Origin of the sequence: Myroides sp. C6-3 (genome assembly GCF_050522425.1) — a bacterium.
Lineage (GTDB): Bacteria > Bacteroidota > Bacteroidia > Flavobacteriales > Flavobacteriaceae > Flavobacterium.
The window spans coordinates 115344-171791 of record NZ_JBMVQP010000003.1 but is presented as its reverse complement, the minus strand read 5'-3'; the positions used below and the strand labels follow the sequence as shown (position 1 = coordinate 171791).

The following is a 56448-nucleotide window of genomic DNA, read 5'->3' as shown; positions in this document are numbered from 1 at the left end:
AGCCCTAGAGCGTTTTTGGGAAGCAGCAAAAGCAGCAGGTAAAGGAATTGAAAACGTAGAAGACTAAGCCATTATAGCGCGTTATATTCTCAATTGTATCTACCAGCAAGCAGATCCGAATTACTCATTTATTTGAAGCAGCATAATTATCTTGGTTATCGTGATTATCCGGAGATGATCGAGGAAATACGTATGGAGCATGGGATGTGGTAGAAGGAGCGGTCGCATGATAAAATGAAACCGCCCTTTTGAGATTATTGAAAAAGTTGTTCTATGATTTCCTGCCCGTACACTTGGGAGATTTGCTGTACAAACGACTCAAAACTGAAACTAGCTTCTTGATTGGCCTTGTCAGAAATAGTGCGAATTACACTGCATGGAATGTTGTATTCATAACAAATTTGGGCTACTGCAGCTCCTTCCATTTCTACACAAAGTACTTGAGGTAAGGCTTGTTGTAATTGCTCTTTTTGTTGGTCAGTAGAGAAAAATTGATCCCCACTGGCAATCGTACCATAGTAGACTTTGGGTTGTTCAATGGCGAATTTCTTTAATTCTGTTGTTGCTATTTTAGTAGTAAGTATCGCAGGTTCGATAAAGTTTTCAATGTGTTTCATCACTTGAGTGGATCGCGTTGCATCCGTTTCAAAATAGGTCTTTTGAAGTAACGGTATTTCGTATTTTGGTCGCAGTGGTGAAACATCCATATCATATTGAATCAAATCTTTGGCAACCACGACATCACCGACCTCAATGTGCGGTGCGATTCCACCTGCAACACCAATAAAGATAATTTCACTCACGTTGAAACGCAACAATAAAGCAGAAGCAGTTGCCGCCGCCGCTACTTTTCCAATACGAGAAAAAACAACAACAACTTTTTGTTGGCCTAATTGGCCTTCATAATACGTGCGATTGCCAATTGTAGTGGCTACTTTATTTTGCAAAATAGCGATGATTCCATCTACTTCTTGGGGAATTGCCCCCATGATACCAATAATTTGTTCCTCCATTTTGAATCCTATGTTAGTAGACCAAAAGTAGAAATAATTGTTTAATATACAGATCGTATCTCTAGGGTTGTCACTGAATGATTGGGATTGTTCTCTTGCATGCATTAGTAATACTTGGTTTTTTTGGCGAATAAAATACAGATAAGAGTTGTATTTTATTTTTTTAGCGCAAAAGCGCGAATTATTACAACTAAAAAAATCTTGAAGTGGCCTATAAAAAAATAGTATCTTTACAACGAAAAGTGAGAATATTATTCCTCCTAATTTTGGAGGGTCAATCATATAAATACATAAATATATAAATGGCTTGTACAAATTGTTCAACGAAGACAGATAGTAATGGCGTACCTAGAGGGTGTCAGAGTAACGGAACATGCGGAACAGACAGCTGTAATAAATTAGCAGTTTTTGATTGGTTGTCGAATATGGTTTATCCAAATTCAGACAGCATTTTTGATATAGTTGAGGTTCGATTTAAGAACGGAAGAAAAGATTTTTATCGCTATCCTAGTGGGATGACTGTTGCAATGGGAGATATTGTTGCAACGGAAACCTCTCCAGGACACGATGTAGGAATTGTTTCTTTAGTGGGGGAGCTTGTTAAAGTTCAAATGAAGAAAAAGAAAGTAGATCCTGAAGGAGAAATCTTAAAGATCTATCGAAAAGCCACACAAAAGGATATTGACATCTGGCAAGAAGTTCGCGAAAAAGAAGAACCTGTACGCATGCGTGCTAGGGAAATTGCCATCAACTTAAATCTTGAAATGAAAATATCTGATGTTGAATTTCAAGGTGACGGATCAAAAGCAACGTTTTATTATACAGCAAGTGAGCGTGTAGATTTTAGACAGTTAATTAAAGAATTTGCGAGAGAATTTAGTATTCGCATTGAGATGAAACAAGTGGGATTTCGTCAAGAGGCTGCGCGTTTAGGCGGTGTGGGATCTTGTGGAAGAGAGCTTTGTTGTTCGACGTGGTTAACTGATTTTAGAAGTGTAAATACAGCGGCAGCGCGATACCAGCAATTGTCGTTAAACCCCCAAAAATTGGCAGGACAATGTGGGAAGCTTAAATGTTGTTTAAACTTCGAATTGGATACGTATTTAGAGGCTTTAAAAGATATGCCTGATGCAGATACGAAATTAATGACAGTAAAAGGAATCGCCTTTTGTCAGAAAATTGATATTTTCAAAGGACAAATGTGGTTTGCTTATGCAAATAATTCTGCCAATTGGTATGTGCTGACAGCAGAACAGGTGAAAGAAATCTTGGACTTAAATGCACAAAACGAAAAAGGGAATGAATTAGAAAGCTATAGCGAAGATATTCCATCAGATAAAGATCACTTCCAAAGTGCAGTTGAACAAGATAGCGTAACGCGTTTTGATCAACCAAAACGAAGAAGAAAAAATACCAAATCAAAAAGTAAACCCGCAGATCGTGAGGGTGCTGCCGCTGGAAGAGGAAATGAAGGGAAGGATACGGCTCAGTCAACTGAAGAGAGAAAACGCAAGCCAAGAAACAGAACCAAAAACGCGGAAGGAAGAGAAAAAGCAACAGGGAAAGAAGGTGACCGCAGAGTAGAAGGAAGACCAGAGCGAAAAACAACAGGTAGACCGGATCGCAAAGCGGAAGGAAAACCAGATCGCAAAGCGGAAGGAAGAGCGGAAGGAAGAGCGGAACGCAAACCAGAAGATAGACCAGATAAAAAACGCGTGAATCGCGAGCCTAAAGGAACGGAAGGGTCTGGAGGAGAGGATAAAGGAAGAAACCAAAAACCGCGTTCCAATAAACCAAAACCGAGAAAACCGCGTCCAACGAATTCAAATAACCCAACAAATAAACAAGAAGGTGAAAATAAATAAGCTTTATTTAACTTTGAGTCTTTTGTTTGTCCTGATGATTAGTTGTCAACAGGACAACAAAGTCGTTTTTGATGAGTTTCAACCAACCAAAGGCGTATGGGAAAGAAATGACATAAAAACTTTTGTTTGCGATGTTCAAGATACCTTGACCGCAACGAATATATTTATGAATGTACGCGTAAATAATGAATACCCTTATAGCAATATGTTTGTCATTTTCAAGCTGTACAAACCCAATGCTGAAATTGTCATCGATACGATTCAGTTTCAGATGGCTGCTCCCAATGGCGATTTATTAGGCAATGGATTTTCAGATGTCAAAGAAAGTAAATTATGGCTGAAAGAAAACTACGTTTTTGATCAAGTTGGAAAATACAAAATGACACTTGAACAGGCCGTTCGCGCGTTAGGGGATGTGGAAGGTGTACCCGCTTTAAACGGTATTAGCGAGGTTGGACTTAGAATCGAAAAAGCAGAATAAGTTTTTTAAAATTGTATGAAAAGTAAAAAACAAAAGAATCAATCAACAACGGGTTTCAAAAGATATTTAATGGTCTTTTGGTTCGGATTTTTAGGCTTAGGTGTAGCCTTAGTATTGTTCTTCCTATGTGCTTCTTGGGGTGTTTTTGGTGCAATGCCTACTTTTGATGAATTGGAAAATCCATCGAGTAATGTTGCGACGGAAATTATTTCAGAAGATGGAAAAACAATAGGAAAATTTTATTTAGAAAATCGCGTACCTGCAAAGTATGAAGATTTACCTCCGCACTTAGTTCAAGCGTTAATTGCTACTGAGGATGAGCGTTTTTACGGACACTCGGGAATTGATGCAAGAGGAACTTTGCGCGCCGTTACTTCTGTAGGGAGTAGTGGGGGAGCTAGTACAATTACGCAGCAGTTAGCTAAATTGCTATTCCACGGTGAAGGATCACGTAATTTAGCAAAGCGTATTACACAGAAAGCAAAAGAATGGGTTATTGCGGTTAAATTAGAACGTCAATATACCAAGGAAGAGATCTTAACCATGTATCTAAATAAAGCGGATTTTGTTAATAATGCAGTGGGAATCCGTTCAGCAGCGAAAGTCTACTTGGGGAAAGAACCCAAAGATTTAACTATTGATGAAGCTGCTATGTTAGTGGGGATGCTTCAGAACCCAGCGTACTTTAACCCAGTGCGTAGACCTGAATTGGTGCAAAAAAGACGCAATGTAGTTTTACATCAAATGGCTAAGAACAAGTTTATTACGCAAGAGGAGAGCGTGCAATTACAACAAGCACCGCTATCGTTGCATTTTACACCAGAAAGCCATAGAGAGGGAATTGCTACCTATTTTAGAGAGTACTTACGCGATTATATGCGCCGTTGGGTAAAAGAAAACCCGAAAAAGGACGGTACTACATATGATATCTATCGCGATGGATTGAAAATTTACGTTTCTATTGATTCGCGTATGCAAAAATATGCAGAACAAGCTGTTCAAGAACACATTAGCAACTTACAAGAAGAATTTTTTATTCGACAAAAAAACAATAAAAACGCCCCTTTTTATAAGATTTCAGAAGCTGATACAGAAGCAATTATCATGCGTGCGATGAAGGCATCTGAACGTTGGCGTCAAATGAAAGATGGAGGAAAGTCTGAAGAGGAAATCTTAAAGTCGTTCAAAGTAAAAACAGAAATGCGAATCTTCTCCTGGAAAGGGGAGATTGATACGGTGATGACGCCTCGAGATTCAATTTTGTACTACAAGCATTTCTTACAAACAGGAATGATGGCGATGGAACCTCAAACAGGACATATTAAAGCTTGGGTGGGGGGTATTAACTACAAACATTTCCAATACGATCACGTGGGACAAGGAGCAAGACAAGTGGGGTCGGTGTTTAAACCTTTTGTGTATGCAACGGCTATTGAACAATTGCACTATTCTCCATGTGACTCTATCATTGATTCTCCCTTTACGATGCCAAAAGGACGATATGGAATTGGTCAAGATTGGTCTCCTCAAAACTCCAATAGAAGTTACAAGGGAATCATGACCTTGAAACAAGCATTGGCGGGATCTGTGAATACAGTAACTGCTAAGCTAATGGATAAAGTGGGACCAAAAGCTGTCGTAAATATGACACGTGATTTGGGAATAACAACAGATATTCCACAAAGTCCTGCTATTGCTTTAGGTGCAGTAGATATCACTGTAAGTGATATGGTGGCGGCTTATAGTACATTTGCCAACCAAGGAATTTACGTGAAACCAATTTTCGTTACGAGAATTGAAGATAAAAATGGAGTGGTTCTATTTAATGCTATTCCAGAAACGAAAGATGTATTGAGTAAAGACGTCGCTTATACCGTAGTGAAGTTATTAGAAGGAGTTACAGAAAGTGGTTCTGGGGTTCGCTTGCGTACCACTTGGCAAGGACCAGGATATAAGCGAGTAACGGGACACCCGTATAAGTTTACCAATCCTATTGCTGGTAAAACTGGTACCACACAAAATCAAAGTGACGGATGGTTTATTGGAATGGTTCCTAATTTAGCTACAGGTGTATGGGTAGGAAATGACGATCGTGCTGCTCACTTCGATACGATGTTGTATGGACAAGGTGCTACAATGGCTTTACCTATTTGGGGCTTGTTTATGAGTAAATGTTATGCTGATAAGTCTCTACAGGTTTCTAAAGGGGCATTTGAAGTCCCTGAAGGATTATCTATTCGAGTAGACTGTAGTAAAATAGTCCAAGAAGCAGAGGATTCTGATGAAGAACTCGATACAAATGAATTTGATTTTTAATAGTGAAAAACGCCTTTTTTTAAAGGCGTTTTTTTTATATTTTAGAGCAGTTAATTAAACCAGAGATTATGATAAACAAAAAAGTAGCTAATGTTCAAGAAGCATTGGCTGATGTTCAAGATAATATGACGATAATGCTTGGTGGTTTTGGATTGTGTGGAATACCAGAAAACTCAATCGCAGAGCTTGTTCGCAAGAATATTAAAGGCTTAACGTGTATTTCGAACAATGCAGGAGTTGATGATTTTGGTCTAGGTTTGTTGTTGCAAAAACACCAAATTGACAAAATGATTTCCTCTTATGTAGGAGAAAATGCCGAATTTGAACGTCAGATGTTGTCTGGAGAACTTAATGTTGAGTTGACTCCACAGGGTACTTTAGCAGAAAAATGTAGAGCTGCAAAGATGGGAATTCCTGCGTTTTTTACACCAGCAGGGTATGGTACGGAAGTAGCAGAAGGAAAAGAAGTGCGTGTTTTCAATGGTAAACCTCATATTTTAGAAGAAGCTTTTGATGCTGATTTCGCCATTGTAAAAGCGTGGAAAGGAGACGAAGCAGGAAATTTAATCTTCAAAGGAACGGCAAGAAACTTTAATGAATGTATGGCAGGTGCTGGTAAAATTACGGTAGCTGAGGTAGAGGAACTTGTGCCAATTGGAACGTTAGATCCTAATGAAATCCACGTACCGGGTATTTTTGTTAAGCGTATCTTTCAAGGAGAAAAATACGAGAAGAGAATTGAGCAACGTACTGTTCGTCAAAGATAACAACCAACCAATCGTTTAAAAAAATATTATGTTAGATAAAGTAGGTATTGCAAAACGCATTGCAAAAGAGTTACAAGATGGTTTTTTTGTAAACTTGGGTATTGGTATTCCAACACTTGTTGCTAATTATGTACCAGAAGGAATGAATGTTGATTTTCAAAGTGAAAATGGCGTTTTAGGAATGGGCCCTTTTCCTTATGAAGGAGAAGAAGATCCGGACTTAATTAATGCAGGAAAACAAACGATTACAACCTTAGCAGGGGCATCGTTCTTTGATTCGTCAACCAGTTTTGGAATGATTAGAGGAAAACACGTAGACTTGACAATTTTAGGTGCAATGGAAGTTTCTGAAAACGGAGATATTGCCAATTGGAAAATTCCTGGAAAAATGGTTAAAGGTATGGGAGGAGCAATGGATTTAGTGGCTTCTGCAGAAAATATCATTGTTGCCATGATGCACGTAAATAAAGCTGGAGAGTCTAAGATTTTAAAAAAATGTAGCCTGCCTTTAACTGGGGTAGGTTGCGTGAAGAAAATCGTTACAGAACTCGCTGTAATGGAAGTTACTGCTAATGGAATTAAGTTACTAGAAAGAGCACCTGGTGTATCTGTCGAAGATATTATCAAAGCAACTGAAGTTGAATTGATTATTGAAGGGAATATCCCAGAAATGATTTTAGATTAAATAGAAAAGGAGGTTTTAACCTCCTTTTTTTATAGTGTTTGGTACGGAATTCCCGTTTGTTGGACTACTTTACCGCCCTCAATTTTTCGATGTGTTTTAGGGTCATTTGCTCCCAAAGGAGGCAAGGTTAAACCAAGTTCTTCCGCCTCTCTAGTATAATAATCTAAGCGATCTTTGTAATGAGGGGAAACCAAATTATAAATCTCATTTGTCTCAAAGGTTCCTTCTAAAAGTGCGGTTGTAAATTGGATAATATCATGAAGGTGTATCATGTTAATTGGCATTGCGGGGTTGTCAAGGATGTTGCGATTGACAATGTAGCGTACAGGTTTTCGATCCGGCCCAAACAAGCCTCCTAAACGCAAAATATAAGTCGTCAATTCACTCGTAGACCACAACACCTCTTCTGCTTCAATAATTTGTCTACTCGTTGGGTCATTGCTGTAGGAAGTACTAGACTCCGTGATAGACGTTTCACTGGGCTCATACACAGAAACAGAACTCATCATCATTACCTTCTTTACTTTATTCTTTGTAAGATAAGGAATCAGTCGCTTAAAACTGGTTTGATACAATGTGCTTTCTTCCCCTCTAATCGGTGGAATGGTGATTATTAAAACCTCAATATTCGATAGAAAAGCATGAATCTGATCCTCATTTGGGTTTTGCAAATCAACAAGGTAGGGATCAATGCCTAACGCTTTTAATTCGTCTAATTTACTTGGGCTTGTAGTAGATCCCTTTACGATATAGTTAGCTTGGAGGAGGTGTTGACTGAAGTGTAAGCCAAGCCAACCACAACCAAGTATTCCAATTGTTTTCATTTATTGTATTTTTTTACTATCAAAAGCTAAAATTAAACATTTCTTTTGGGTGTGTAGATTAATCTGTTGATATTTGAGTTTATAAATTTCAGTAGCCATGAAAAAAATCGTATTGTCTATGATGACTTTACTTCTTATAGGAGGGAGTTTTAGTACTCAAGCACAAGAAGTAGAAAAGCAGATTGTTATAAAAAACAGAGAAAACAGTCCAGAGCAACAGAAGAAACCTTATGTTATTCTTGTTTCTTTAGATGGTTTTCGCCATGATTATATTGAGAAGTATAAAGCGGAAACTCTAGATAGGATTGGCCTTATGGGGACACGTGCAAAATCGTTAATCCCTTCTTATCCTTCTGTTACTTTTCCAAACCATTATTCTATTGTTACAGGATTATACCCTGGGCATCACGGTTTGGTAGGAAATAACATGTATGAGCGCACAACGGGAGATCGCTATTCCTTGAGAAATGAAAAAGCAGTTACCGATGCAAAATGGTATGGTGGCACTCCACTATGGGTATTGGCAGAACAACAAGGAATGTTAAGTGCTTGTTACTATTGGCCAGGATCTGAAGCCGCTATTCAAGAAACGTTGCCAACGTATTATTACAAATATTCTGAGAAAAGCAGCATTGAAAGCCGTTTAACCCAAGTGGAAGAGTGGCTGAACTTGCCAGAAAAGGTACGTCCTCACTTCATTACTTTTTATATGCCCGATGTGGATCACGCTGGACACCAATATGGTCCAGATGCTCCAGAAACGGAAAAAGCAGTTTTACAAGTAGATCAAGCAATGAAAAAATTATTGGAGATCACAGAAAAATCATCTTTGCCCATTAACTTAATCATTGTTTCGGATCACGGAATGTTAGAACTCGATCAAGAGACACTATTACAGTTGCCAATCAAAGTGGAAGAAAAAGAAGTTGCAGTTGCATCAAATGGAACGTATGTAAGTCTTTTCGTTCACCAACAAAAGGATATTAAGACGTACTATGAGAAGATTAAAAAGGAAATGAATCCGAAGTTGATGCAAGTCTACTTAAAAGATGACTTGCCGAAAGAATTCCATTTCTCTAGCAAAGAAGATCGATATAATAGAGTTGGTGATATTGTTTTAACTGCTATGCCTCCTTATTATTTTACGAATAAACCGCTGGCTGGTAGCCATGGTTTTGATCCAAATGCAGTGAAAGAAATGCATGCTATTTTTGTGGCGAAAGGTCCTAATATTCTTAGTAACCATAAGGTAGATTCGTTCGAAAATGTTTTGGTTTATCCTATTATTGCAAAAATTCTAGATTTGAAGATCAACTATGATGAAATTGATGGGGATATGGATGTAATAAAACAAATCGTGAAGTAAAATACAACCTAGCTATAAAAAAACTCGATCTTTATTAGATCGAGTTTTTTTTGTATGTATTAAAATTGATACCCAAAACCTAAGTTTAAATAGATGTTGTGCATGCTAAATGAAATAGCGTCAAAATCTTTATCTAGGAGACTATTGAATCCGTAAGTAACATCGCCAAAGAGAAAGAAATGTTGATTTACTTTCCACTCTGCCCCAATTTGAGTTCCCCATTGGAATTTGTTGACGTTATTGGAAAAGTCATAATCGGCTTTCTTGCCATCTTCAAAGACTAATTTTTGTCCTGTAGGATTCGTTTGTCTCAAGTATCCATCGTACACATATCCATCAAAGGATTGGTCAATTGCCGTTGAGAAGTACAGTCCTCCATAGACATTCCATTGCTGGTTAATGTTGTAGGTTGCAAGCACGGGAAAAGTTAAATACGTATTGCGGATTTCGGTTTTAACATCCCCAGTAAAATGCCCTTTTACATATGCACCATTATAGTTAATCTCTGTGATGTAATCTTTTACCCTAGCGTCGGTTTTCATCCCTTTTCCTTCCACGCGAACGCCGAGGCGAACCCCCCATTTCTGTTCTTTAGAAAACCATTTGGTTATATTAGCTTCCATACCTAATTGCATGGTGGGATTATAACTTTTTATTTTTCGGATTTCGCGCGGTAATCCCAAAGGCGCTGCTCCTCCAATACTGAATTGAGAACGCACTTGGTAGGTGACATTCTCGTTAAAGAAATGGGCTGGTTTTGCCTCTTCTTCTTGGGCATAGGTCGATAATGCTAAAGGAAATAACAAGATCGTATATAGATAGTTAAAATTCATTGCCGTATAATTAAATTAGTTTTTTAAAATCTCTACTTCATCAAGGTAAAGTGTACTTCCAATTGCTCCATTAAAGAGACTTCCTTCTTCACTAGAAGAGAAAACAATGGCTAATTTGTATTTTTTTTGTGGTTCATAGTGTTTCCCTTCAACATAGGTAAACGGAATTTCAAACAACGTCCATGTATTTGTTTCTTTCTTTAACTCATCGGGAACACGGGCAATAGAAACAATTTTTTCATCCACAAAGTCATGGTCGCCGTATAAGAATTCGTCGGTGTTAGCTTCAAAAAGAATGGCATACGCATCCCAACGGTCTTCAGTTAGTTTGTTCTTGTCTGGGTTGTTCACTTGGAAATCTTTTCCTCTCGTATACTTGAAGAATCCTCTAAAAATCGCAGGCTCATAGTTGAAATCAAGTCCAAATTTAGTTCCCTTTAACGGTTTTGAAACAGCAGTTGATAAATCAAATTCACCCAAAAATAGGTTCCCCGCCGCTAATGGACTTCCCATCATCGGGCCTAAAGGCTCTGTTGATAAAGTCGTTAGTTTAATACCGTGACCAATAAAGCCATTCTCCGTTACTGAAGTAGGAAAATCACTTGGTTTTTTGGGATTGTCAGGATTACCATCCGTCAAAACATAACCTGAATTTCCACTTGCCCAATCAAATAGTTTTATTGAGTCTCCGTTTTTGTCAAGTCCCATTTCGTAAATAATATGGTAGTAGTCAGCCCCATAGAAGCCACCAACTACTTCTCTAAACGTTTCAAAGTTGTAGATTGTCGAAATTTCAGCATTCGTAAAATCGACAGTATAAATCTTACTCCATGTGTTGCTTTCTGAAGTAACGCGATAAATTAAGGGACCATGACTGAAATCTCGCACAGTTCCGCTTGCAGGGATAATTTTTGCTCCGGGGGTAAGAGTAAATTCAGGTGCAACCTGAGTTAAGTCAAGTGACTTTGAAACGCGAAAAGTAATCTTATCATTACTAATGATTGGAGCAGTTAGTAAAAATTCTTGATTGATAGTAGCCGTTTCAATATCTGCTTCTGCATTTAAAGCTTCATCTTTGATACAAGATGAAAAAAGTAGCCCTATCGAAAGCGATAGGGATAAGAAAAAATAGTTGTTTCTCATCATTGAAAGTAGTTTTTTTAATGTTTAGGTAACGATTTATTGATCTTAACGAAACCCTTTATTGCAAATTTACCTTATAATGTTGAGAATTATCGTTTTTTGCTTTTTAGTTGTTTATATTGTGATTTTTAATGCTTAAAATGAATGAAATTGTTCTGTTAATTTCACACTATTGAGATAAAGCTGTTTTTTTTATAACAAAATGAATTAAAAGCGACTAAAAATAAACACTTACTCAGTAGTTTTGGTTCTTCTTTGTTCGCTATGCGTCGATGCTATGTTTAGAATTGATATCCAAAACCGAGGTTTACATAAATACTATACATATTGAACGTAATAGCTTCAAAATCTTTTTTAAACAGGTTGTTGAGTCCCCAATTCAAATCTGAAAAAAGTCGAAAGTGCTCATTCATTTTGTATTCAAATCCTAGTTCTGTTCCCCATTGGAAGCGATTCAGGTCGGCTGAAAAATCGTATTCTCCTTTACCGCCATTGTTAAATTCCACTGGGGTACCTATAGGATTACCTTCTCTTAAAACACCATCGTATACATAACCGGTAAAATCTTTATCAATTAATCCAGAAAAATAGAAACCACCATAGACATTCCATTTTTCAGTTGCCTGATAGACTGCAAGAACAGGAAATGTAATATAGGAGTTTTTCATTTTGGTTTTTACATTCCCTGTAAAGTAACCTTTGGTTTGTTTCCCTGCTTCTCCATCAATTTGAGTATAGTAATTTTTTACTCGTGCATCGGTTCGCATACCACGACCTTCAAAGCGCAATCCCGTGCGTATGCCCCAAACATGGTTGTCAGCAAGCCATTTAGTAGCGTTAACTTCTAGTCCCAATTGTAAGGTAGGATTGTAGCTATTTATTTCTCGTATTTGTGCGGGTATACCCAACGGTGTACTCCCTCCAATACTGAATTGTGCTCGGGCTTGATACGTTGTGTTTTTCTTGAAAAATGCAACAAAACTAGACGTGTTTTCTTCTGCTTGTGAAGCAAGAGGGTCTATTTGTGCCCAAAGGTTGTTAGGTAGTGCTACAAGACAAACCAACAACAAATAAAAGAAGCGGATGCGATTATTCTTTTTCATAAACTAATTCTATTTCATCAACAAACAAGGTACTTCCAATTGCCCCCTTAAAGGATGCACCATCAATACTCGAGGTCATAACAAGGGCAATCATGTAGTTTTTGTTTGGGTCATAGGTTTTGCCTTCAACCAGTTCAAACGGAAAACTAAAGGTACGCCAGGTGTTAGTTTCTAAGCGATCTTGTTGGGGAATTCTCGCTATAGCGACGTTTCTCGGATCTTCAAAATTGTGATCGCCAGTTAAATAATTATCCTTTTTCTGTAATTCAAAAATGATGGCGTACAGGTCAAAAGAATCCTTGGCGCCTACTACTTCTTTAAAGTGCTCATCCGTAACAACCTCACCCGCGGTGTATTTGTAAACACCTCTGACTTTAGTAGGTAAAGCACCCGTATAAGGGAGCCCAAATCGCGTAGATTTTAGGGTGTTGAATGGATTGAGCTTAAATTGCCCTAAGAATAAATTTCCCGCAGCGATAGGGTTTCCCGTTCCTGCAGCGAAACTTGAGGTATATACGGTTTGCATTTTAACGGCCAATCCACCTTGTCGCCCTGGAACAGCAACTGTGGGATAGTTTTCAGGTGGAGTAGACCCTGCAATTGTCGCATAACCCTGATTCCCACTGTCCCAATCGTAAATCTTTTCACCGTTAGAACCAATCTCATAAAAGCGATAGTAGCGATCTCTATCTGTCAGTTCTGCATTGTTGAAGTTGTAAAACGTACTTAATTCGTCGCTAGTAAAACTGACAAGGTATGTTTTTTTCCAACGCTTGTCTTGAGCGGTAACCACTACTTCTTGTGCCGTGGTGAAATCTCGTGTTACCCCATTGGGCGGTTCCATAGTCGCATTGGGCGAAATGATGAAAAAAGGAGTCTGTTTTTCTAAAGTAACAGTTGACTTTACGCGAAACTCAACAGAAGTATTCGTGATAATGGGATCCATTTTCAAATATTCTGTTGGAATATAAGCTTCGAGTATATCGGCATTTGTGTCTAGTTCTTCGTCTTTAATGCAACTACTACTTACTAGACCGATTCCGATTAAAAAAAGGAAAACGCTGTTCTTCATATGGGGGTTTTTACTTCAAGTGCGATTTAATTTCACAACTACCTTGCCAAGGTAGATACTTTGCTTGTTTAAGTAGGAAAGATACTACTATTTTATTTTTAATAAAGGATTTTATTCTGTCATTTAGTGGTAGATGTGGTGTTTTTATGCTAAAAAGAAAGAAGAATGTAAGTTGTTTTTGTTTTTTGCCTATCGCATGATAAAAAATAGAAACCTCGATAGGGTAAGGAAGTGGTGAAACGCAAACGCTAAACCAAAAGTGCAGCATTTTTACTTTATTTTGGACGATAATAGTATATTTGTTTGATAGTAAATAAGCGGTATGAAAATCAGAAGTTTAATAGGATTGTTGTTTTTTGTGGTTACGAGTCTTTGTGCACAAGAAAATCACAAGTGGAATAGCTATTTTTCTTATAAAGAGTTAGTTGCACTGGCAAAAGGAAAGGATGTTGTTTTTGGTGCAACTCCATCTGCCTTGTTGCGCTATAACGTCAGTAGTAATAGCGTTGAGGTTTACAATTCTATTAGCGGATTAAAGACAAATACCATCACAGCGCTTTACTTTAGTGAAGTCCATCAAAAAGTCCTCATTGGCAATGAGGATGGGAGTTTACTCGTTTTTGAATTGAAAAACGATCGGATACGAACGATTTTAGACATCAAGAATAAACCTAGTTTACAACAATTTGAGCGTAGAATTAATGCCTTTTTGGAGGTGAAAGGTGAGCTTTACATCGCAACTAATTACGGAATTAGCGTGTTTAATCTCAATAACAACACTTTTGGTGATAGCTTTTATATTGGCCAAAATGGCAAGAATACGGTTGTAAAAGAAATCATGGCCACTGAGACGGATGTGTTGGCTATTACGGCTGAAGGAGTAAAACAAATCGCCCTGCAGAATGCTAATAAAATAGACTATCGACAGTGGAATACGTGGGAAAATACTAAAACTTGGGAACATGGTTATGTCTTGGAGAACAAGATTTATTTAAGTGCGAAAGCAGACGCTACCGTTTACCGCTTGAATCAGTCGCAACAATTTACTGCTGTAGCACAAGCAGATCAACCGATTGTGAAGTTCAACGTTAATGAAGAAGGAAGATTAGTTGTGATTACCTCAGCTAAGTTGTTTGAATTATATGCGGATAATCAACTGTTAGCGTTAGTAGATCAATCCGATCTTGTTGATGCCGTAGCAGTAAAAGGCCGCTATTACTTAGGAAGTAATTACCACGGATTGATCCAATGGAGCAAAAGCGGATCTCGCGAATGGCTTTCACCAGATGGTCCCGAATCCAATCGCGTTTTCTCATTGCTAGCCACACGTGCAGGAACATGGTTTATCAGTGGGGGGTATGATAAAAATACCTATAACCCCTACGTCCCTACGTTAACAGCACGAGGGTTGAGCTATTTCAACAAGAAAAAAGGATGGGAGTTTATTTCTTTTGCCCACCTAAAAGAAGCGTATGCCTTGACCTATGCCACGCTGAATCCCAAAAATGAAAATGAATTATATGTGGGGTCCTACCATTCAGGGTTGTTACAGATTAAATTGAAAAGTCAAGCTCTTCACGACAGTGAAGTAACCTTGTGGAACCACGAAAATACGGGAGCAACAGGTTTAGAAAATTTAGAAATTGATCCTAATGACCCCAATTTCCCCATGGATTATGCGAGTGTGCGCGTCAATGGAGTAGTTTTTGATAAGCAAGGAAAGCTGTGGGTAACCAATAATTTTGTGCGCCGTGCCCTAAAGAGTAAAGACGCCAATAACAAATGGGAATCCTATACTACGTCTACCGGTATGCTTGACTATAAAAGAGGAAATTACGGACGATTAGTTGTCGATAGAAACAATACCAAATGGATTCCATCGCTTGAGGATGGGTTATTTGTCTTTAACGAAACGAAGAATAACCGCTTGACTGTTTTAGGAACTGATTCGGGTACATTGCCTTCCGATAATGTGAGTGCACTTGCGTTAGATAAAAACAACCAACTGTGGATTGGAACGAATAAAGGGTTGCGCGTTATTCAAAACGTCAATCAGTTTTTGCAGACCTCGAATCTCAAGCCAACGAATATTGTAATCGAAGAAGATGGAATTGCGGAAGAACTGTTTTACCAACAGTACATTACAAAGATTGAAATTGACGGAGCCAATCGCAAATGGGTAGCAATTGCAGATGCGGGAGTTTTCTTAGTATCTGCAGCAGGAAAAGAAATAATCCATCACTTTACGAAAGACAATTCACCGTTGCCAAGTAATACCATCAACGATATTGCTGCTGATCCGCTATCAGGAGAAATTTTCTTCGCTACAGATCTCGGAGTTGTTTCATTTGTTGGAGACACTTCTGAAGGACAAGAAACCAATAGCTCGTTTTATGCCTATCCGAATCCCGTTCGACCAGAATATTTAGGTGAAGTCCGCATCGTTGGATTAATGGATCGCGCGGTAGTTAAAATTACCGATATTGAAGGTAATTTAGTTTTTGAAGCGACTTCTACTGGCGGTACGGTTATTTGGGATACGCATGCGTTCAATGGAAAGAGAGTTGGGTCTGGGGTGTATTTGATTATGGTATCTTCAGCGGACCATAGTGATACAAAAGTGAAAAAATTAATGATCATTCGCTAATGATTATACAAACCAAAGCGATCGTATTGCAAGCGATCAAATATCAAGATAAAAGTTTAATTGTCAAATGCTTGACGGAAGAAGTAGGGATTCAAACTTTTTTTGTTCGCAACGCTTTTTCTAAAGGGAAAAATGCGCCAAAAATAGCCTATTTCCAACCTTTAATGTTGCTAGATGTCACTTTTTCTTTTAAGAATAAAGGAGGAATGGAATATTTTAAGGAAATAAAAGTAGATCAAGTCTATCAAACGATTTACTACGATTTTTCCAAAAATAGTATCGCACTTTTTGTCAGTGAAATCTTGAGTATGATTGTGAGTGAGCAAGAACGAGACAAGCAATTTTACGCTTTTGTAGAGGCTGCATTATTGTGGTTGGATACGCATGAAGAAACCGCTAATTTTCATCTCTTACTGTTGGTCGAGCTGACGAAATATCTCGGATTTTATCCCGATGTGTCAGAAGTAACCTGCCACTATTTTGATTGGTATGAAGGAGTTTTTACGGATATTCACGTGGCAAATTGCTTTGATGCGGAGGACACATTCCTGTTCAAACGCTTGTTGCAATTGGGTTTCGAATCAGATCAGAAAGTATTCTCTTCTCGTGATAGAAAAACGCTATTGACGCTGCTGATGAAATATTATGAAGTTCATTTCACTGCTTTTAAAAAGCCAAAATCTCTGGAGATACTGAAAGAGGTATTTGCGTAATTTTGTTCGTTAAATATCCTTAAGTACGGTTGATCGCTTTTTTAAACCTGAGCTACAGGAGTAAAAGATAGTATACTTGACATTGCTTGATCTATTTTAAAAATGCAATACAATAAACCAAAGTGTTGTGTAATTAATGCAGTATTCAAGCTATTTCGTTCGGGATGAGTCCATAGTGAGTCCATGGTGTGTCCATAGTGAGTCCATTAAAACGATAATTTTAATAGAGGCACTATGGATGCACAATAAAGGTAAGTTATACTCATCCCGAAGAAAACCCAACTATAGTCAGTTCAAGCTTGAACTAATCCGTAATCGGTCATTAGTTGTTGTACAATGAATTTATGTAATACCAACACTCTACATCTACCAAACAAAAAACGCCAAACAGTTAATTTTTGCCCTTTTTAGTAGCAATTATTTGGTATGTAATTAAATGAAAATGCGTAAATTCGCCCAATTGATTAAAAAATAGTAGAATAATAACGATGAGCACTAAATTTACAGAATATAAGAATCTTGACATGTCAGGTGTAGCATCAGAGATGCTAGAGTTTTGGAAAGAACAATCCATATTCGAAAAAAGTATTAGTACAAGAGAGGACAATAAGCCTTTTGTATTTTTTGAAGGACCCCCTTCAGCGAATGGTAAACCTGGTATTCACCACGTAATGGCTCGTACGATTAAAGATATTTTTTGTCGATATAAAACACAAAAGGGGTTCCAAGTAAAGCGTAAAGCAGGTTGGGATACGCATGGATTACCAGTTGAATTAGGGACAGAGAAAGAATTAGGGATTACGAAAGAAGATATCGGGGTAAAAATTACCATTGAAGAATATAACCAAGCATGTAAACGCACGGTGATGCGTTATACAGACTTGTGGAATGAACTGACGCAACAAATGGGATACTGGGTGGATACGAATGATCCGTATGTAACCTATAAACCGAAATACATGGAAACGGTATGGTGGTTGTTGAAACAGATTTACGATAAAAATTTATTGTACAAAGGTTATACAATCCAACCGTATTCGCCGAAAGCAGGTACAGGTTTATCTTCTCATGAGATCAACCAACCAGGTGCGTATAAAGATGTAACAGATACGACGATCGTAGCGCAGTTTAAAGCAATTGAGGCAACGCTTCCTGCTTTTTTACAAGGTTATGGAGCGATTCATTTCTTGGCTTGGACGACAACACCTTGGACTTTGCCTTCGAATACCGCGTTGACGGTTGGTCCGAAAATTGACTATGCATTAGTACAATCATTCAATCAATATACGGGAGAGCCCATCCTAGTGATTTTGGCTAAACCGTTAATTGGCAAGCAATTTGCTGGTAAATTTGTTGCGGTTGAGACCGAGGCAGAGGTAAATGCCTACCAAGAAGGAGATAAGAAAATCCCTTATTTCGTTGTAAAAGACTTTAAAGGAGCGGATTTAGTGGGAATTAAATACGAGCAATTATTGCCGTATACCTTGCCGTACCAGCATCCTGAAAATGCTTTTAGAGTAATTGCAGGTGATTTTGTGACGACAGAAGATGGAACGGGAATCGTGCATACCGCACCTACTTTTGGAGCTGATGATGCTAAGGTTGCGAAAGAAGCAACACCAGAAGTTCCCGCTATGTTGATCTTAGATGCAGAAGGAAATCCTGTGCCTCTAGTTGATTTACAAGGGCGTTTCGTTAAGGAAATGGGAGAAGAATTAGGTGGTAAATATGTGAAGAATGAGTATTATGATGAGGGTACCGCACCGGAGCGTTCAGTAGACGTTGAGATTGCAATTAAATTAAAAGAAGAAAATAAAGCATTCAAAGTAGAAAAATACGTACACAGTTACCCACATTGTTGGAGAACAAATAAACCGGTATTGTATTATCCTTTAGACTCTTGGTTTATTAAAATTACAGAGGTAAAAGATCGCATGTTCGAACTGAATGAAACAATAAACTGGAAGCCAAAAGCAACAGGAGAAGGTCGCTTTGGAAATTGGTTGAAAAATGCCAATGACTGGAACCTTTCGCGTTCGCGCTACTGGGGTATTCCCTTGCCAATCTGGAGAACAGAAGATAAAACGGAAGAGATGATCATCGGTTCTGTTGAAGAGATGATGACCGAAATTGCCAAATCTCAACAAGCAGGTTTCCAACAGGTCAATCCGTATGAAGGATTTGTAGTTGGGGATATGTCAGAAGAGAACTACGACAAAATTGATTTACACAAAAATGTAGTAGATTCGATTGTTCTAGTTTCTCCTAGTGGAAAACCAATGTACCGCGAGGCAGATTTGATCGACGTGTGGTTTGACTCTGGTGCAATGCCGTATGCACAATGGCATTATCCATTTGAGAATAAAGAATTAGTAGATCAAAATGGCGCTTATCCTGCAGATTTTATTGCTGAAGGTGTGGATCAAACACGTGGATGGTTCTATACGCTGCATGCGATTGCCACTTTGGTTTTCGATACAAAAGCATATAAAAATGTAGTTTCTAATGGTTTAGTATTAGATAAGAATGGATTGAAAATGTCCAAGAGTTTAGGTAATACGATTGATCCTTTCGAAACGCTTGCGGAACACGGACCAGATGCCACTCGTTGGTATATGATCTCGAATGCAAACCCTTGGGATAACTTGAAATTTGATTTAGAAGGAATTACCGAAGTAAGAAGAAAATTCTTCGGAACACTTTATAATACGTATAATTTCTTCGCGCTATATGCGAATATTGATGGATTTAATTACAGCGAAGCGGAGGTACCTTTAAAAGATAGACCAGAAATCGACCGTTGGATTTTATCTGAGCTGAATACACTCGTACAAAAAGTAGACGAGTTTTATGCAGCGTATGAACCAACACGTGCGGCAAGAGCCATTACAGAATTTGTAACGGAAAACTTGAGTAACTGGTACGTGCGTTTATGCCGTAGAAGATTCTGGAAAGGGGAGTACGCACAAGATAAAATCGCAGCTTACCAAACGTTATACACTTGTTTAATTACAGTGGCTAAACTAGGTGCTCCTATTGCTCCTTTCTTTATGGAAAGACTTTACAGAGACTTAACATTAGCAACGAAACAAGAAAACGTTGAATCTGTACATTTGGCTGACTTTCCAAAATACGATGCTTCATTTGTGGATGCTGGTTTAGAAAGCAGAATGCACAAGGCTCAAATTATTTCGTCTTTAGTGTTGTCACTACGCAAAAAAGAAATGATTAAAGTACGTCAACCGCTACAGCGTATTATGATTCCTATTTTGGATGAAAATCAACGCTTAGAGATCCAAGCAGTAGAAGATCTGATCAAAGCTGAGGTAAACGTGAAAGAAATTGAACTGTTAGATGATGCTTCTGGTATCTTAGTAAAGCAAATTAAACCTAATTTCAAGACATTAGGTCCGCGTTTTGGAAAAGATATGGGCTTGATTGCTAAGGAAATACAAGGCTTTACCCAAGACAATATCAATGAAATTGAGAAAAACGGGGAGATTGTTTTAAATTTAACAGAAAAAAGTATTATATTAACACTTTCTGACGTTGAGATTACTTCTCAAGATATCGAAGGATGGTTAGTTGCTAATGAAGGGGGAATTACAGTAGCCCTTGATATTACTATTACGGAGCAATTGCGCAAAGAAGGGATCGCCCGTGAATTAATTAATCGCATCCAAAATATTCGTAAAGATTGTGGATTCGAAGTAACAGATAAAGTAAAAGTTACATTGCAAGATGTAGTAGAAATAAGAGAAGCTGTTTTAGCAAATGAAGATTATATTAAATCTGAAACATTAACTCATACATTGGAATTTGTAGATGCGTTAGCAAACGGTGTAGATGTAGAGTTTGATGAGCTTAAAACGCGAGTATTAATTTTAAAATAAAATTAAAATTATGAAAGAGACTGGCGAATTAGTACGTTATTCTGACGCAGAGTTGGCAGAATTCAAAGAGTTGATTCAAGCTAAAATTGAAAAAGCACAAGCTGATTTAGAACTGATCAAGAGTGCATATATGAATGATTTAAACAACGGAACAGATGATACGTCACCAACGTTTAAAGCATTTGAAGAAGGTAGTGAAACGATGTCAAAAGAAGCGAATTCTCAATTGGCAATTCGTCAGGAGAAATTCATTCGCGATCTAAAAAATGCATTAATCCGCATTGAAAATAAAACATACGGATTGTGTAAGGTGACGGGAAAGCTAATCGACAAAGAACGATTGAAATTAGTTCCTCACGCTACAATGAGTATTGAAGCAAAAAATATGCAACGTTAATTCTATAAACAACGCTCTTTTAACTAAAAGAGCGTTTTTTTTATCACGTAAAATCGTTTACATTTGCTTCTAAAATAGAAGAGAATGTCATTAAAGAGAGCCTATTTACTAGTTGCTATAATTTTAATTATTGACCAATGGTCAAAAATTTACATCAAAACTAATTTCTTACTAGATGAAGAAATTTTTGTCTTTGATTGGTTTAGGATCCACTTTATTGAAAATGAAGGTATGGCTTGGGGAGTTGCTCTTCCTGGTGATTATGGTAAATTGGCATTGACCTTGTTTCGCATTATTGCCGTATTTGGTATTGGATGGTGGTTGCAAGATTCTATAAAGAAAAAATTGTCCAATTATTTAATTGTCGCTATTTCTTTGATTTTAGCAGGAGCAGTAGGTAACATTATTGATTCTATTTTTTACGGTGTTATTTTTGACGATAGCACCCACCAATTAGCTACGCTTTTTACGGATAAACCCTATGGCACCTTTTTTCACGGAAAAGTCGTGGATATGCTTTATTTTCCTATCTGGAGAGGGTACTTGCCTGAGTGGCTACCCATTTGGGGAGGAAAGTATTTTACTTTTTTTAATGCCATTTTTAATTTTGCCGATACGGCTATTTCAGTTGGAGTAGGTATCTTGATTGTTTGGAATAAACGCATTTTCAAAAATTAGTTTAGCATTTAGAGGCAACAGATATGCTAAATAAGACTATGGATGGGCTTGGAATGAAATGATGCACACGGTTGAAATAAAAACAATGTTTACAGCAAATAAAGAATTTTAGTATCTTCACTTCTTGTAAAAAAGGAACGTTATGAAGATATTAGAGGAAGTCGTTTTGCCCGGTGAGAGTAAGACGCTCAATTTAGAAATTGCAAGATTACATACAGCAACCAAATTAAAGATTCCTGTAATTATTTCTCGTGCCCTTGAAGAGGGACCGACGGTATTGCTTTCAGCTGGCTTGCATGGCGATGAACTCAATGGAGTAGATATCGTTCGTCAAATCGTTCACAGTGGAATGAATCGTCCAAAACGCGGAACGATAATTTGTATTCCCGTGATTAATATCTTTGGATTTATCAATAAAACCCGTGAATTTCCCGATGGTCGCGATTTAAATCGCGTTTTTCCAGGAAGTAAAACGGGGTCTTTAGCTGGGCGATTTGCCTATCATATCTTAACACATATTATTCCGCATGTTGATTTTGCGATCGACTTTCACGCCGGTGGACAAAGTCGCTTTAATGCCCCTCAATTGCGCATTGCTACGGAAGATCGAACCGTACTAGAGCCTTTAGCTGCTATTTTTCATCCTCCTTTTCTCTTGTATTCCAATCAAATTACCGGATCTTTCCGAAATGCCTGTGCAAAACGAGGCGTTAATATGCTACTGTTCGAAGGTGGAAAGTCACTTGACATTAATCCAGAAGTATCCAAAATGGGGGTAGAGGGAACTAAACGAGTGCTGCGTCACTTTGGTATGCTCGACGACCAATTCGAAACGGAAAATAGAACGGATAAAATGGTTGTGATTGAGCAATCTATTTGGGTTCGCGCGAAACAGTCGGGTTTGATGCACGATCAAGTTGCGGTAGGCACTTACGTTCGCAAAGGCGAAGCCTTGGCCTATATTTCTGATCCGTACGGCAAAGAAAATGTCATGATCAAAGCCCCGAATAGCGGTTATGTCATCAATGTCAATGACTCGCCAATTGTCTATCAAGGAGATGCTATTTTTCACCTGTCTAAAAACACAACAAATGAATAAAACTATTTTACGTCAAAACTATAGCCAAGCAAGAGCTGCACTTTCACTAGAAGAGATGGAAGAAAAGAGTTTAGCCATTGCCAACGGCGCTTTGCGTTTACCTATTTGGGATAAAACAAATTATCACTTGTTCTTGTCTATCGAATCTAAAAAAGAAATCGATACAGAGTTTTTGTTGCAAGTGTTAGCAGGGAAAGATAAAAACATCATCTTATCCAAATCTGATTTCAAAACGGGGGAAATGCAGCATTATCTTTTAACGGATAATACCGTGCTCAAAGTGAATAGCTATGGGATTCCCGAACCACAAGAGGGTATTCAAATTGCCGAATCTCAATTGGATGTAGTCTTTGTGCCGTTATTAGCCTTCGATGAACAAGGAAATCGCGTGGGTTATGGAAAGGGGTTTTACGATCGATTTTTGCAAAAATGCAGACCGGATGTTATCAAAGTGGGGCTGAGTTTCTTTGAAGCCGAAACAAGTATAGCCAATATATCTGAGCTGGATATGGCCTTAGATTATTGCATTACACCTACTAAATTGTATACGTTTAAAAAATAAAGCGATGAATTTCATCGCTTTATTTTTTAGGCTTCTGGTTGTTTTTGATCTATATCTTTAAAATCTTCATCTTGTTTGCGCATTTTGATGAAATCTGTCACGGATAGCTTGGTGATTTCTTTAAAGGCTGTGGATAAACCTTTGGCACTACCAAAACCAAATTTATGCGCTAATCCCGTCAAATTGAGTTCATAAAGTTTAGGATCATGCGTTAGTTCATACATTGCGTGTTGAATGCGAAGCTGCTTGAGATAGTTTGGAAAACTGATCTGTTTTTCTTCGTTGAAGAATTTAGATAACGTATTGCGATTCGTACCCAATTGACGAGCGAGTTCGTCTAGGGTTATTTTTTGTAGGTACCTTTTTGACTCTTCAAAATAGGCTAATTTTTTATGAAGTACAGATGACAACGTAATCAATTGCTCCGTCTTTATCGATTCAGTTAACGAAATATTGAATTCTGATGCTTGTTGACTCTTGTTCCAATCCTCTTTATAGGGATGATACAATTCCCGTATGACCTGTTTATAGCGCTTCTGCATATTTTGTCGTCTCTTTTTGAGATAAAGTACGCCCCCAATAACAATCAAAAAAAGAAGATAGGCTAGACTGTTTAATTCCTTGATCCAAAATGGACTAGAAAAAAGTTCCTGTTCGAGTTTTCGTTTAGATGGTTTTTGTCTATTGATATCTAAATAGGTGTGAATGTAGGAACGGAGTTGGTCGTTGGTTTGGTGTAATTTGGATAATATATCCATCAAAAGCTTGGGATAATGTAGCGCTTTCTCGACATCTTTTTTGTCTTTTGCGTTTGGTACGTATTGTAGAAGGCTATCCGCGGACTTGCTTTTCGTTTCATAGAAGCTAGGCAAAAGCGTTTTTTTGCGGTATGCATTGATAATGGCTTTTACTAGGTTCTCTTCTTTCGCCTTTTGCAGGTAGTTTTCAATGCAAATAGATTGATCAACTGAATTAAGGAGATCATTTGTGACGCAAAAAAGTAATTCTTGCTTCGACCAATGTTTAAAAATAGATTCGTTACACAAAGAGGAAGCCGCAATCCCGAGAAAACTTGAAAAAAGGAAAAAGGATAAAAATAAACGTTTTTTTAATAACATTGTGCGAGTTTTTTGATTTTTTAAAGAAATTCCCCCTCCTAAATTCTCATTTTGACAATTCTTCTTTTATGGAACAATTTGTATGCCAGCGTGACAATTATTCCTTACTTCCTTTAATCCTATTTCTAATAAATTGATACTAAGTATTTTGTTAAATGGTTCGATGTTGATTGACAAATGGTTCGATGTGCATCGAACAAAACCTTGTTCTTTTTTGTGCATCGAGTTAAGTTTGTTTGAAAGGTTTTGAAAAAATCTTTTGTTTAGTAATAGTAGTCCGGAATACTATTGAGAAACAAATAAAGTAATGTAGTAATCAATAGATTTATCGTAAGGGATGGAATCTATAAAAATGTTTAAAAAATGAAAAAAACAAAATTTTTTTTTACTGCCGTTTATTTTTGCTTTTGTAGTTGTATCATGTGACAAAGAGAATGACTCGGTAATTAATACCGTAACACAAGAGATGAATAGTACTGAAGTTGTTGATGTCAATGCCTATGCGCAACTAACAACTCAATACCTTGTATCTGTTGAAAATGATACAACTCCACCAGATCTTTCAGCTCCTCTTAAGTTTTGGGGGAAACTGTGGAGAGGTGTGAAGCAGTTTCTAAATGCAGATGGTGATGCGATGTTGAAACAATATCAGGAATCTCCAAGTCTCCCCATAACTTTGATAATAGGTGTTGCTTCTTCTATTGATGAGGTTACGAAACAGGAAAAGATAACGATAGACTTGGGATTGCCTGATTTACAGGTATTAGAAGAGGTGAAGCATGTTGGAAATAAATTCGATGTAATTGGATATAACCATTATGTTGTTGTGAATAATATCTTAAATGATATGGATCAATACAGCGCTATTAGTGACGTAGAGGCACGTGATGAGGCTATAGTAAAAAGAATAAAAAAAGAGGTTGCAATCTTGTATCCTGATGCTCAAATTATGGAGGATGTAGTAGATTATCCTGCTTTCTACAACTCTTTAAAACTGCAACCAGGAGAGAGCTATACGGAAGGCACAGCCTATTATGATCGCGTGTTTTCTTCTAATGGAACAAAGGCAGATCCTGCATTTGTTCAGATTTTACAGCTATATGCTAGTTCTTATGAAGCGGTAAAAGAAGGTTATATTGATTCTTTTGTAGCCTATTCTAAAACGATGGAGCAAGCAGTACAAGAGGATAAGAATCTGACAACGGATGTGAAAGAAACGTTGCTTATTGGAATGGCAACGTATCGTTATGGTATCAAATACTATAGTAATTTAAACTAATAAATATTAAAACCCAAAGAGAAAGGTGAAATTTCTCTTTGGGTTTGAAAAGTAGAATAGATGAGAGTAATTCTAAGTATATGGTGTTTTTTATTTTTAATAATAGGAAATTCTTTTGGACAAACGATTATTCAAGATTGTAGTACACAACAATTCGTTGCTGATGTTGTGGTTTATGACTCCCAAACGAATACCATAATCGGTGTTTCGGATGCACATGGTGCAATAGAATTAAGTGAAGATATCGTAGATGTTACCCTAGTGCATCCAACCTATGGGAATATTAAAACGGTGAGGCAAGAGGTGATTTGTATCGATCAATCGTTAAATACTATCGTGATTGAAATGCGATTTGACGCCAAAGAAGAGTTGTTGGATATTCTTCAAAAGACTTATGATCAGTATCGCGTTGATCCGTATGACAAACAGCTGTTTTCCTATACGGGAACTATCTATGAAAACAACAACCAAGGAGAGTTGCTAATACAAGAAAAAGGAGGATTCAACAAAAATTCAACTTTTTATGATACTTCTTTATTTGTATCTGATCGCTTAGCAGATTTTTACGATACTATGGAGATAGTGTCTTTTCTTCCTTTAATAGCAAAAGATAAAAGTTACTTTTTTTTTAACAACAAAAAACATTTCAACGGTTTGATTAAAAAAGTTAAAGCAGCAAAGGTCAATAAGATCAATACAGATTATTTTGTTTATGATGCTACTGGAGTTAATTATTGGCAGTTTGAGATCGATCCTATGGATAAACGGGTTGTGCGTTTTGTTAACTCAAAAGTAGAGCTGCTTTCTTCTGATGGCAAAAGAAAAAGCCCTATAATGCAGCGTTTGATAGAGGTCCGTTATAACCTAGTTGACAATAAATTGGAGCAGCGATTAAACTTATTCGAATTGTACAAATCAAGCCGTTCAGAACTGTCATTGGCAAAATATTTGACTATTAACAGCGTTGGTCCACAGGCTGTACCATTTGAAAAGAGTTATTCTTATTTTGAATATCATAGACTTGGTATGCGAGGAGCAAAAAAAGTTAGAGATTTAGTTATTGATAAACAGAAATAGAACTTATTTCTAAACTGTATATTGATAGAAAAAAGCGATGAATTTCATCGCTTTATTTTTTAGGCTTCTGGTTGTTTTTGATCTATATCTTTAAAATCTTCATCTTGTTTGCGCATTTTGATGAAATCTGTCACGGATAGCTTGGTGATTTCTTTAAAGGCAGTGGAAAAGCTCTTTGAATTTCCAAAACCAAATTCATCGGCTAAACCATTGAGGTTGAGTAAATGAAGTTTGGGGTTATACGTCAATTCTCGTACTGCATGTTGAATTCGAAGTTGTTTGAGGTAATCCGAAAAGTTGATGTTCTTTTCCTCGTTGAAAAATTTAGAAAGTGTATTGCGATTCGTTCCAAACTGACGAGCCAGTTCATCCTGTGTTATCTTTTGCAAGAACCCTTTTTTACCTTCAAAATCCTCCAGTTTTTTGCTGAGTACTTGCATAGTACTCAACGGCTGATTGACTTCAGTGTTGCCAATAGAAATGGGGTTTGCTGCAGGTTCTTCGAGGTGTTCTACAAGGTGAACTATTTCTTGAGGGGAACGATAAACCAGATGTTTGTACTGTAGTTGAAGCTTTTGCTGCTTCTTTTGGTAGTAGATAAGACCAAGGAGTACAACAAGTATGAGTACAGTTACCACACCATATAACCCTTTTATTTTAGATTTACTTCTAGATAATTCATACTCTAATTTTTTCTGTGATGCCTCTAGTTTTTTAGTGTCTAAATGCATATGCATAAAAGAACTCAATTTGCTGTTCTTCTTGTGTAATTCAGACGATAGTCCCATCAATAATTTGGTGTAATGTAACTCCTTTTCTAAATTTTTCTTGCCTTGGTAGTAGGTAATTAAGTAATCGAAAGCTTCACTGAGCTCTATATTGGCAAAGTTAGTTTCTTGGTATAGCTTTTCTATTCTTTCAAAATAAGGTAGCGCTTGTTCCGGTTGATTGGTTTCCCACGCATTTTTTCCTAGATACAGATAGATTAAATGTTCATTGGCAAAATCACCATTCGTTTGAATAGGAGCCAATGATTTTGTTAGTAGAGAATCAGAGGTCGCATATTGCTTTAAACGATGGTTGTACATGCCATTGATCAAATCAAAGTACGCGCTTTCTAAGACTTTGTCTTTAGAAGTAAGGCGATTAATCGCTTGATAGCCCTCTTCTAATAAAATTTGAATGGTGTCGTTTTTTTGTTGGCGAAAATGGGTTTTGCTTAAAGAAAATACATTGGTGATATAACCTCTAAGGTTGTTATACGCATTGCTTGTATCGTTGAGCTTACTTTGGTAGTACAACAGCGCTTCTTTGGTCGATTTTTCCGATTTTTCATACTCTTCCAAATGGTAGTAAATGGAACCTATCGAACTTTTTACTTTATTGAGGGTGTATTCATCTTGTGATTTTTGTAAATAATCTTCTGCTTTTAATCCATATTCTAAGGCTGTCTTATAGTTTTTGTTCAGATAGGCAACATAACTTTTTATATTATAGGCAGAGCCTACGGCTTTTATATCATTTAGTGTTTGGGTATACGTGAGTAAACTATCCGCATATAGTATTTGTTGATCATATTCCTTCTCTTGAAAAACTTTTTTGCGATAACCAACGATAATCGCTTCCGGCACTTGTTCTCTTTTTGCTTTTTGAAGGTAGTATTCTAAGTAAATTTCCTTTTCAGCAGGGCTTAATAAATCCGAATTAATGCTGAAAAGTAAATCAGATAAAGACCATTTTTTATAATCTGCGTTGTTTTTAGCAGATACATTAGAGCAAAAGCCTCCACTAAGAGTTACAAAAAAAAGAATCAAGAGTTTTTTTAAAAACATTTTGTAAGGTTTTAAAAGTGTTTTTTTTAAAGGTAATGTTTTTTTGTGTTTTATAAAACACTGATGGTCAGTGTTTTTTACAAATTTTCCATTAAACTTACAAATTTTCCACTTGGCTAATTTGCGAGATTTAACTTATTTAAAATCAGGCATTTTACAAAAAACACCTTTCTTATTTACAATCCTTCCCTTGTATATATAGGGAAAACTTGTGCTTTTTGATCAAACCCTCTAAGTTTGCTTTTGAAATCACAACAGGTCAAATACATTTCTAGTTGTTAAATGATTTAATTCAATAAAAAAGAACGAACATTAATTTAAAAGGCAAAACTATGAAAAAGATTTATATATGCGCAGTATTGGGATTGTTGTTTGCTTCATGTAGTACAGATGAAGGAAAAAGTGAAGTAGGACAACAAGCAATGGAGGTGCAAAATGGCACACAAGCAAATTGGGGTAGTGTAATTTCTGCTATTGAAAATGCAAGCAGTGTGTATAGCGAATATGTTTCGACTAAAGACATGATCAGTAAAGTTGAAGGAAAAGCATGGGCAAATCCAAATTTTGCGGGTCTAGTGACTAATGCATATGTAACGCCTACAGAGCAAGAAGTAACGAAAATAATGACTTCAGATGCAGAACAGTTGATTAAAGATACGAATTATTCAGCTACAGTGAAAATGTATATGAAGCAGTTGTTGGTGACAAATCAAGCTTGGACGGTTAGCCCAGAAGCAAATCCATCCTTAAAAGCGAGAGAGGTTAAAATGCTCAATTTTATAAAGGAAATCAATGATCCGGATGATGAGTGGAATGGAAGAAAAACTTTAGCGTTTGTTCATGGATTTCAAAAAGATGAAGCAAGTGCAGTTGTATTTGCAGTATTGTCCCATCAATATAAAAAAATTAAATAAGATAAAACGTGTTGTTTCTATATAGCTGGCAATCCGGAATGCAAAGGAGCAAACCGGAATGCTGGTCGGAAATAAGTAAAAAGATACACTAGAAAAAGGGTATGCAAAAATGAAGTAAAACACATAATCCATATGGATTATATCCTTAGAAAGTAAAGACAGTAATGGAACTTATAATTACCTATCGGTTTAAAATATTTGCAGTGTTATTGCTACTATGGGCAGGGATGAACTTTTGGGTATTTCCTCCTGCTTGGTTTTGGGTTGCCATTGTTTGTATGGTTCTGGTTTTGGGGATCAGTATTAAGTTGTTTAAGGCTAAACCTTGATTTTAATACGATAGACCAGCCTATAAATACTTCGGCGAAAAATAGTTAGCTTTATCTTTTTAGACAGATAAAAATAGAGGAGTTATATCCATTATAATTGATTAATTTAAATGGGAAAAAGCGATGAATTTTCATCGCTTTTTTGTTCTCATCTATTTAAACTTTAATTTTGTTGCTTAATCATGGAGTAGATGCAAATAAAAGAAGAGTTAGCGTTACAAATTCAAACCTTACCGGATCAACCAGGTGTATATCAATATTTTGATAAAGAAGGTAAAATTTTGTATGTCGGTAAGGCTAAAAACCTCAAGAAGAGAGTTAGCTCGTATTTCAACAAAATTCACGACAACGCCAAAACGAATGTCTTAGTGAAGAAGATTGTCAAAATCAAGCACATTGTTGTGCCAACAGAGACCGATGCACTACTGCTAGAAAACAATCTGATTAAGCAACTCCAACCGCGATATAATGTCTTGCTTAAAGACGACAAATCTTATCCTTGGATTTGTATTAAGAAAGAACCCTTCCCTCGTGTTTTTACTACGCGTCGCATGGTAAAAGACGGTTCAGAATACTACGGACCTTACACCAGTACCAAAACGGTGAGTACTTTATTAGAGTTGATTAAAGAACTCTATGCCATTCGCAGCTGTAGCTTAGATCTCACACAGCAAAATATTCGCAGCGAAAAGTTTAAAGTGTGCTTGGAATATCATATTGGCAATTGCGGTGGACCTTGCGAAGAACATGAATCCGTTCAACAATACGAGAAGAAAATTACCGAAATACGCGATATCTTAAAAGGTAACTTCAAAGAAAGTCTCAAGGGATTTAAAACCTATATGCTTGAATTGGCTGCTGCCATGCGTTTTGAAGAAGCGCAGCAAGTCAAAGAGAAAATTGAATTGCTTGAAAATTATCAAGCAAAATCGACGATTGTGAACCCTAAAATTGGAAATGTAGATGTGTTTTCTATCCTTTCGGATGAATCAACTGCTTATGTCAATTTCTTACAAGTGTCGTATGGTGCGATTATTCGCTCCCACAATTTAGAGTTGAAAAAGAAACTAGAAGAAACAGATGCCGAATTACTTGAATTGGCCATTGTAGAGATTAGAAGTCGATTTGAATTACTGACCAAAGAAGTGTTGACGCCCTTTGAAGTGGATTTGGGAGAACATATTAAAGTTACTGTTCCTAAGATGGGGGATAAAAAGGCCTTGTTAGATTTGTCTGAGCGCAACGCGAAGTTCTATCGCATGGATCAGATGAAGCAAATGAAAATCGTTGATCCCGATCGCCATGTGAAGCGAATCATGCAACAGATGATGAAGGACCTACGATTGCCTACAGAACCCAGACATATTGAGTGTTTTGACAACTCCAATATTCAAGGAACCAATCCTGTGGCGGCTTGTGTTGTGTTCAAAGATGGTAAGCCTAGTAAAAAAGATTATCGCCATTTTAATGTTAAAACAGTGGAAGGCCCCAATGACTTTGCTTCCATGCAAGAGATTGTGTTTAGAAGATACAAGCGTTTACTAGAGGAGAAAGAAGCATTGCCTGATCTGATTGTCATTGACGGTGGAAAAGGACAGTTAGGGGTCGCTCTAAAGAGCTTAGAAGATTTGGGCTTGAGGGGTAAAATACCCATTATTAGTTTGGCAGAGCGCTTGGAGGAAATCTTTTATCCTGGCGATAGCTATCCTTTGTATTTAGATAAGCGATCAGAAACGATGAAAGTTATTATTCACCTTCGGGATGAGGCACACCGTTTTGGGTTGACATTCCACCGCAATCAGCGCAGTAAAAATGCAATTAGCAGTCAATTGGATGAAGTGCCAGGTATTGGTGAAAAAACAAAAACCAAGTTGCTTAATCACTTTAAATCCGTGAAGCGAATTAAGGAAGCGCCTGTAACAGAGGTAGAAAGTATAATTGGAAAAGCAAAAACCAAAGTTTTATTGGAACATTTGAAGTAAATTAGTAGCATTAAAAGAGGATAACTATGCGCAGCATTATCGTATTATTAGCAATGACCTTGATTACTGGGAGTAGTTTTGCTCAGCAGGAAGAACGCCCAAAAGTTGGTGTTGTATTGAGTGGAGGTGGTGCAAAAGGACTGGCTCATATTGGTGTTCTAAAAGTATTAGAAGAACAAGGAGTACAGGTAGACTACATTACAGGAACGAGTATGGGGGCCATTGTTGGTGGATTGTACGCTTCGGGTTATACCGCTGCGGAACTAGATTCTATCTTCAGCAGTATTGATGCAACAGCGCTAATTCGCGATTATATTCCACGTGTGTCAAAGTCTTTCTACGAAAAGAAAAACGACGAGATTTATGCGTTGACTTTGCCTTTTGATAAGTTTAAAATTGGGTTGCCCAAAGCATTCTCTAGGGGAATGTACAATTACAACTTGATGAATAAGTTACTCGCTCATGTGAGACACGTGCGAGATTTTAACGAGTTGAATATCCCTTTTTTGTGCATTGCGACTAATATTGAAACGGGTAAGCCGGTCTTGATTGATTCGGGTTATTTACCACAAGCTATTTTGGCTAGTGGTGCGTTTCCCTCTTTGTTTGCGCCCGTTGTTATTGACGACAAACACTTAATCGATGGTGGAATTGTCAACAACTATCCCATTGATGAATTGCGCGCACTTGGTGCGGATATTGTCATCGGAGTAGATGTGCAGGATGGGCTTAAAACAATGGAAGATATCAATGGAGCAGCTGATGTACTCCTTCAAATCTCCAACTATTCCACCATTAACCAGATGAAGAACAAGGTGGATATGACTGATATTTATATCAAACCCGATATTTCAGGTTATACGGTTATTTCCTTTGAAGAAGGAAAGGCTATTATCGAAAGAGGAGTAGAAGCAGCTCAGGTAAAACTCGACGAAATAAAGAAGATTGGGGGTAGAAAGGATGTGTTACAAAAGCAATTCGTGCCGAAATACAAAGAAGACCTGTATGTTAATTCTATTGATATTAATGGATTAACGCGATATACAAGACGCTATGTTCACGGAAAATTAGGTTTTAAACCGGAGAGTTCTATTTCTTTTGACGATTTAGAAAAGGGAATAGATCAGTTGAACGCAACAGACAACTTTAGCAGTATTTCGTATCGCTTTGATCAAAATGGAGATGGGGATGAGCTGGTGTTGGATATCGTTGAAAATCCGATTAAGCGTTACTTAAAGTTGGGGGTTCACTATGATGGATTGTATAAATCTGCTGCCTTGGTTAACGTGACGCAGAAAAATCTATTGATGAAAAGTGATGTTGCGTCTTTAGATGTGGCTGTAGGGGATAATGTGCGTTACAATTTTAATTATTTTGTTGATAATGGTTTCTATTGGAGTGTGGGAATCAATTCTAAATTCAATCAATTTAGCAGTGATTTGCGCTTTAAAATGCTAGCAGATAACGATCGCTTCGAATTGCCACCAGAAATTGATCTATCGAGTTTACCTGCTAAGTTTAATGTCGATTATAAAGATGTAGAAAACCGATTGGTATTTCAGACTTTTTATCAACAGAAATTCCTGTTGACTGTCGGGTTAGAACATCGTTATTTTGATATTAAGAGCAATACGTTATCGGTAAATGAAAGTGTTTTTGATCGCTCGACTTATTTAGGAGGGTTTGCCAACTTTACGTTTGATACCTACGACAATAAGTACTTTCCACGCAAGGGATTTATGTTCAAAGGGGAGTATAAAAACTACTTTTATTCGTCAGATTATCTCAGTAATTTCCAAAATTTCTCCACCATTACCGGACAGGTTGGGTATGCTAAACGATTGACAGATAAGTTGTACGTCGATTTGCGTTCGCGTATGGGGGCAACTATTGGCAATACCCCATCTATAGGATTCATGTATTTCTTAGGGGGCTATGGATTTGCAGAACGCGATAATATCATTCCATTTTTGGGGTATGACTTGTTGAGTATTACTGGCAATTCGTATATCACTGGGTCGTTGAATTTGGACTATGAGATAGTTAAAAAGCACCATATAAATTTTACGGCTAATTTTGCTAATGTAGGAGAAGATATCTTTTCTGGATCAGATTGGTTGTTCAAGTCTAAGTATTCAGGTTATGCCATCGGATACGGAATGCAAACGATGATTGGACCTATAGAAGTGAAGTACGGATATTCTCCAGATACGGGGAGTAGCTACACTTCTTTCTCTGTTGGGTTTTGGTTTTAATTAAGATTTAAAGGGGGCTAACAGGCTGTGTTTTACCAATACACAAATAAAATTTGGTTATAAAGTTGGATATATCAATTTTATGTCGATATTTGTGATATTATGAACATACAATGGGACGGTTTATTGGCTTATATTAAGTTTCTGATCAAGAGAAATCCTGAATGAGAGACTTTTACTTATATTATTTTTTTACCAACCTTAAAACTATAAGTAATTATGCCTTTATATCATCGCTTAGGGAGTATTCCCCCTAAACGTCATACGATTTTCCGCAAGGAGAACGGTGACTTATATTATGAACAATTGTTTGGTACAGTTGGATTTGACGGTATGTCAACGAATATGTACCATGTACACCGACCAACACAGGTGAAAGAAATACGAAAACAGTATTCTGTCGCACCTAAAATTGCGAAAGCAAATAACATTCAATCTTACCGACTGAGAGGTTTCCAAGTAGAACCCGAAAATGATTTTTTAGAAAGCCGAAAAGCAGTTTTGACCAATAGTGACTGTACCATTGTATTAGCGGCTCCTAAACAATCAATGGAGGATTATTTCTATAAGAATACCGATTCAGATGAGTTGATTTTTATCCACAAGGGCTCAGGAACACTGCGAACTTTTTTAGGAAATTTAACCTTTAAATACGGAGATTATTTAGTGATTCCAAGGGGAATGATCTATAAAATGGACTTCGATACCGAAGATAACCGTTTGTTTATCGTTGAATCTAAACACCCTTTTTATACGCCTAAACGCTATAGAAACTGGTTTGGTCAGTTGATGGAGCACTCTCCTTTCTGTGAAAGAGATATCCGTCGTCCTGAAAATCTAGAAACCTATGACGAAAAGGGGGATTTCTTAATCAAGTTGAGAAAACAAGATGAAATCTTCGAGATGGTGTATGCAACCCATCCTTTTGATGTCGTGGGATATGATGGATACAACTATCCTTATGCGTTTTCTATTCACGATTTTGAACCGATTACGGGACGTATTCACCAACCACCACCAGTGCATCAAACATTCGAAACGGCAGGTTTCGTCGTTTGTTCTTTTGTTCCGCGACTTTATGACTATCATCCTGACGCAATTCCAGCACCTTACAACCACAGTAACATCGACAGTGATGAGGTATTGTATTATGTCGATGGAGATTTTATGAGCCGAAATGATATCGCACCTGGACATATTTCGTTGCACCCTGCTGGAATTCCACACGGACCGCATCCAGGAGCTGCAGAGCGCTCTATCGGTAAAACAGTAACGGAAGAATTAGCTGTTATGGTTGATACATTTAAACCGCTGATGGTTACGGAAGAAGCAATGAAAATTGCAGACGATAAATACTACCAATCGTGGTTAGAAGAATAGCAAAAGAAAAGTAAATAAAAATAAACAACAATAAAAACTATATTATGAGTAAAGAAGTAAAGTCGGTTGAATTTGGCTTAGAAAAGATATTTGAAGGAGCACAAGATTTCTTACCTCTATTAGGAACAGATTACGTAGAATTTATCGTGGGTAACGCTAAACAAGCTGCTCATTTCTACAAAACAGCTTTCGGATTCCAATCTTTAGCGTATGCTGGATTAGAAACAGGAGTAAAAGACAGAGCATCTTATGTTTTAGTACAAGATAAAATTCGCATCGTTTTAACTACACCATTAACAGCAGAGTCTGAATTGAATAACCACATCGTACAACACGGTGATGGAATTAAAGTAGTTGCACTTTGGGTAGAGGACGCTCGCAAAGCATATGAAGAAACAACAAGCCGTGGTGCAAAATCATACATGGAGCCTGTTGTTGAAAAAGACGAATTCGGCGAAACAGTACGCGCAGGTATTTATACGTATGGAGAAACGGTACACATGTTCGTAGAAAGAAAGAACTACAACGGTGTGTTCTTGCCTGGTTTCGTTAAATGGGAAAGCGAATACAATCCAAAACCAGTTGGTTTGAAATACGTGGATCACATGGTAGGAAACGTGGGATGGAATGAAATGAATACATGGGTAAAATGGTACGAAGATGTAATGGGATTCGTAAACTTCTTATCGTTTGATGACAAACAAATTAACACAGAGTATTCTGCTTTGATGAGTAAGGTAATGTCAAACGGTAACGGACGTATTAAATTCCCGATCAACGAACCTGCTGAAGGAGCGAAAAGATCGCAAGTAGAAGAGTATTTAGATTTCTATAATGGTCCTGGAGTTCAACATATTGCTGTTGCAACAGATGATATCATCAAAACAGTTGGGGAAATGAGAGCAAGAGGAGTTGAATTCTTGTCTGCTCCACCGCAAGCATACTATGATGCAATCCCTGGCCGTTTAGGTGTGCACATGGATATGATGAAAGAAGATATTAAAGAGCTTCAAAAATTGAGTATCTTAGTTGATGCAGATGAAGAAGGATACTTATTGCAAATCTTTACTAAACCAGTAGAAGATCGTCCAACTTTATTCTTCGAAATTATTCAAAGAATGGGTGCAAGAGGATTCGGTGCAGGTAACTTTAAGGCGCTTTTTGAATCAATTGAGCGTGAGCAAGAGTTAAGAGGTACGCTATAATCTGAGTTAAGGATATCTTAAAAACACTCATTTTTAGGACGTTGTCGTTAAAGTGAGGTTAAAAGATATAAGATATATGAATAATCAATAAAAAACTGTACATTTGCACTCGCAAAAATAGAGATGTCATAAGCTTTATTTGAGTGTAATAAATTTTTCATAATTTATAGTTTTTTGGTTGGTTAATAGCATAAAAACTCAGTCAATTATTTGACTGGGTTTTTTTGTTTGTTATTTTTGAATAAAATTAGCCGACTATGAAAAAAGTTTTATTTGTTTTTTATACCTTCCTATGTTGTGTGACTCTTTCGGTTGCACAGACTAAACCACAAGCATTTAAAGCAGGTGAGTACTTGAAGTTCAGAGTGTCGTATGGTATTTTGAATGCAGGTATTGCTGAAATGCAACTGTCTGAAGTGACCTATAAAGGTCAAACGATGTATCATGCCAAGGGAATTGGCTATACTACCGGACTTTCCAAAGTGTTTTTTAAAGTTTATGATGACTATCAAAGTTATTTTGAAAAAGGACAAGTTGTGCCTCATCGTTTTATTCGAAAAATCGATGAAGGAGGTTACACCAAAGACCAAGAAGGCTTTTTTAATTATGCCAAAAATAACGTCTTAGTCAAAGATTACGAAAAGAATAAAGAAACGACGTATCCTATTGTAGCCAATGTACAGGATATCGTCTCTGCTTTCTACTATTTGAGAAATAATCCCAAATTGGATCACCTAAAGAAAAATGAAGCTGTTGAAATCGATATGTTTTTTGATGGCGAAGTTTTCCGTTTTAAACTGTTGTATTTAGGAACAACAGAATTAAAGACTAAATTTGGAAAAATTAAAGCCTTAACCTTCAGACCCTACGTAATGGCTGGGCGTGTTTTTAAAGAAAAAGAGAGTTTAACTGTTTGGGTATCAGCAGACGCTAATAAAGTGCCTTTGCGAATTAAAGCCAGTTTAGCTGTTGGATCTTTGAAAGCGGACTTAGAAGAATACCAGGGGTTAGTTTCAACTCTAAAACAAGAATAGACAATGAATGATTTAACCAATCAACATATAAAAAGCTTAGAAGAAAAGTTTACTAAAATGGGACAAAATCCCAACGTTCACTTAGAAGGATTAGTGTATGCTAAGCCACTGACTTATTGGGATTATATTCAAACAGATGCCTTGCTCGGTTTGCAGATTCAACGTACCTTGTATCCGGATGAGATGGTGTTTATTATGTACCATCAAGTGAATGAATTATTGTTTAAGATGATCCTATGGGAGATTGAACAATTAGCTGCAACAGCGCAAATTGAGGTGGATGTATTTACAGATAAATTGATGAGAATTAGCCGATATTTTGATATGTTGACTAATTCTTTTAGCATTATGGGTGACGGAATGAATGTAGATCAGTACAACAAGTTCCGCAATACACTAGCACCAGCGAGCGGTTTTCAAAGTGCACAATATCGCTTGATTGAATTTGGCTCTACGGATTGGAAGAATTTAATCGATAAACGCTTTATTCACGAAATAACAGAAAATATTTCGGAAGAAGATGCGTTAGAGTTTATGTATTGGCAAGCGGCTGGGAAAAATTATCAGACTGGTGAAAAGACCTATTTGCTGGGAGAGTTTGAAAGAAAATACAGTCAAACTTTTGTTAAAGCAATGAAAGATTATGAAAAAACAAATTTATGGCAGAAATTTGTTGAACTTCCCAAAGAAGCAAAGGAGTGTCCAGAATTAATTCAGGCCATGAGACACTACGATTATACCGTGAATGTGACTTGGGTAATAGGGCACTACAAAACAGCGCTGAAATACTTGGAAAGTACTGGTGTTACCAAGGAAGCAACAGGAGGAAGTGATTGGAAGAAATACATGTTGCCAGAATATCAAAAGAGAATTTTCTTCCCTGCCCTATGGTCGGAAGAAGAAAAACAGAATTGGGGAAAAGGATTGGTTTAAAATTGAAAAAAAGAAGGTTTGAAGTATAATATTTTTATGTTGTTAACAGGGCTACTTCTTTTTTCTTCTTGTAAAAAAGAAGCGGAAATAGAAGTAAGTGAGGATGCTGAACAAGAAACGGTAGAGGAAATAGTGGCTGAATTATATGGGTTTAATTTGAAAGATTATGTCGTAAAAGAGGATACGATTCGGTCTGGAGATAACCTAGGTAAGATTTTTGGCAACTACAACCTCAATGCTTCTGATGTTCACAACATTGTTACCAAAGTAAAAGATACGATTAATGTTAGAGGTATACGTGCCGGTCAACCGTACACGTTGATTAAATATAAAGATAATCCAGATAAATTGGCTGCTTTTGTCTATCACCCCAATATTTCAGGTTATCAAGTAATTGACTTACGTGATACCATTACGGCTTATACCATGACCTATCCTGTTACCATCCGCAGAAGAACCGTTGCTTCGACTATTGATGGCTCTCTTTCGATCAGTTTGAGTAAGGAAGGGGTGGATCAATCACTTGCAACGCGTATGTCTCAGATATTCGCTTGGTCAATCGACTTTTTTAAATTACAACCAGAAGATCGCTTCGCTGTTACAATTGAAGAAAAATACATCAATGATACGGTTTATGTAGGTATTTCTAAAGTGGAGGCAGCGTATTTTAATTATAGAGGAAAGGATTTGTATTCTTTCCCATACCAAAGACCTGGTGCGAAGGGAAAAGACTATTATGATGAGCTTGGACGTCCAATGAAAAGTATGTTCTTAAAAGCACCATTGAAATTTTTTCGAATCACGTCGAGATATACTAAAAGTAGATTCCATCCTGTTCAGAAAAAATGGAAATCACACAACGGAACGGATTATGCAGCACCTAGTGGTACACCTATTATGACAACAGCTTCTGGAGTTGTAGAACGTACAGGTTATACTGCTGGAAATGGAAACTACGTCAAAGTAAAACACAACGGTACCTACTCAACTCAATATTTGCATATGTCTAAGATTCTCGTTCGAAAAGGACAATATGTGGATCAAGGACAAACGATCGGATTGGTTGGAAGTACTGGGTTAGCAACGGGACCGCACGTGTGTTATCGATTTTGGAAAAACGGGGTTCAGGTAGATCCATTAGGACAAGTTTTACCGAATTCGGAACCAATGGATAAAAAGGATATTCCTGCTTATAAAGAATACATCCAACCCTTGAAAGAGGAATTGGACGCAATGATAAAAGAAAAATTTAATCAATAATAGCTGTTTTAAGTCAAAATGTTACACACAATTGATCCTACTAGTACTGCTGCATGGGGTAAACTACTCGAGCACTTTGAGCAAATGAAGTTTATTAAAATGCAAGACCTCTTTAGAGAGGATCCTAGTAGAGGGAATTCACTCAATATTCAGTTTGATGATTTTTTACTTGATTACTCTAAAAACAAGATCACCAAAGAAACGTTAACTTACCTAATTGAATTAGGGGAAGAGGTGAAGTTAAAACAAGCAATTGAAGCCTTGTTTACGGGAAGCAAGTTAAATAAGACAGAAAATAGAGCCGTATTGCATACGGCTTTACGCGATTTTACCCCTAACGCCTCTATCGTGGTTGATGGAGTAAATGTTTTGGATGAAATACACCAAACTAGAAGTCGCATGCAAGGTTTTGTAACCCAGGTAATTGATGGAACCTATACCTCTAGTGCAGGCCAGCCATTTACGGATGTAATTAATATTGGAATCGGAGGATCTGATCTTGGACCTAAAATGGTGGTACAAGGACTTGAAAATTACCGCAATCACCTAAATACACATTTTATTTCTAATGTAGACGATGATTATTTATATGCGGTATTGGATAAATTAAATCCTGAAACAACCTTGGTGTTACTTGTTTCTAAAACATTTACTACGCAAGAAACTGTTTTAAATGCCGATAAAGTCGTTCAATGGTTGTCGGCTAAAATGGAAAAAGAAGCAATAAGCACACATCTAGTTGGTGTAACGGCAGAGATTGATCGCGCAATCGCCTACGGGGTGAAGAGTGAAAATGTTTTCCCTATGTGGGACTATGTTGGAGGGCGCTTCTCTTTATGGAGTTCTGTTGGTTTGTCTATTGCTTTAGCTATTGGCTATCCTAATTTTGAGCGATTATTGAAGGGAGCAAATAAGATGGATGAACATTTTAGAACGGCTTCTTTCGAAAATAATATACCTGTCGTTTGCGCGCTACTAAGTGTATGGTATAATAATTTCTATGGATATGAGACAGAGGCAGTCGTTCCGTATAGTCAATTTTTAGAAAAATTCCCTGCTCATTTACAGCAAATGATTATGGAAAGCAATGGAAAAGATAAGAACCGAGAAGGAGTTTCCATTCCATATGAGACAGGAACGTTGATTTGGGGAGAAGTTGGGGTATCTGCGCAACACGCTTTTTTTCAGTTGTTTCATCAAGGGACTAAAATTGTTCCTGTTGATTTTATCGGTTTCGTTCAGCCCTTTTCGCCTAAAGACAGCAACCACAATATCTTGATGTCTAACTTTTTTGGGCAAACTGAAGCGTTGTTAAATGGAAAAGAAGCAACTCAAGAAGGGGAAAACGAAGATCCGTTGATTCAAAATTTCAGAGAATTTACAGGAAATAAACCCTCAAATACGCTTTTGATCGATAAATTAACACCAGAATCACTAGGCGCACTTGTTGCTTTGTATGAACACAAGACTTTTATACAAGGTGTGATTTGGAATATTTACAGTTTTGACCAATTTGGTGTAGAGTATGGCAAGGTATTGGCAAAAAATATTCAGGAGGAAATTATTTCGAATAATGTACTGAAACACGATAGTTCTACAGCGTTTTTGCTGAATTATTACTTGCGAAATAAAAGCGTTTAGAATTCAATAAATTGGGTCGCACGTTAAAATTAATAATTTCGTAACATTTAAGGTGTATCTTTTTGTACATTTGCGGTGAAATTAATTTATCACTTACACTTACAAAATGAGAAACTTGAAGAACTGGATGTTGTTTATCGTAATGGTGATTACGTCAACATCTGCATTTTCACAAAACAAAGTAAAGGGTACGGTTATCGACGGTGAGCTTAATATGAGTTTACCTGGTGCAACTGTATTGGTTAAGGGAACACAAAATGGAACATCTACGGATGCAAATGGAGTGTTTACTTTAAATGTAACAGGCGATAAAGGAGAAGTTGTTATCTCTTTTATTGGCTATCAGTCTAAAACAGTAGCTTTCAAAGTTGATGCAAACCAAGTTGCAAACATTGGAAATATCGTTTTAAACCCAGACGAAAACATGTTAGCGGATATCGTTATCATGGGAGTTGCGGACGTTGCTAAAGACCGTAAAACTCCAGTAGCTGTATCTACAATTAAAGCAGCTGAGATTCAAGAAAAATTGGGATCTCAAGAATTTCCTGAAATCTTAAACACAACACCTTCAGTGTATGCATCTAAAGGTGGTGGAGGGTATGGAGACTCGAATATTAATATTCGTGGATTCGACCAAAGAAACGTTGCTGTATTAATTAACGGTATGCCTGTTAATGATATGGAAGGCGGAGCTGTATACTGGTCAAACTGGGCTGGTTTATCAGACGTGACTTCTGCGATGCAAGTTCAACGTGGTTTAGGTTCTTCTAAGATTGCGATTTCATCTGTGGGAGGAACTATTAACGTGTTAACACGTACTTCTGATGCGCGCGAAGGTGGAACAATATCTGCGGGTGTAGGTACAGGTGATTACTTCAAAGGATTAGCCTCATATAATACAGGTGTATTAGAGAATGGTTTGTCTGCTTCGGTATTATTAGGTTATACTAGAGGAAATGGATATGTTGAAGGTACAGGATTTGAAGGGTATAACTATTACTTAGGTTTAGGGTATAAATCAAAAGATTCTCGCCACAATGTTCAATTCACATTCACTGGGGCTAAACAAGACCACGATCAACGTTCTACTTCAGTTTCTATCGAAAATATCCAAAAATGGAATGATGGAAAAATGAACAAGAGATTCAACCCTGATACTGGATTCTATAACGGAGAGCGTTTTAACTTCAAATCGAATTACTACAATAAACCAGTAATGTCGATTAACTATGACTTTAATATCAACGAAACTTGGACTTTAGGGGCTGTGTTTTACGGATCTTGGGGTCGCGGTGGTGGAACTGGAACGATCGGAGGTGGACCAAACGGTTACAGAGACTTTGGTACGGAAGTTAGAGATGCTAATGGGCATGTTCGTTTCGACGATATCGCTGCTTGGAATAGAGGTGAAAAAATTGCAGATTGGGGGAATACTGGAAATCCTTTAGTTGATAATCCTAATAACCCAGGTCAACAAGGTCATTATGTAATGGCTTATGATTCAAGAAATAAAAGTAGAGGTGGTTGGGCACGTCGTTCAAGTATTAACTCACATGACTGGTACGGAACGGTAATCAACATGAATGCTAAAGTAAATGAAAATTGGACCGTTGATTTTGGTTTAGATGGACGTATTTATAAAGGGTACCACTACCAATTATTAGACAATTTGTTAGGTGCTGACGGATATTATGTAAATAATAATAAAAATAACGGAGGTCAACATTATGTAGTTGGTCAAACGTATGAAGCTAAAGCTACAATGAACCCATGGGTAAATTGGAACAATAGAGAAAAAGTAGGATACCACAATGACGGAAACGTAAAATGGTTAGGAGGATTTGGACAAGTTGAATATTCTAAAGATGATCTTTCAGTTTTCGTTCAAGGAGCAATCTCTAACCAATGGATGCAACGTGTAGATTATTTCAACTATGATCGTTCTACTGAAGCTGGAGCTAAAGCATACAAAACAGACTGGGAAAGTATTCTAGGTGGAAGTATTAAAGGGGGAGCAAATTACAACATCAATGAAAATCACAATGTTTTTGTGAACTCTGGTTATTTCTCTCGTCAACCATTTATGAATAATGGAGTGTATTTGAACAATACCAATACATTGAACCCTAATCTTACAAATGAGAAAGTTTTAGGATTTGAGGCAGGATATGGATATAGAAGTCATAAATTAAGAGCTAACTTAAACTTATACAGAACATCTTGGAAAGATAGAGTAACTCGTGCTACAGGTCGATTCGATACAGCAGAGATTGGTTCTAATGGAAAACCAGTTCAAGTTAACGGTTATGCTACTTTAGTAGGTGTTGAGCAAATCCACTCGGGTATGGAAATGGACTTCATTTACTACCCTGTAGATAAATTAACCTTAACGGGATCTTTCTCTTGGGGTGATTGGAAATATGCATCAAATGTAACAGGTTCTTATTACAATCAAGAAACAAATGAGCCGATTTATGTAGAGCCAGGAAACCCTGCATCAGGATTTAAAACGCATACGTTGTATATTGATGGAGCAAAAGTTGGTGGAGCACCACAGTTGATCGTAAACTTAGGAGCGAGCTACGAAATCGTGAAAGGATTAAAAATCGATGGTAACTACAGATTCAATGATAATTTCTACGGATCTTTAGCAATTGATAAAGCAGATAAAGAAGGTAAAAGCGGTTCAATGAAATTACCTGCATTTAACTTATGGGATGCTGGATTATCTTACCGTATGGAAGTTGGTAAAGCAAAACAAAATGCTTTAACAATGCGTTTCAACGTGAATAACTTATTCGATACGACTTATATTTCTTCTGCAAGAACAAATATTGAAGCAACTCCAGAAAGTACAACTTGGAAAGGTGTTGATGTTCGTAACGAGGTGATGTTAGGAGCTGGTAGAACTTGGAACTTTACAATGAGATTTAATTTTTAGTAAATTTTCTAAATGATAATATAAAAGGATGGTTAGCAATAACCATCCTTTTTTTGTTGGATGTTTTTCTATTTTTTTGTAAGTTGTTTTTCACAGTGAATTAAAAGTAGAGTCAGTAAAAGCACAAATAAAAAATGAATAGAAAAAAATTAACGGAGGATATAGCGATTTCTGAAATTTGTTTCGGTGGAAATGTATTTGGATGGACCTTGGATGAAAAAGCATCCTTGCGTATGTTAGATGAATTGCATGAGCAAGGGATTAACTTTATTGATACGGCCAATAGCTATTCTCATTGGGTAGCTGGAAACACTGGGGGAGAGTCGGAGCGTATTATTGGGAAATGGTTTGCGGAAAGCAAAAAAAGACAAGACGTGATATTGGCCACTAAAGTAGGTGGAGGGATGCAAGGTGTTGAACGCGGATTAACAAGACAACAGATCATCGAGGGTATTGATGCGTCTTTACAGCGCTTGCGTACGGATTATATTGATTTGTACTATTCGCACCACGATGATGTGAACGTAGGAGTAGAAGAAATTATGGGAACCTTTCAAGAACTGATTCAAGCCGGAAAAGTACGTACACTTGGAGCCTCTAATTTAAGTGGGGAGCGTTTACTTGAAAGTAATCAAGTAGCAGAAGCCAAAGGATGGACGAAATACGTTGCCCTACAACCGCTGTATAACCTCTATGATCGAGAACAATTCGAAACGGAGTATAAAGCTATTGTTGAGGAAGAAAAGTTGGCTGTAGCGCCTTATTTTGCGTTAGCTAGTGGTTTCTTGTCTGGGAAGTATACAACAGCTGCAGATTTGGAAGGCAGTGCTCGTAAAATGATGGTCGAAAAGTATCTAAACGATCGTGGGTTAGCTATTTTAAGTGCTTTAGCGAAAACAGCTCAAAAGCATCAAGCCACAAGTGCGGAAATAGCGATTGCTTGGTTATTACATCAACCTGTAATTACATCGCCAATTGTTAGTGCAACAAGCGCCAAACAATTGCAGGGTTTGATTCAGGCAACTAAAGTGAAACTGGATGCGGATGATTTGTTGCTTCTGGAAGAAAGTAGTACATGGAGATAAAAATAAAAAGCCTGCGGCATGCAGGCTCTTTATTTGAATTCTATTTAATTAATCGTTGCTCCGTTTTGTACCCCTTCTTCATCTGGGTTGACGAATACCAATTTGCCATTGGCATCTTCCGTCATTAAGATCATCCCTTGACTTTCTACCCCACGTAGTGCTCTTGGTGCTAGGTTAGCTAAAACCGTTACGCGTTTCCCGATGATTTCTTCTGGTTTGAAGTGTTCTGCAATTCCCGATACAATCGTTCTTACATCCAATCCTGTATCCACTTTTAAGACTAAAAGCTTGTTTGCTTTTGGCATTTTTTCTGCTTCTACAATCGTTCCTACGCGTAAATCCAATTTGGTAAAATCGTCATAAGTAGCGGTTTCTTTTTGGGGTTCTACTACTGTGTTCGCTGCTTTATTTGCTTGTTTGGACGCTTCTAAACGATCCAGTTGTTTTTGGATTTCTTCATCCTCAATTTTAGCAAATAATAACTCTGCCTCTCCAATTTGATGTCCTACGTTCAACAACGGTTGATCTACTTCAACAGCAGACCAAGCGATCGGTGTTGCTAAGCGCAAGATCGATTTTAATTTAGCTGCTGTAAACGGCAAGAATGGTTCTGCCAACGTACTTAAGGCTGCAGCAATTTGTAGCGCTACATACATTTGTGTTTGTACGCGATCCGCATCTTCCTTGATTAATTTCCAAGGTTCCTCATCTGCTAGGTATTTATTTCCTAAACGCGCCACATTCATCATCTCACCCAAAGCTTCTCTAAAACGATAACGGTCAACGGAACTCTCAATCACCGCTGGATAAGCTCTTAACTCTTGTAACGTTGCGATATCTACCTCAGAAAAAGCATGTGGTTGCGGAACTACTCCGTTGTAATATTTATTCGTTAGTACTACGACACGGTTGATGAAGTTTCCAAAAATAGCTACTAATTCGTTGTTATTTCTCGCTTGGAAATCTTTCCATGTAAAGTCATTGTCTTTGGTTTCAGGTGCGTTAGCGGTTAGTGCATAACGCAATACATCTTGTTTCCCAGGGAAATCTTCCAAGTACTCATGCAACCAAACCGCCCAGTTTTTAGACGTAGACAACTTGTTTCCTTCTAAGTTTAAGAACTCATTCGCAGGTACGTTATCTGGCAGGATATAGCTGCCTTCCGCTTTTAACATCGCAGGGAAAATCACACAGTGGAAAACAATATTGTCTTTTCCGATGAAGTGAACCAATTTGGTGTCTTCTGATTTCCAGTAGGGTTCCCAATCTTTCCCAACACGAGCAGCCCATTCTTTCGTTGATGAAATATACCCAATAGGCGCATCAAACCAAACATATAATACTTTTCCGTCTGCACCTTCTACAGGAACAGGAATCCCCCAATCTAAATCACGGGTTACTGCACGCGGTTTTAAACCATCATCTAACCAAGATTTAACCTGTCCATATACGTTGGGTTTCCAATCGTTTTTATGACCTTCTAAGATCCACTCACGCAAAAATCCGTCGTATTGATCTAGGGGTAAAAACCAGTGTTTGGTCGATTTTAAAATCGGTTTACTCCCTGTAAGAGTCGATTTAGGATTGATTAGATCCGTGGCATTTAAAGAAGTACCACATTTTTCACATTGATCACCATAGGCTTCTTCATTCGCACATTTTGGACAAGTTCCCGTTACAAAACGATCAGCTAAGAACTGTTGTGCTTGCTCATCGTACAATTGTTCTGTTACTTCTTCAATAAATTTTCCCTCGTTGTACAATTTCTTGAAAAATTCAGAAGCTGTTTGATGGTGAATAGATGAAGAAGTACGCGAATAGTTGTCAAAGGTAATACCAAAATCTTCAAACGATTTTTTGATAATACCATTGTATTTATCGATTACCTGTTGCGGGGTAATGCCTTCTTTTTTTGCTTTCATAGAAATAGCCACACCGTGTTCGTCGCTTCCACAGATGAAGGCAACATCTTTGCCTTGCATTCGCAAGAATCGAGCATAAATATCAGCTGGAACATAAACACCCGCTAGGTGTCCAATATGGATTGGCCCATTGGTATAAGGCAATGCCGCAGTTAGCGTATATCTCTTCGGATCTTGTATCATAAACTATATTCTATATGAAATTAATAAGAATGCAAAAATAAGCATTATTGCCGTAAGTTGAATGCATTATTTTGAAGTGTTTTTGCTGCTTTTTACCCAGATCAAACAATAAAAAAGGCAAAATCAATTCGATTTTGCCTTTTTTACGGATATTAAATAATAAAATAGCTATTTTATGGTAGTGGTTGTCCCACCTGAATATCACAACGGTGCCCCGGTTGTCCATGTGGAGGATTAATTTTTCCACTACTTGCTGACTGTCCTTGCTCTTGCATGATACGATCTTTTGCTTGGTCATTCACCAAGAAAGGTTGACCTTGACTTGCTGCTACTGGTGCAGCTGATGTTTGCATGCCGCCTCCTGCAGGAGCATCTAAAGGTGTTCCAACGGGAATGTCACAACGGTGTCCTGGTTGCCCATGCGCTGGATTCAACTTACTGCTAGCTGCAGTGGTTTGATTTGTTGTCGCTGGGGTACTCGCTACTGGTGTAGGTTGCGCAGGTGTTGCTTCCTCTGTTGCTTCTTTCGTGGGCTCAGGAGTAGGCGTACTTGCCGGTTGTTCTGTTGTGGCTCCATCAATGGTTATAGTAGAGGGCTCTTTACCCGTGTCTTTACAAGCTGTTACGCTTAAAAGGAGCAGGGATGATACTGCAAATAAATAGTTCTTCATGATTAGTTAATTGGTTTGTATGGTAAACTTAACTATTTTTAATTGGAATAAAAACGATTAGAAGTTAAACCTTATTCTTTAGCTGTATTTTTTTCTGTATTCTCTTCTTTCATTTCTTCCTTCATCTTGAAAGATGTCATACCAGAAGAACTGTTTTCTTTGGTCCCGTGCATGGGAATTTGAACGGGTTGTTCCGTTGTTGAAGTCGATTGATTCAACTTGATGCGTTCTGGTTCTTGTGTTTCTTTACTTTTATCTGTACAGCTCCACAGGCCAAAAAGAACAAGGGAACAAAATAGGAGAGCGGATGTTTTCATGTAATTGAGTTTTAAAATAGTAGTTAAATTATGCCGTAGTTACCTCTGGTGTTTCTAAGTTGGTCAACGCAACTTTTCTTTTCTTTAACAACAAGATATACACCGCTGAAAAAATCCAAGCAAACCAAAACAAGTAAAATCCCATGTGGAAATTGCTCTTCATGTATTTGTGTGAGGTTGTCGTAAAGTCAAGATAGGTATAATAGGCGGCTCCGAGACCAATTAATATTGTGAAAAAAGCGATGGTATTTGCTATTTTACTCGGGGTAAAATACTTGAAAAAGGCAAGAATAAGGATTAGAAAAGCTTGAACTGCAAATAGGAGTAAAGCCGTCTTCCAAGGAGATTTAAAGACCAAATATTCTTTGTATACAAACGTAATACCCATTCGACCGATGAAGGACATCTTCGAAATTAAAAAGGCCATCAGTATAGCCAAAAGTGCCTGGATTAAAAGCAAGATAAATATATTCTTTCCCATCTGTTACTTTGTGATTTTCCAACCTGTTTCTTCGGAATACTTCATTTTAAATTTTCTTGTAATAAACTCCGTATGAGGTGATTTGTCTTCTTTGAGGAAATGAAAAGGTGTTGGACTCTTTTTTAACATCACTGTTGCTGTTGCTGATTTTTTGCCTTTGGTATCTAATTGAAAACCATTGTCTTTATCAACGAGGTATTCAATGGTTTTAATTTTAACTTTATTGTTTTTCTGTTCTAACACAAAAGGATGAGCCTTCTCGGTCAGTTTGATGGTTCCCTGCCATAGACTATCTTTCGATAGGAAGCGTTTTTTGGTTGAAAACTCCGAGAGATTGAGATAACCCTCATCCGCCAATTGTTGGTATTGCTTGATGAGCTCGCCGTCTTTTTTAGTTCTTAATTTCGTCTCTCCAACCGAAAAGGTTGTACTTTCATAGATGGGTTGTGTTTCCATATAAGCCTCAATGGCTGTAATAGCCTTAGAGGGATTCAAGGACTTGTTGTCACACGAGATAATAGTGATGGCCAACAAGAGTACGCCGAAAAAGGATAAGGTGATTCTACGCATTTTTATTTCAAATGTACAAAAAAGTGAACGTCTGAGCTGTATATTTTTTAAATCAACTGCTTTTTTATAAATCAAAGACAATCAGAAAGATAAAAAGAGGGATGTGAAAGAAAATAGCTTAATTATTTGACTGTTGAAGTTCCTTGTTTTTAGAATAATTCCTACATTGGGTGTTTAAAGTAAAAGAATGAAAAAAATAGGTATTTACACCGTGTTGAGTTTTGCTTTATTAGGCTGTACGCCTAAAGAGAAAAACAAAGAATATGATAAAGAATATAACAAAGAATATGGCGAAGAATATGGCGAAGAACAAACGGCCACTGAGCCTTTGGTGTTGGGGATAGAAGAGGCAACAAAAATTATTGCTTTGCCTTTGCATTGTCTTCAACAAGAGTATCCCAATAAATTAGGACAAGTTTTGGGCGCAGATGCAGATTTAAAAACGCCCAAACAGTTGCGTCCTGTTTTTTATGGTTGTTTTGATTGGCATTCCGCGGTTCACGGGTATTGGTCTATTGTGGAATTGATGAAGCGCTTTCCAGAACTCGACCAACAACACCGTATTCGCGAGCGCTTAAATGCATTGATTACGACCGAAAATGTAGCCGTAGAATTGGCTTTTTTTGAGGATCCAAACAATCGAACTTTTGAGCGTACCTATGGATGGGCTTGGCTTTTTCAGCTACACGGAACTTTATCGACCTGGGAAGATCAAGATGCGCAACGCTGGGCGAAGGTCTTAGAACCTTTAGCTGAGGTATTAGTGGAACGCTATCAAGAATATTTACCTAAATTAAATTATCCGATTCGCACAGGAACGCATGATAATACCGCTTACGGATTATCGCTTTCTTTGGAATATGCGCGTTTGATGAAAAAATCCGCGTTTGAAACTATACTGATTGAAACAGCAAATCGCTTGTATGCAAAAGATGTCAATTGTAACCTCGCTTTTGAACCGAGTGGACATGATTTCTTATCTCCTTGTTTGGAAGAAGCCCGTTTGATGAGTAAAATACAAGATGAAGCTACTTTTAGAACGTGGTTGTCTACTTTTTTACCGGCTATTTTTACCGAAGATTTTCAATTAGCAGTAGGTAAGGTATCCGACAGAACGGACGGCCACCTTGTACATTTGGATGGATTAAACTTCAGCAGAACGACTTGCTTGACTGATTTGGCGAAGAAATTACCCGAATTAACTCATTTGCGCACTATTGGTAAACAACATTTTGACGCTTCTTTTGGCAATATAACAGATGATGATTATATGGGTAGCCATTGGCTGGGAACTTTTGCACTCTATGCGTTAGTACACCATGATTAATCCAAAAAACTGAAAGTGGATTCGTTTGATGAGCATTCATCCACAAAGAATATACCATTAAAAACAAAAAGGTTTCGCTCGCGAAACCTTTTTTATCCTATTCTCAATCCGTTTTTTACGGGTTTGTCTAAGCTCATTAGTGTTACTTCTTTGCCTTCTACCGCTCCCATAACCAAACATTCACTCATGATGTTGGCAATTTGTTTAGGTGGAAAGTTAACTACTGCAATAACCTGTTTTCCTATTAACTCTTCAGGCGTGTATAATTTTGTAATCTGAGCTGAGGTTTTCCTCATGCCAATTTCTTCTCCAAAATCTACAACTAATTTATACGCAGGATTGCGTACTTCTTTGAATTCTTCGGCTTGAATAATCGTACCAACGCGCATTTCTACTTTCATGAAATCATCCCACGTCAGCGAATTATTGTTGCTGTTTTCCATAATTTAAGTTTTGTGTAAACTCAAAAATAAGGAAAAATTAAAACATAAAAATTGTCAAATGCGAAAAAAAGAAGATCAATATTCCTCTTTTAAAATAAAGTTAGCTGTGTTTCCCCTTCTATTGGTTGTGATAAAAAAGGGTAGTAATGAATACAATCAAACTGTCGACGCTCCATATTGAGTCGGCGAAGGACGATTAAATCACAGCAAAATGACAGTTGTGGTTGCTCAAATAATGCATACGCTTGTTGTATTTTAACGTCATCTAGTTTGCGTGCTATGGACAAATGTGGATCTGTACATTTATAAGCATTCTTTAGCTGTAAGGTTTGAAATAATTTCTGTGCATAGGTCTTTAACTGCGGCTTAGCTAGCGCATCTACTTCTAAAAAAAAGGTCCCATTCGGGTACGTACCAAAAGAGGATAAATGCGTTTCTACTGGCGTAAATCCGTTGCAACAACGCGTGATTTGTTGGTGCATACGCTGAATATCTTGTTCACTCGCTTGAAATTCAGCAATCGTTAAATGCGCTAATGAATTTTTACTGTTGTACCAACCGATTACTTCGCCCAATTGTAATTTCATCACTTTGACTTGTTCAATTAAAGCTAGATCGGGTTGGAAACAAAGGGAATATTTATTGCTATACATAATTGGTTATGGGTTATCAGTTATGGGTTATCAGTTATGGGTTATCAGTTATGGGTTATCGGGTGATTTTCTGATTTAAGAATACATATATTTTTTAATCGATAATTTGGTGAAAAAGCAACTTGCAAAAAAGCAAATCTAAAGGTTATCGGTCTAGTTCTAACATCTCACCACCTCACCACCTCACCACCTCACCACCTCATCATCTCATCATCTCACCCTTCATCCTCACTTAAAAAAACGCTCTCAACTGTACGCTTCCTGTGTGAATGGTTGACGTGGACTCATTGCTTCTTCCTTGGTAATTCAAACTCAAATCTAAGTAATTTGTAAGATTTTTTTGAAACATCAAACGCCAGGTCATATTTTTTCCTGGTTGTAATCCTTCAAGCATTTGATAACCAATAGGTGAAAAGGCATTACCTGTAAAAGTATTTTGAAAAAAGGACAATTCTCCATTCACGGTAAATAATTTTACTTGATTGAAAGTAAAGGAAGAGCCGAGACGGTGTTGCTGTAAATTTTCAAAATCAGCGCTTTGGTTTTTCTTTTCTTGAAAGGTATAGAAAAGATCAACCTGAGCTTGTGAGGAAAATAAATAGGATAACTTCGTTTCAAAACCTTGAATTTTTAATTCGTAATTTTTACTGGCATACGAAGGTGATAAGGTTTCCTGCTTGGTGGTTTTACCCAAAAGATCAATCAACCATGTTTTTCGAATCAAGTGATTATATCCCAATTGATGGGTTTGTATTTTATTTTCGGTTGAGCCATAAGATAGTAGATTTTTACTTTTGGATTTGGTGTACATATAGGTGACACTATGGCGTTTTTTACCGCGGTTGTAGTATAAATAATTGTTGAAATTCTCCAATAAACCAACCATTTCATCCTTGTCTGTTGTAAAAGGATGTAGTCGCAGTTGGTTGCCTTTTTTTAAGTCTTTTCGATCTATACTATACGATGTTTGGTTATAGAAGAAAGCTAGGATTCTCCTGATTCCCGTAGCATTTTGCCATAGCGCAGCAGGGTTTAGCGTTAAGGTCTGCGTAAGTTTGTTCTGATTGGTTGGCAAGAAAACCTGACTAGGTAAATATAATCGTACATATTTTCCTAAATCGGGATAAGGAGCAAGTTCAAATTCTTCCAATTCTTGAATGCCATTGTTGTTGTAGTCAATCCACATGTATTGTCCACGACCAGGTTCAACTTCTAAATACGTAAATTCTTGTTGGGCAATGGTTCCTGAACTTATTTCGTATAAGGTGTGAGATTGTATAAAACCCTTAAAATATTGATCGCGATAGGTTAAGATGCTATTGATGGTGTTTTCCGTTGGTTTATCTTCAGCAACTGGGCGAACAGAACGATAGTTGGCATAGAGATTCAGATCGCGTGTTTCTGATTTCAACAGTTGAGACTTAACGTAAAACGTATGGGCTTTGGAGAAGCGTTCAAGTTGGTTGTTTTGTATGCTGTCATTGAGTCGGAATTGATATCCTAATTCAATATTTTGTTCCAATGAGTCTCCTCTTCCTACAAATAAATCTAAGGAGGAATAACGGTGGCTCATGGGATTGAGTACTTGCGTTTCTTGAAGTGTTTCTTTGTTTTGCTCAAAAGCAAGACGGGTACCGACATAAGTAGATTCCCAAGTGTGTTTAATTTGAGTATGGCTCTGTATAAAGGTGGTCTTCTGCAATACACCATCGGCTTGCATAAGGCTATTTTTCGTTTCGATTAACCAAGGTTTTGATCGCCACTCGGCTAGTAGATTCTGTCTATGTCCTTTATAGTCATCACCAAAGTTGAGCTGTTCAAACAAGTAAGTGGCGGTTGCTTTTCCTGGAATTTTAAATTCTAATCCCCCTGTTAGTAAGCTTTGATTACCTGTAGTGTATGGTAAATTCCAATCGCGATCAAATTCGATAGAAAATAGGTTTTCTAAGGAGTGAAAATTTTTGTGAATAAACTGAAGATCCGTGAGTACATTAAGCTGAGCTTCATTCTTTGTCCATAAACGCTGTTTTCCCTTTAAAGCTGTAGCCCAACCTTTGTTTTCTTCCTGATCGAGGGAAGAAAACAAATTGGCATCGTGGTTGCTGAAAGCGAGTTCAACATCCCATGATGTTTTTTCTGAGGGACGATATGCCGCGTTAAAAGTGGCTATGGTATTTTTGATTGGAGCGACAAGTTTTACTACAGGAGAATAATTTCCCTGAGGAACACCGTGAATAGGGGCGATATATTCATAAATACGCCCAATCGATTGGGTGCTTTTTAAGACATAATCTCCCTGATTACTGCCAACTGCAGTAAAAGTTACTTGGTAGAGTTCGGCATCTGGATTGGTGGAAAAAACAAAATAGGATTGTCCTTCGGGTGTTTGTTCTTTGGTGTATAGTACTTTATTCTCTGAATAGGTATCTCTGTAGGCTGAAGGAGCAATCATGCGATTGGGATCGTTCCCCGCCTGTTTGAGGACGTCAATTTGCTCTTCTGTTAAACTCTGCTGTAGCGATTGATTTTTTAAATCAGTTTCCGTAAATACAGTAAGCCCGAATTGCCAAGCTTGCGTTTCGTGTTGGATATTGCCATAGCCAACAAAACGCGTATAGTTGCGATCAGTATACTGATACTCGATGGCTATTCGCATATCAGCGGTAATGGGATAGCGCGTTGTGAAGCGCAATTCACCCGAATTGTAATCGATGACGTAGTCGTTATCTTCCCCTCGTTGAAGTAACAAACCATTGACGTATACTTTTTCTGAACCCGACACAATGAGGATGTATAATTCGCCATTACTCCCTTTTAGTTTATAAGGACCTTGGTTGCCCTCCTGCCCGGTAAAGGTGCTGCGTGTATATTGCCCTCTAGCTAATGCTGCTGCTGCTTCGATTGTTGTTGTTGCCTCCTCTTTTTCAAAGACAAAACGCGTAGATAATCCTTGGACTTTCTTGTTGAAGTTTAGAAAGCGACGCGCTCTATTTTCTAAGAAAATGTCTCCCGCCCGAATGGACCAATCATCCGAGAATAGTTCAATAAATATTTGATCAAATTCATTTATTTTTTGAGAGTACCCCCCATATTGCAAAGGGAGGTTGTTATCTTGGATGGAGGCGCGAATCTTGACACGATCAGATAAGTTTCCCGTAATTTGCAAATCTAAATTCGATGAGGTAACCGCACTTTGATTGGTTCCCATGGTCAAACCTCTCGATAAGCTTCCCATGGTATTTAACCCTTCAAACGGAACAAAAGCAGGTCGATTGTTGGTTTGATGTTGATACGTAAAACTACCTGCTTCGTTGGGAACAATACGCGAAGTATCATAATAACTAATCGGAGTAGTTAAGAAAGAAGGGAGTTCTAGGTAATAGAGCGTTAACGGAAAAACTAGCGTGGATCGAAGGAGTGTAACGATATTGGTACCAAAGTTTACCTCATAGTAAGCAGAGGGTACAAGAGCTCCTTGTGCATCTCGAATTTCGAAATAACTGTTGTTTAATGGAGCAGGGGGAAGTTGAAAAGTCGTTTGATTTTCATTCCAAATCTGTTGTTTATACAGCGAGTTTCCTTCTTGTGCAAAAGAACAAGAATACCAAAAAAGGAAAAGAAATAAAAAACGCTGTAGCTTCATCTATGTATAAACTCCATTTCGTCAAAAGTAGTGTATTTATCATAATATTTAACATAGATAGCTATAGGCGATGAATGAGGTGCATAGGCGCATACTGAATCTACCCCCCTTTCTTAGTGATCGGTTATAGTAGTCTTTCGATCACTTCAAAAACCACATCTTTTTGTGAAAAAATCATTGGTTATACTGTGCTTTGTAGTCCTGTTCTACTTCTTTATATGAAACCTCTTTCCCCTCTTTGTTGTAAAAGATTTCGACTTGATTTTTTTCTTTTTTTCTTAATACTTTTCCGTCGATGTAATAATAAAAACCATTACCTAGGGAGTCGTATTTTGCTCGTAACACCCCATTGTTATAGTATGATCTAGATTCTCCTATTTGTATGTCATTTTTATAGCTTGTTTCTGATTTTAGTTGACCATTTTCATAGCAAGAAATTGATTTCCCCTCTTGCAATCCGTCTTTTCTGTAGCTTTCATAGTTTAATTGTCCATTGTAAAAATAATACCTCCAAAA

Annotated in this window: 44 protein-coding genes (1 of these 44 cut by a window edge); 27 read left to right on the top strand and 17 right to left on the bottom strand. The window is 37.5% G+C overall.

Features of this window, described 5'->3' with window-relative positions; translation table 11 throughout:
• Positions 1–254: 254 nt before the first annotated feature.
• On the bottom strand, positions 255–1013 hold the full coding sequence (locus ACPDG9_RS02655; protein ID WP_430526266.1) for a 5'-methylthioadenosine/adenosylhomocysteine nucleosidase: 759 nt from the start codon (positions 1011–1013) through the stop codon (positions 255–257).
• A 302-nt stretch (positions 1014–1315) separates the two neighbouring features.
• Between ACPDG9_RS02655 and ricT the strand changes: the two genes are divergently transcribed.
• From ricT to ACPDG9_RS02630, 5 genes are all read left to right on the top strand, one after another.
• Positions 1316–2878 carry a regulatory iron-sulfur-containing complex subunit RicT gene (gene ricT / locus ACPDG9_RS02650; RefSeq protein ID WP_430526259.1) on the top strand — a complete coding sequence of 521 codons (1563 nt, stop codon included), beginning with the start codon at positions 1316–1318 and terminating at the stop codon, positions 2876–2878.
• The gene (locus tag ACPDG9_RS02645; protein ID WP_430526258.1) at positions 2865–3359 is read left to right on the top strand and encodes a gliding motility lipoprotein GldH; all 495 of its coding nucleotides are present in this window, start codon (positions 2865–2867) and stop codon (positions 3357–3359) included. Before ricT ends, ACPDG9_RS02645 begins: the two co-directional genes overlap by 14 nt.
• 15 nt (positions 3360–3374) lie before the next feature.
• Positions 3375–5675, top strand: a complete 2301-nt coding sequence (locus tag ACPDG9_RS02640) for a penicillin-binding protein 1A (protein WP_430526257.1) — start codon at positions 3375–3377, stop codon at positions 5673–5675.
• A gap of 68 nt (positions 5676–5743) precedes the next feature.
• Positions 5744–6442: a CoA transferase subunit A gene (locus ACPDG9_RS02635; protein ID WP_060874623.1), complete on the top strand. Its 699-nt coding sequence runs from the start codon at positions 5744–5746 to the stop codon at positions 6440–6442.
• Positions 6443–6470: 28 nt separating this feature from the next.
• Positions 6471–7127 (top strand): CoA transferase subunit B, encoded by a 657-nt coding sequence (locus tag ACPDG9_RS02630; protein WP_430526256.1) that lies wholly within the window; start codon positions 6471–6473, stop codon positions 7125–7127.
• Positions 7128–7156: 29 nt separating this feature from the next.
• On the opposite strand, the gene ACPDG9_RS02625 is transcribed toward ACPDG9_RS02630, so the two are convergent.
• Positions 7157–7951, bottom strand: a complete 795-nt coding sequence (locus tag ACPDG9_RS02625) for an NAD(P)H-binding protein (RefSeq protein WP_430526255.1) — start codon at positions 7949–7951, stop codon at positions 7157–7159.
• A 97-nt stretch (positions 7952–8048) separates the two neighbouring features.
• On the opposite strand from ACPDG9_RS02625, the gene ACPDG9_RS02620 reads away from it, so the two are divergent.
• Positions 8049–9317: an ectonucleotide pyrophosphatase/phosphodiesterase gene (locus ACPDG9_RS02620; RefSeq protein WP_430526254.1), complete on the top strand. Its 1269-nt coding sequence runs from the start codon at positions 8049–8051 to the stop codon at positions 9315–9317.
• Positions 9318–9376: 59 nt separating this feature from the next.
• Here ACPDG9_RS02620 and ACPDG9_RS02615 read toward each other — a convergent pair whose 3' ends face one another.
• The 4 genes from ACPDG9_RS02615 to ACPDG9_RS02600 all read right to left on the bottom strand — a co-directional run bounded on the left by ACPDG9_RS02615 (position 9377) and on the right by ACPDG9_RS02600 (position 13468).
• Positions 9377–10150 carry a porin family protein gene (locus ACPDG9_RS02615; protein ID WP_430526253.1) on the bottom strand — a complete coding sequence of 258 codons (774 nt, stop codon included), beginning with the start codon at positions 10148–10150 and terminating at the stop codon, positions 9377–9379.
• A 15-nt stretch (positions 10151–10165) separates the two neighbouring features.
• Positions 10166–11296 (bottom strand): PCMD domain-containing protein, encoded by a 1131-nt coding sequence (locus ACPDG9_RS02610; RefSeq protein WP_430526252.1) that lies wholly within the window; start codon positions 11294–11296, stop codon positions 10166–10168.
• Positions 11297–11574: 278 nt separating this feature from the next.
• A complete protein-coding gene (locus tag ACPDG9_RS02605; protein WP_430526251.1) occupies positions 11575–12396 on the bottom strand; it encodes a porin family protein in 822 nt (273 codons plus the stop codon).
• On the bottom strand, positions 12383–13468 hold the full coding sequence (locus ACPDG9_RS02600) for a PCMD domain-containing protein (protein ID WP_430526250.1): 1086 nt from the start codon (positions 13466–13468) through the stop codon (positions 12383–12385). Before ACPDG9_RS02600 ends, ACPDG9_RS02605 begins: the two co-directional genes overlap by 14 nt.
• Positions 13469–13790: 322 nt before the next feature.
• On the opposite strand from ACPDG9_RS02600, the gene ACPDG9_RS02595 reads away from it, so the two are divergent.
• From ACPDG9_RS02595 to ACPDG9_RS02565, 7 genes are all read left to right on the top strand, one after another.
• Positions 13791–16115, top strand: coding sequence for a two-component regulator propeller domain-containing protein (locus tag ACPDG9_RS02595; RefSeq protein WP_430526249.1), 2325 nt, complete (start codon positions 13791–13793; stop codon positions 16113–16115).
• Complete coding sequence (gene recO / locus ACPDG9_RS02590; RefSeq protein ID WP_430526248.1) at positions 16115–16828, top strand: DNA repair protein RecO; 714 nt, start codon at positions 16115–16117, stop codon at positions 16826–16828. Before ACPDG9_RS02595 ends, recO begins: the two co-directional genes overlap by 1 nt.
• A gap of 488 nt (positions 16829–17316) precedes the next feature.
• A complete protein-coding gene (gene ileS, locus ACPDG9_RS02585; protein ID WP_430526247.1) occupies positions 17317–20721 on the top strand; it encodes an isoleucine--tRNA ligase in 3405 nt (1134 codons plus the stop codon).
• A 10-nt stretch (positions 20722–20731) separates the two neighbouring features.
• A complete protein-coding gene (locus ACPDG9_RS02580; protein ID WP_002988912.1) occupies positions 20732–21118 on the top strand; it encodes a TraR/DksA family transcriptional regulator in 387 nt (128 codons plus the stop codon).
• 84 nt (positions 21119–21202) lie between these two features.
• Entirely contained in the window at positions 21203–21796 is a 594-nt protein-coding gene (locus tag ACPDG9_RS02575) for a lipoprotein signal peptidase (protein WP_430526246.1), read from the top strand.
• Positions 21797–21938: 142 nt separating this feature from the next.
• Positions 21939–22895: a succinylglutamate desuccinylase/aspartoacylase family protein gene (locus ACPDG9_RS02570; RefSeq protein ID WP_430526245.1), complete on the top strand. Its 957-nt coding sequence runs from the start codon at positions 21939–21941 to the stop codon at positions 22893–22895.
• Positions 22888–23457, top strand: coding sequence for a 5-formyltetrahydrofolate cyclo-ligase (locus ACPDG9_RS02565; protein WP_430526244.1), 570 nt, complete (start codon positions 22888–22890; stop codon positions 23455–23457). The genes ACPDG9_RS02570 and ACPDG9_RS02565 overlap by 8 nt, the downstream gene beginning before the upstream one ends.
• A gap of 26 nt (positions 23458–23483) precedes the next feature.
• On the opposite strand, the gene ACPDG9_RS02560 is transcribed toward ACPDG9_RS02565, so the two are convergent.
• On the bottom strand, positions 23484–24575 hold the full coding sequence (locus tag ACPDG9_RS02560) for a helix-turn-helix domain-containing protein (RefSeq protein ID WP_430526243.1): 1092 nt from the start codon (positions 24573–24575) through the stop codon (positions 23484–23486).
• A 466-nt stretch (positions 24576–25041) separates the two neighbouring features.
• On the opposite strand from ACPDG9_RS02560, the gene ACPDG9_RS02555 reads away from it, so the two are divergent.
• Complete coding sequence (locus tag ACPDG9_RS02555; protein ID WP_430526242.1) at positions 25042–25854, top strand: hypothetical protein; 813 nt, start codon at positions 25042–25044, stop codon at positions 25852–25854.
• Between the two features lie 60 nt (positions 25855–25914).
• The gene (locus ACPDG9_RS02550) at positions 25915–26931 is read left to right on the top strand and encodes a hypothetical protein (RefSeq protein ID WP_430526241.1); all 1017 of its coding nucleotides are present in this window, start codon (positions 25915–25917) and stop codon (positions 26929–26931) included.
• A 59-nt stretch (positions 26932–26990) separates the two neighbouring features.
• Here the strand turns inward: ACPDG9_RS02550 and ACPDG9_RS02545 are convergent, their stop codons facing one another.
• On the bottom strand, positions 26991–28763 hold the full coding sequence (locus ACPDG9_RS02545; protein ID WP_430526240.1) for a helix-turn-helix domain-containing protein: 1773 nt from the start codon (positions 28761–28763) through the stop codon (positions 26991–26993).
• Positions 28764–29095: 332 nt separating this feature from the next.
• On the opposite strand from ACPDG9_RS02545, the gene ACPDG9_RS02540 reads away from it, so the two are divergent.
• From ACPDG9_RS02540 to ACPDG9_RS02490, 11 genes are all read left to right on the top strand, one after another.
• Entirely contained in the window at positions 29096–29677 is a 582-nt protein-coding gene (locus tag ACPDG9_RS02540; protein ID WP_430526239.1) for a hypothetical protein, read from the top strand.
• Positions 29678–30197: 520 nt separating this feature from the next.
• Complete coding sequence (gene uvrC / locus ACPDG9_RS02535; protein ID WP_430526238.1) at positions 30198–31988, top strand: excinuclease ABC subunit UvrC; 1791 nt, start codon at positions 30198–30200, stop codon at positions 31986–31988.
• A gap of 26 nt (positions 31989–32014) precedes the next feature.
• Positions 32015–34243 (top strand): patatin-like phospholipase family protein, encoded by a 2229-nt coding sequence (locus tag ACPDG9_RS02530; RefSeq protein WP_430526237.1) that lies wholly within the window; start codon positions 32015–32017, stop codon positions 34241–34243.
• A 219-nt stretch (positions 34244–34462) separates the two neighbouring features.
• Positions 34463–35623: a homogentisate 1,2-dioxygenase gene (locus ACPDG9_RS02525; protein WP_430526236.1), complete on the top strand. Its 1161-nt coding sequence runs from the start codon at positions 34463–34465 to the stop codon at positions 35621–35623.
• Positions 35624–35667: 44 nt separating this feature from the next.
• Entirely contained in the window at positions 35668–36828 is a 1161-nt protein-coding gene (hppD, locus tag ACPDG9_RS02520) for a 4-hydroxyphenylpyruvate dioxygenase (protein WP_430526235.1), read from the top strand.
• Positions 36829–37085: 257 nt separating this feature from the next.
• A complete protein-coding gene (locus tag ACPDG9_RS02515) occupies positions 37086–37862 on the top strand; it encodes a DUF3108 domain-containing protein (protein ID WP_430526234.1) in 777 nt (258 codons plus the stop codon).
• A 57-nt stretch (positions 37863–37919) separates the two neighbouring features.
• Positions 37920–38795 (top strand): tryptophan 2,3-dioxygenase family protein, encoded by an 876-nt coding sequence (locus ACPDG9_RS02510; protein ID WP_430526265.1) that lies wholly within the window; start codon positions 37920–37922, stop codon positions 38793–38795.
• Positions 38796–38831: 36 nt separating this feature from the next.
• Positions 38832–40055 (top strand): peptidoglycan DD-metalloendopeptidase family protein, encoded by a 1224-nt coding sequence (locus tag ACPDG9_RS02505; protein ID WP_430526264.1) that lies wholly within the window; start codon positions 38832–38834, stop codon positions 40053–40055.
• 18 nt (positions 40056–40073) lie between these two features.
• Positions 40074–41696: a glucose-6-phosphate isomerase gene (gene pgi, locus ACPDG9_RS02500; RefSeq protein WP_430526233.1), complete on the top strand. Its 1623-nt coding sequence runs from the start codon at positions 40074–40076 to the stop codon at positions 41694–41696.
• A gap of 106 nt (positions 41697–41802) precedes the next feature.
• Positions 41803–44637 carry a TonB-dependent receptor gene (locus tag ACPDG9_RS02495; protein ID WP_430526232.1) on the top strand — a complete coding sequence of 945 codons (2835 nt, stop codon included), beginning with the start codon at positions 41803–41805 and terminating at the stop codon, positions 44635–44637.
• Positions 44638–44771: 134 nt separating this feature from the next.
• Positions 44772–45722, top strand: a complete 951-nt coding sequence (locus tag ACPDG9_RS02490) for an aldo/keto reductase (protein ID WP_430526231.1) — start codon at positions 44772–44774, stop codon at positions 45720–45722.
• A 44-nt stretch (positions 45723–45766) separates the two neighbouring features.
• Here ACPDG9_RS02490 and metG read toward each other — a convergent pair whose 3' ends face one another.
• The 5 genes from metG to ACPDG9_RS02465 form a co-directional block, all read right to left on the bottom strand.
• On the bottom strand, positions 45767–47827 hold the full coding sequence (gene metG, locus ACPDG9_RS02485) for a methionine--tRNA ligase (RefSeq protein WP_430526230.1): 2061 nt from the start codon (positions 47825–47827) through the stop codon (positions 45767–45769).
• Between the two features lie 173 nt (positions 47828–48000).
• Positions 48001–48498, bottom strand: a complete 498-nt coding sequence (locus ACPDG9_RS02480) for a hypothetical protein (protein WP_430526267.1) — start codon at positions 48496–48498, stop codon at positions 48001–48003.
• A gap of 71 nt (positions 48499–48569) precedes the next feature.
• On the bottom strand, positions 48570–48815 hold the full coding sequence (locus tag ACPDG9_RS02475; protein ID WP_430526229.1) for a hypothetical protein: 246 nt from the start codon (positions 48813–48815) through the stop codon (positions 48570–48572).
• 28 nt (positions 48816–48843) lie between these two features.
• Positions 48844–49296, bottom strand: coding sequence for a cytochrome d ubiquinol oxidase subunit II (locus ACPDG9_RS02470; protein ID WP_430526228.1), 453 nt, complete (start codon positions 49294–49296; stop codon positions 48844–48846).
• Positions 49297–49299: 3 nt separating this feature from the next.
• A complete protein-coding gene (locus ACPDG9_RS02465; protein ID WP_430526227.1) occupies positions 49300–49866 on the bottom strand; it encodes a hypothetical protein in 567 nt (188 codons plus the stop codon).
• 187 nt (positions 49867–50053) lie between these two features.
• On the opposite strand from ACPDG9_RS02465, the gene ACPDG9_RS02460 reads away from it, so the two are divergent.
• A complete protein-coding gene (locus ACPDG9_RS02460; RefSeq protein WP_430526226.1) occupies positions 50054–51193 on the top strand; it encodes a DUF2891 domain-containing protein in 1140 nt (379 codons plus the stop codon).
• Between the two features lie 92 nt (positions 51194–51285).
• Here ACPDG9_RS02460 and ACPDG9_RS02455 read toward each other — a convergent pair whose 3' ends face one another.
• From ACPDG9_RS02455 to ACPDG9_RS02440, 4 genes are all read right to left on the bottom strand, one after another.
• Positions 51286–51636 carry a tRNA-binding protein gene (locus ACPDG9_RS02455; RefSeq protein ID WP_430526225.1) on the bottom strand — a complete coding sequence of 117 codons (351 nt, stop codon included), beginning with the start codon at positions 51634–51636 and terminating at the stop codon, positions 51286–51288.
• 89 nt (positions 51637–51725) lie between these two features.
• Positions 51726–52289, bottom strand: coding sequence for a 2'-5' RNA ligase family protein (locus tag ACPDG9_RS02450; RefSeq protein ID WP_430526224.1), 564 nt, complete (start codon positions 52287–52289; stop codon positions 51726–51728).
• 232 nt (positions 52290–52521) lie between these two features.
• Positions 52522–55932 (bottom strand): hypothetical protein, encoded by a 3411-nt coding sequence (locus tag ACPDG9_RS02445; protein WP_430526223.1) that lies wholly within the window; start codon positions 55930–55932, stop codon positions 52522–52524.
• 174 nt (positions 55933–56106) lie between these two features.
• A protein-coding gene (locus ACPDG9_RS02440; RefSeq protein ID WP_430526222.1) for a toxin-antitoxin system YwqK family antitoxin crosses the window boundary here: on the bottom strand, positions 56107–56448 show its 3' portion. It continues 273 nt past the right edge of the window; only the last 342 of its 615 coding nucleotides appear in the window; its start codon lies beyond the right edge, outside the window; it ends in the stop codon at positions 56107–56109.

Coding starts and splice junctions, on each gene's coding strand:
- ACPDG9_RS02625 (WP_430526255.1), bottom strand. CDS start 7,951: ATGAAAACAATTGGAATACTTGGTTGTGGTTGGCTTGGCTTACACTTC.
- ACPDG9_RS02635 (WP_060874623.1), top strand. CDS start 5,744: ATGATAAACAAAAAAGTAGCTAATGTTCAAGAAGCATTGGCTGATGTT.
- ACPDG9_RS02560 (WP_430526243.1), bottom strand. CDS start 24,575: ATGTTATTAAAAAAACGTTTATTTTTATCCTTTTTCCTTTTTTCAAGT.
- ACPDG9_RS02540 (WP_430526239.1), top strand. CDS start 29,096: ATGAAAAAGATTTATATATGCGCAGTATTGGGATTGTTGTTTGCTTCA.
- pgi (WP_430526233.1), top strand. CDS start 40,074: ATGTTACACACAATTGATCCTACTAGTACTGCTGCATGGGGTAAACTA.
- ACPDG9_RS02480 (WP_430526267.1), bottom strand. CDS start 48,498: ATGAAGAACTATTTATTTGCAGTATCATCCCTGCTCCTTTTAAGCGTA.
- ACPDG9_RS02565 (WP_430526244.1), top strand. CDS start 22,888: ATGAATAAAACTATTTTACGTCAAAACTATAGCCAAGCAAGAGCTGCA.
- ACPDG9_RS02640 (WP_430526257.1), top strand. CDS start 3,375: ATGAAAAGTAAAAAACAAAAGAATCAATCAACAACGGGTTTCAAAAGA.
- ACPDG9_RS02465 (WP_430526227.1), bottom strand. CDS start 49,866: ATGCGTAGAATCACCTTATCCTTTTTCGGCGTACTCTTGTTGGCCATC.
- hppD (WP_430526235.1), top strand. CDS start 35,668: ATGAGTAAAGAAGTAAAGTCGGTTGAATTTGGCTTAGAAAAGATATTT.
- ACPDG9_RS02630 (WP_430526256.1), top strand. CDS start 6,471: ATGTTAGATAAAGTAGGTATTGCAAAACGCATTGCAAAAGAGTTACAA.
- ricT (WP_430526259.1), top strand. CDS start 1,316: ATGGCTTGTACAAATTGTTCAACGAAGACAGATAGTAATGGCGTACCT.
- ileS (WP_430526247.1), top strand. CDS start 17,317: ATGAGCACTAAATTTACAGAATATAAGAATCTTGACATGTCAGGTGTA.
- ACPDG9_RS02530 (WP_430526237.1), top strand. CDS start 32,015: ATGCGCAGCATTATCGTATTATTAGCAATGACCTTGATTACTGGGAGT.
- ACPDG9_RS02460 (WP_430526226.1), top strand. CDS start 50,054: ATGAAAAAAATAGGTATTTACACCGTGTTGAGTTTTGCTTTATTAGGC.
- ACPDG9_RS02575 (WP_430526246.1), top strand. CDS start 21,203: ATGTCATTAAAGAGAGCCTATTTACTAGTTGCTATAATTTTAATTATT.
- ACPDG9_RS02470 (WP_430526228.1), bottom strand. CDS start 49,296: ATGGGAAAGAATATATTTATCTTGCTTTTAATCCAGGCACTTTTGGCT.
- ACPDG9_RS02450 (WP_430526224.1), bottom strand. CDS start 52,289: ATGTATAGCAATAAATATTCCCTTTGTTTCCAACCCGATCTAGCTTTA.
- ACPDG9_RS02445 (WP_430526223.1), bottom strand. CDS start 55,932: ATGAAGCTACAGCGTTTTTTATTTCTTTTCCTTTTTTGGTATTCTTGT.
- ACPDG9_RS02610 (WP_430526252.1), bottom strand. CDS start 11,296: ATGATGAGAAACAACTATTTTTTCTTATCCCTATCGCTTTCGATAGGG.
- ACPDG9_RS02615 (WP_430526253.1), bottom strand. CDS start 10,150: ATGAATTTTAACTATCTATATACGATCTTGTTATTTCCTTTAGCATTA.
- ACPDG9_RS02510 (WP_430526265.1), top strand. CDS start 37,920: ATGGGACAAAATCCCAACGTTCACTTAGAAGGATTAGTGTATGCTAAG.
- ACPDG9_RS02455 (WP_430526225.1), bottom strand. CDS start 51,636: ATGGAAAACAGCAACAATAATTCGCTGACGTGGGATGATTTCATGAAA.
- ACPDG9_RS02490 (WP_430526231.1), top strand. CDS start 44,772: ATGAATAGAAAAAAATTAACGGAGGATATAGCGATTTCTGAAATTTGT.
- ACPDG9_RS02525 (WP_430526236.1), top strand. CDS start 34,463: ATGCCTTTATATCATCGCTTAGGGAGTATTCCCCCTAAACGTCATACG.
- ACPDG9_RS02550 (WP_430526241.1), top strand. CDS start 25,915: ATGAGAGTAATTCTAAGTATATGGTGTTTTTTATTTTTAATAATAGGA.
- ACPDG9_RS02495 (WP_430526232.1), top strand. CDS start 41,803: ATGAGAAACTTGAAGAACTGGATGTTGTTTATCGTAATGGTGATTACG.
- ACPDG9_RS02595 (WP_430526249.1), top strand. CDS start 13,791: ATGAAAATCAGAAGTTTAATAGGATTGTTGTTTTTTGTGGTTACGAGT.
- ACPDG9_RS02600 (WP_430526250.1), bottom strand. CDS start 13,468: ATGAAGAACAGCGTTTTCCTTTTTTTAATCGGAATCGGTCTAGTAAGT.
- ACPDG9_RS02655 (WP_430526266.1), bottom strand. CDS start 1,013: ATGGAGGAACAAATTATTGGTATCATGGGGGCAATTCCCCAAGAAGTA.
- ACPDG9_RS02555 (WP_430526242.1), top strand. CDS start 25,042: ATGAATAGTACTGAAGTTGTTGATGTCAATGCCTATGCGCAACTAACA.
- ACPDG9_RS02570 (WP_430526245.1), top strand. CDS start 21,939: ATGAAGATATTAGAGGAAGTCGTTTTGCCCGGTGAGAGTAAGACGCTC.
- recO (WP_430526248.1), top strand. CDS start 16,115: ATGATTATACAAACCAAAGCGATCGTATTGCAAGCGATCAAATATCAA.
- ACPDG9_RS02605 (WP_430526251.1), bottom strand. CDS start 12,396: ATGAAAAAGAATAATCGCATCCGCTTCTTTTATTTGTTGTTGGTTTGT.
- ACPDG9_RS02580 (WP_002988912.1), top strand. CDS start 20,732: ATGAAAGAGACTGGCGAATTAGTACGTTATTCTGACGCAGAGTTGGCA.
- ACPDG9_RS02545 (WP_430526240.1), bottom strand. CDS start 28,763: ATGTTTTTAAAAAAACTCTTGATTCTTTTTTTTGTAACTCTTAGTGGA.
- ACPDG9_RS02505 (WP_430526264.1), top strand. CDS start 38,832: ATGTTGTTAACAGGGCTACTTCTTTTTTCTTCTTGTAAAAAAGAAGCG.
- ACPDG9_RS02515 (WP_430526234.1), top strand. CDS start 37,086: ATGAAAAAAGTTTTATTTGTTTTTTATACCTTCCTATGTTGTGTGACT.
- uvrC (WP_430526238.1), top strand. CDS start 30,198: ATGCAAATAAAAGAAGAGTTAGCGTTACAAATTCAAACCTTACCGGAT.
- metG (WP_430526230.1), bottom strand. CDS start 47,827: ATGATACAAGATCCGAAGAGATATACGCTAACTGCGGCATTGCCTTAT.
- ACPDG9_RS02620 (WP_430526254.1), top strand. CDS start 8,049: ATGAAAAAAATCGTATTGTCTATGATGACTTTACTTCTTATAGGAGGG.
- ACPDG9_RS02475 (WP_430526229.1), bottom strand. CDS start 48,815: ATGAAAACATCCGCTCTCCTATTTTGTTCCCTTGTTCTTTTTGGCCTG.